Consider the following 57,671-nt stretch of genomic DNA (forward strand, 5'->3'; position numbering starts at 1 on the left):
AATTCTACCAAATCTAATTCAGTGACATTAAAATCTTCACGTTTTCTAAAAATCTGGTTTGGTGTTGGCATATATTTATCAAATTCATTCATTGCCACTTCAACCAATGCAGGATGCGCAACCCATGTACCATCATGACCATTTTTAGCTTCACGTTCTTTATCTACTCTCACTTTTTCAAGTGCTTTAGCATTAGCATCAGGATTATTTTTAATCGGAATTTGAGCTGCCATTCCGCCCATAGCATGTATGCCTCGCTTATGACAGGTTTTAATTACTAGCTTAGAATAAGCAGCCATAAATGGCGTTGTCATCGTTACTTGGTCTCTGTTAGGTACTATAAAACTCCTATGATTTCTAAACTTCTTGATGTATGAGAAAATGTAATCCCAACGACCACAGTTAAGTCCTACGATATGGTCTTTTAATTCATAAATAAATTCATTGAGTTGAAAACTTGCCGTTATAGTTTCTATTAACAAAGTGGCCTTGAATGTACCATGCGGAACACCTAAATAACTTTGAGCATATTCAAAAACAGCATTCCACCAACGTGCTTCTGTGTAATGTTCTAATTTTGGTAAATAGAAATATGGTGCTGATCCTTTGTCTTTTAAGACTTGAGTATTATGAAATACATACAAGCCAAAATCAAATAAACTGCCAGACATTTCTTCACCATCTACGAGTACATGTCTTTCATTAAGATGTAAACCTCTTGGACGTACCAATAAAACAGCAGTTTTATCATTTAATTTATAATGTTTCCCTCTATTTTCATCAATTAATTCAATAGTTCCATTATTTGCATCTAAAAGATTTTGTTGTCCTTCAATTGTATTTTTCCAACTTGGCGCATTACTATCTTCAAAATCTGCCATAAATGTTTTGGCGCCAGAATTTAATGCATTGATTACCATTTTTCTGTCTACAGGACCAGTAATTTCAACACGTCTATCTATAAGGTCTTCTGGAATATGAGATACCGACCACTCACCTTCTCTTATATGTTTTGTTTCGGCAGGGAATGACGGAAAGTTACCTGCATCAAAATAAGCCTGTTCGGCTTCTCTTTTAGAAAGTAATTGCAAACGCTGCTTATTAAACTTTACATGTAGTTGTTTTAAAAACTCTAAAGCATCTTCACTTAATATCTCTGGATAATAGTTATTTACTTCTCTCGAAAACTTTACTTGGTCTGGTGTTGCGATAAGGTATTCCATAATTGTTTGATTTTGATGAAACAATGTTACAACAACTTTTTCAGAAAAACAAGCGAACGTTCGCTATTTTTTGTTTTTCGCTTTTTATAATAGTTCGCAAATAATGCTATATTTGTATATATGGAACAAGATTATATCAAATTAATTTTCGGATTAAAACTAAAGCAAATCCGCACAGAACGTGGACTTTCGTTATTTGGGCTGTCAAAATTATCTGGACTTTCAAAATCCTATTTAAACGAAATAGAAAAAGGAAAAAAATATCCTAAACCAGATAAAATTGCTTCACTTTCTGAACATCTAGAAGTTAGTTATGACGATTTAGTATCATTAAAACTTGACAAAAATCTTGCTCCAATAGGTGAAATTCTTCAATCTAAATTGTTAAAAGAGATACCGCTAGAACTTTTCGGAATTCAAGAAAGTACATTAATAGATATTATTTCTAACGCACCTGTAAAAGTTACAGCCTTTATAAGTACTATTATTGAAATTGCAAAGAATTACAACTTTAGTAGAGAGAATTTCTTCTTGGCATCTGTGCGTTCATTTCAAGAGGCTAACAATAATTATTTTGATGATTTAGAACAGTCTGTTTTAAAGTTTGCTAAAACCTATCATATAGACCTTTCTAAAGAAATTACCGCGCAAGAATTAGAAGAAATACTTGTTGAAGAATATGGCTACAACATTAATAATGAAGAACTTGAAGCGCACAGCGAACTCGATAATTTAAGGTCTATTTTTGTCCCAAAAACAAAGACCTTATTAATTACCAAAAGTATTGATGATGCGCAGCGCGCTTTTATTTATGCTAAAGAATTAGCTTATAATTATCTTAATATTACAGAAAGATTATATACGTTTTCATGGATAAAGTTTGACAGCTTTGACGAAGTTCTCAATAATTTTTATGCATCATACTTTGCGGGATCGCTCATTATTCCAAGAAATAGTATAGTAGCTGATTTAAAACAAATATTTAATCAGAAAAAATTTAATGAAAAGGAATTCAGAGCTTTATTATTAAAGTATAATGCTTCTCCAGAAAGCGTATATCAGCGCCTTACCAACATTCTCCCAAAAGATTTCAAGTTAAAGGATTTATTCTTCTTACGTTTTTCGCATAAGGTGAATACTGATGATTTCACTTTAAACAAAGAATTGCACCTTTCTAAACAACAATCACCACGCGCTAGTGAAACTAACGAACATTATTGTAGAAGATGGGCCTCTTTAAAAGTATTAGATGCTATAAACCAAAATAATTCTGAGCATGAGTTTAGCGTTCAAATTTCAAACTATAAAGATCAGGATCAACAATATTTAGTGCTTGCCTCAGCAACTAAAGATCCTTTTAAAAAATACCGTAATAGAAGTATTTCAGTAGGTATTAAATTGAACGGACAATCTGAGCGTAAACTCAATTTCATTAATCACAAGTCCATTGAAAAAGTAGATGTTAGTGTCACATGCGAACGTTGTAATATCCTTGATTGTGAAGTTAGAAAAACACCTCCTACAGTTCTAGAATCTCAACAAAAAGAACAAAAAACTGCCAAAGTTGTTAGAGATATTCAAAATAAATATAGTAGCTAATTAAAATAAATGAGTTGCCTTTTGATATGAGATTTCTTTAAAATCTGAAATAATGATGTCAGCCTTAGAATAATCTTGATGTGATGAATGCGGACTCATAAAACCTGCACAATAAATTCCGGCGGACTTAGCAGCCTGAATCCCATTTGTAGAATCTTCGATGACCATACATTCATTTTTAGAAAAACCAGTATGCTCTGCAGCTTTTATAAAAATTTCTGGATGTGGTTTTGACTGTTTTAAGTCGGCACCACTAAACTTGCCCATAAAATATTGATTCAAATCAAAACGCTCAAAAATTCGATTAATATTAGGCATAGAAGCCGATGATGCTACCACTAGCTTAACATTATTAGCATAATAATCTTTCATTAAGTCTAAAACACCATCAATCAAGGACAGCTCTGTATCGTGCTCAAAAAGATATTTAAAGTGTTGACGCTTTAATTTTACGAGATATTCTGGCGAATGCGATAAGTTAAAGTGATTGACTAAACGTTTACATATGTTTATTGTTGATTGACCTGTAAATGAAGCGTACAATTCTTCATCAACATTTATCATTACATCAGCAAACATTTTGAAATAGGCTTTTCTATGCAATGGCTCTGTATCTACAATAACACCATCCATATCAAATAAAACTGCTTTAAGCATGATTCCTCATTTTTTTGGCAAAAGTAACAAACTAAACAAGGCTTATAAAAGAAAAAACCAAATTCTAAACATGCGATTAGAACTTGGCTTTAAAGAATTAACACAATTACAACTTTGACTTATAGCACACAAGTTTATCAAAGTTTAAAAATGGTCAATCTAAAGAATCAATTATAAAACATTATCCATAATTTCTTGAACAACCTCAGGATTTAACAATGTACTTGTATCACCAAGATTACTTGTATCGTTAGATGCAATTTTTCTAAGTATACGACGCATTATTTTTCCTGAACGTGTTTTTGGTAATCCACTAGTAAACTGAATTTTATCGAGCTTAGCAATTGGCCCAATTCTATCCGTAATCAATTGGTTAATTTCTTTACGAACATTATCATGCATTCTACCTTCACCAGCATCTTTTAAGGTAATGTAGCCATAAAGCGCGTTACCTTTAACATCATGCGGGAATCCTACAATGGCAGATTCTGCAACTGCTTGGTGTTCATTAATAGCATCCTCAATTGGTGCTGTTCCTAAATTATGTCCAGAAACAATAATAACATCATCTACTCTACCTGTAATTCTGTAATATCCTACTTCATCACGTAAAGCACCATCACCAGTAAAATATTTGTTTTCATAAGCTGAAAAATAAGTATCCTTATAACGCTGATGATTTCCCCATATAGTCCTAGCCATTGAAGGCCATGGGAACTTGATACACAAACGACCTTCAACTTGATTTCCTTTTATTTCATGACCATTTTCATCCATTAATGCGGGTTGAATTCCTATAAAAGGTAATGTTGCATAAGTTGGTTTTGTTGGTGTAGAAAATGGAATTGGTGTAATCATAATTCCACCTGTTTCAGTTTGCCACCAAGTATCAACAATTGGTGCTTTTTTCTTTCCGATATTATCATTATACCAATGCCAAGCCTCTTCGTTGATTGGCTCACCTACAGAACCAAGAACCTTTAAGGATGATAAATCATACTTTTCTACAAGTTCAGTTCCTTGTTTTGCTAATGCTCGAATTGCCGTTGGCGCAGTGTAGAATTGATTTATTTTATGTTTTTGAACGATTTCCCAAAAACGCCCAAAATCTGGATAACTAGGCACACCTTCAAACATTACTGTTGTTGCGCCATTAGCTAATGGTCCGTAAACAATGTAACTATGACCAGTAATCCAACCAATATCCGCAGTACACCAATACACATCATCTTCTCTATATTGAAATACATTTTTAAAGGTATATGCAGAATAGACCATATAACCAGCTGTTGTGTGCAGCATACCTTTAGGCATTCCTGTAGAACCAGAAGTATAAAGTATGAATAATGGATCTTCAGCATCCATCACTTCTATAGCACAATCCTGATAAGCCTCATCTAATAATGGTTGTAACCACTCATCTCGACCTTCTTTCATATTAATATCAGAATTGATACGTTTAGCTACTAATACAGATGTAACACCAGGACAATCTTCTAAAGCTTCATCAACAATACCTTTTAAATCAATTGTCTTTGCACCACGATAGGAACCATCTGATGTTAGTACCATTTTAGCATCACAATCATTGATTCTAGTAGATAAAGCCGTAGCTGAGAACCCAGCAAACACAACCGAATGCACAGCACCAATTCTAGCACATGCCAATACTGAAACTGCTAATTCTGGTATCATTGGCAAATAAATACAAACACGATCACCTTTTTTGATGCCTTTATCTTTTAAGACGTTTGCGAAACGACAAACGCGCTCATGTAACTCACGATACGTAATATGTTCAGCAGGTTCGTTAGGGTCATTAGGCTCAAATAGAATAGCTGTTTTATTCCCGCGAGACCATAAATGACGGTCAATACAGTTTTCTGTAATATTTAACTTTGCACCTTCAAACCATTTTACTTCTGGCTTGGTAAAGTCCCAACTCAAAACGTTATCCCAACGCTTCTGCCATGTAAAATGTTCTTCTGCGATTTCTTCCCAGAAGGATTCAGGATTTCGGACTGATTTTCGATATACTTGATAGTATTCTTCAAAATGTTTTATATGATAATTACTCATTGTTGATTTATTTTTTAATTAGTTATTTAGTTTTATAAATGTGATAACTTCTCGATATAATTTTGTTCGTACTTCACAAAAATCACTCGAAGTGACAAAATGATCTATTTACGTCAGTTTGAATGTTATGAAAGAATTCCAGGTTATATCAAGACCTTATTTATTGTTATTAAATTGAAATTTCACTTTTATGTATTCCTATCTGATGTTTTTTGTAAACTGTTTCAATTTCTGAAATAATATTAACATCATCAATGGTTGATGGAATATTATACTTTAAATCGTCTGAAATATTTCGAAGCAACTTCCTTAAAATTTTACCTGAACGCGTTTTGGGTAAACGATTTACCACAAGCACATCTTTTAATGAAGCAACAGCACCAATTTCTCGTCGTACATCTTTAATGATTCCTTTTGTAATGGTCTCTTCGCTTATTTTTGTGCCAGATTTTAATACGACTAAGCCTAATGGTTTTTGACCTTTAAGATCACAATGCACGCCAAAAACGGCGCATTCAGCAACTGAAGGATGACTTGCTACAACTTCTTCCATTTCGGCAGTAGATAAGCGATGTCCAGCAACATTGATAATATCATCTACACGACCAGTTATAAAAACATAACCGTCTTCATCTTTATAACCGCCATCACCTGAAAAATAGTATCCAGGAAACTTATTTAAATAACCTGATTTAAAACGTTCTGGATTTCCCCAAAGATTTAATAAACATCCTGGTGGCATTGGTAGTTTTACCGCAACGTAACCTTCTACATCAGACGCTACCTCTTTACCTTCTTCGCTTAATACTTGTATATCATATCCACAAACTGGAAACGACGCTGAACCAGGTTTTACATCCATTAGCTCTACACCAGCCATATTGGCTAACATTGGCCAACCACTTTCTGTTTGCCACCAATGGTCAATAACAGGTACATTAAGGTGTTGCTCTGTCCAACTCAATGTGGCAACATCACATCGCTCACCAGCTAAGAATTGATATTTTAAACAACTTAAATCATATCGTTTTATATGATGTCCTTCTGGATCTTCTTTCTTAATAGCTCTAATTGCAGTAGGTGCTGTGAACATCACTTTAACTTGATGCTCACTAATAACTCGCCAAAACGTTGAAGCATCTGGTGTTTTAATTGGTTTACCTTCAAATAATACCGTAGTATTTCTATTTAATAATGGTCCGTAAACAATATAACTATGACCTACAACCCAACCGACATCACTCGCAGCCCAATACACATCGCCTTCTTCAACACCATAAACATGTTTCATTGAGAATTTTAAGGCAGTGGCATAACCACCTGAATCTCTAATAATACCTTTAGGTTTTCCAGTGGTACCAGAAGTATATAAAATATATAATGGATGATTAGATTCCACCGCTACAGGCGCAATTGGCTCAGATTTAGAAACTAATTCTGTATAATTAACATCGTAGGGTTTATTTGGAATATCTACACCCAAACTTCTATCGTATACCACCACATGTTCTGGCTTATGCATAGCTTCAACAATCGCTTCATCCACAAAAGGTTTGTACGGAATAATCCGTTCAATTTCAATGCCATTTGAAGCTGTAATAATTGCCTTTGGTTTACAATCATCAATTCTTATGGCTAATTCATGAGGTGCAAATCCACCAAATACTACAGAATGAATTACACCAAGTCTAGCACAAGCAAGCATTGCATATAATGCTTGCGGGATCATTGGCATGTAAATGACACAAGTGTCACCTTTTTCCAAACCAAGATTATGTAAACCACCAGCTAACCTAGCAACTTCTTGATGCAATTGATTAAAGGTTATAAATTGTTTAGTATTGGTCACTGGCGAATCATAGATGATGGCATTTTGTTCACCAAATCCATCTTCAATATGTTTATCTATGCATAGATAACTTACATTGAGTTTACCATCTTTAAACCATTGCGGATACTCATATTCATCCTTACCTAATATGGTTGAAGGTTTCTCATACCAAGCTAAATTATCAGCTTGGTTTCTCCAAAATTCTCCTGGTTCATTAATACTTTTTGAATATAAATCTTGATACTTCATGTCTTGGCTTTTTTAGAGTTAAATAAACCAAACCAGTTAGGGTTCAACACTTTGAGCTTAATTAATGCCCAAATAATTACAACAAAACAAATACCCATAGCCAAAGACTCAAACGGACCTGTTGCTGTTTCGCTTTCTAGTTTAAAACGAAAATAGAGAGTTACTATAACGTAAATACTGATTAAAATATCAGACGTTAAAGCATTAATACGAAGACGTTTCATTTTTGTATACTTTAATTAAACATGGTTTTATTTGCACACAAAACCAACATTCATTAAAGTTGAAACTAAGACGCTAAAAGCGCATTAATTTCTGAAACTATTTTTTTCACTGAAAACGGCTTGGTTAAATATTTATCAGCCCCAAGTTTTAAGCCTTTTTCAATATCTGAAGCTTTATTTTTTGCAGTTAAAAACACTACTTTTGTGTGCTTCAACTTTTCATTTTCTTTAATCAACTTAAGTGTTTGATAACCATCTACTTTAGGCATCATCACATCTAACATAATTACATCTGGAACAACACTTTCTAAAATCTCTAACGCTTCGCTACCATCTCTTGCTATATAAACTTCAAAATTATTTTTTTTGAAGGTATATTCTAAGGTCATCACTATGTTAGGTTCGTCATCGACGATTACAATTTTGTTCATCTTTATAAGAACATTACAATTTACTTAAAAGGTAGCTTAAAACCAAAGGTTACGCCACTTTTTTCATTATTTCTCACCCAAATTTTTCCGTTGTGGTTTTCGACAATTTGTTTACTAATTGCTAAACCCAAACCACTACCTTCAGGTTTCTGAATATTTTGGTTATCAGATTGATAAAATTTATCAAAGATATACGGTAGATCTTGCTTTGGTATGCCTTTACCATTATCCTTAATCGTGACTTCCAAATATCCTTTTACATATTTATAGTCAGCAATTATCTTGCCCTTTTTTACTTCAACAAATTTTAATGCATTAGAAAGCAAATTTGTCAGTACCTGTAATATTCTATCTTCATCATATTCTGCATTTATATCACTGTTGCTAGCCATTACCATTTCTACTTGTTTTTTTGTCGCAATATGGTTGACTGAATCAAAGGTTCTTTTTATAGTTTCTCTAATATTATGCTTTTGAATATTTAATTGTGCTCTACCTTTCGATAATTTTTCAAAATCTAAAATGTTATGTATTAAACGTGATAACCTATCACTATCCTGAAGCATATTTTTAAGAAACTGTGTTTTAATTTCTTCTGGCATGTCGTCATCATCATCCATCAAAAGCTCAGTTGTGGCACGGATTCCGGTAATTGGGGTTTTTAACTCGTGTGCTACAGTATCTAAAAACTCATCTTTTTGTTTGTCTTTTTCTCTAAGTTCTTGATTGGCATGTTTTAATTGATTCGTTAATGTTGTTAATTCTTCAGACTTTTCACGTAACAACTTATTTCTTGCAATGGTCTCTTTAGATTCTTCAAGCATTTTCAAAACTTCAACTAAACTCACTTCTTCTTCTTTTACCACACTAGAAATTAAAATCTTTGCTGAAGCACTACCAATACTTCCAGTTAATAGCTTTTCAGAAAAATTAATTAATCTGGCATCTGCCATCTGTGTATCCGCAGGCAGATCGTACTTTCTAAAAAATAAATTCAACGCGCGTTCAGTACGTTTTTCACCTAAAAACTTGACCAATACATTTCTAATTTCAGCTACGTAGGCTTCACCTTTCCAAACTAATGCGCCATCCTGAAGATCTTTATAGTTTTGACTATCGATAAACATTTCGGCATAATTACGTTCTCGATAATTTCCTTTTATCAATACTGAAAAAGTGATAAAGCAGAATATATTTACAATCATACTCCAGAAAAATGCATGTGCAGGTGGACTCAAGAAATCTATACCAAATAACGCATGTGGTTTTAACATTTCTATATTCAAAAATCCATTTTGAATGAAGTCATCCGTGCCGGTTAATGCGTAAGATGAAAATGGTAAAATGAGTGTATAAAAAACGACTATAAAACCAGCTAAAATTCCAGCAATTACAGCTTTTGACGAACCGCGATTCCAAAACAAACCAATAAAAAATGATGGTGCTAGCTGTGTTATTATTACAAAAGCTATGAGTCCGATAGAATATAACGACAGTTCAAATGAAAAATTTACATAGAACGCATAAGCAAGTATGATTATAGAGAAAATTGAAATACGTCTAATATTCTTAATGTATTTGGCATTGCTTTCAGAACCGCTTTTAGAAAAACGATCTAAAAATCCATAAGGAATCACTAGGTTATTACTTACCATTGTAGATAAAGCTAGTGTTGCCACAACAACCATTGAAATCACTGCTGAAAAACCACCAAGAAAAACCAACACGGATAAAAATGTATTTCCATTTTTTAACGGTAACAGTAAGGCATAATACTCAGCTCTTTGAGTATCACCAATAGTGAGATTTCCAGCCCAAGCAATGAATATTACAAACACATTAAACAACAATAAATACAAGGGAAACATCCATATGGCATTCTTTAAATGTTTTTCTCTGACATTTTCTACAACTGCTACTTGAAACTGTCTTGGTAATAAGAAAATAGCCATAAATGATAATAAAATGGTATACAACCAATTAAAGCCATCTTCGAATCCATTGATTTTAGTCAACCTATCAAAATTTTCTGTTTGAGATATTTTTGAATAAATATCTTCAGTACCATCAAATAAAAAATAAGTCACGTAAATACCTACAAACAGAAAAAACACTAATTTTAGTATAGATTCAAAAGCAACGGACATTACAATGCCTTTATGTTTTTCTGAAGCGTCTGTAGTTTGAGTGCCGAAGAATGTTGCAAATACCGCTAAAAGTAAAGCAATATAAAACGTAGAATCATCATATACCGAAGTTGACATATAACTTGTATCATCGGATAAAATCTGAAATGTTTCAGAAACTGCCTTTAATTGCAATGAGATATATGGCACAATACCAAACAAACACACTAATGTTACTAAAGCGCCAAGAAATCTATGATTACCATAACGCAATGAAATAAAATCTGCAATAGAACTGATTTTGTGTTGTTTGGAAATCCTGATGATTTTTCTGAGCACCACAATCCATAAAGGTGCTGCAATTACAGGTCCTAAATATATTGGCAAAAAGTTAATCCCTGAATTTGCCGCAATACCTATACTACCGTAATATGTCCAAGCTGTGCAATATACAGCAAGTGATAAAGTATATATTATTGAGTTATTCACCCATTTGCTTTTTGCATTCTTTTCAGATACATAAGCAATAGCAAATAATGCAATGAGATATACTATTATTATGGAAAATAAAACGTAATTACTCATAATGACGTTTTAAGACGATGTAAGACACCACAATGACCGCCAACCAGATTGAAAAAATTGAAATATAAAACGACGGGATTCCAAATAATTGACTATCACCGTTAAAAATAAACACAACAGGAACACTCAACAACACAAAAGTGGCTATAGAAAGAATAATGAGTTTTTGTTCGTGACGTTTTTTCAAAAGGAAAGCTTGATTTAATTAGTTCTTGAAATGTAATAAAAGATTCTCAAACGGTTTTACTATTAATAAAAAAAACAGTGCTGTCATTAACAGCACTGTTTCTACTAACTAATAAATAAGACATCTAGTGACTTTGAGCTTCTCCGGCACCAGACGGAATTCTTATGTTTTCAACTATTTCTTGTACATGTTGTGGTGGTGCAGGTGTCATACGAGACACAACTACTGAAACTACAACGTTAACTAGCATAGCTACTGTACCAAAACCTTCTGGTGATGTACCAAACCACCATTCACTTGCTGGTCTTGGATCCATTACTCCTATAAGTCCTGTTTTATATCTTATCATGTAGAACAACATCAGAGAAATACCTACTACCATACCAGCAATAGCACCTTGCTTGTTCATACGTTTATCGAATATTCCCAAGATAATTGCTGGGAAGAATGACGCAGCTGCCAATCCAAATGCTAGCGCAACTACGGCGGCGACAAAACCTGGTGGCTTAATACCTGCTAAACCTGCGACGATTACAGCAAATACAATTGCAATTCTTGCCCACATTAATTCTCCTTTATCAGAAATGTCTGGTTTAATTTGCTTCTTGATAAGATCATGAGAAATTGAAGTAGAAATTACCAATAGTAATCCTGCTGCTGTTGATAATGCCGCGGCTAATCCACCCGCAGCCACTAAAGCAATAACCCAATTAGGTAATTTTGCTATTTCAGGATTTGCTAATACCATGATATCTCTATCTACATATAATTCGTTTGCAGAATCATTAGCATTTGATATTAATCTTTCACCACTTGTTCCTCTTTCTTTAGTATAAACAGGTTTTTTGCCTTCAATTGCACTTCCTGCTACATATTGAATTTTACCATCTCCATTTTTATCTGACCAAGCAATTAGACCTGTATCTTCCCAGTTTTTAAACCAACCAGGAACTTCAGTATACTCAGTACCACTAACAGTTTCGATTAAGTTAGTTCTTGCAAATACAGCAATTGCAGGTGCAGTTGTATAAAGTATTGCAATGAATAATAATGCTAAACCTGCAGATTTACGTGCGTCTTTAACCTTTGGCACTGTAAAGAAACGTACAATTACGTGAGGTAAACCGGCTGTACCAACCATTAATGCTAAGGTAATAGCAAAAACATCCCAAGTAGATTTAGATCCATCCGTATATTCTTTAAAACCTAATTGTGTATGTAATGCGTCTAGTTTATCGAGTAAAAATGTGCCATCTTCAACAGTTCCTCCCATTCCTATTTGAGGAATAATGTTTCCTGTCATCTGCATTGAAATAAAGAATGCAGGTACCATAAATGCAAAGATTAATACACAGTATTGTGCTACTTGAGTATATGTAATCCCTTTCATTCCCCCAAGGAATGCAAATACCAATACGATGGCCATACCGATAACTACACCAATGTTAATATCTACCTGTAAGAATTGAGAAAATACAACACCAACACCACGCATTTGTCCTGCCACGTATGTAAACGACACTAATAATGCACAGATTACAGCTACTGTTCTTGCTGTATTAGAATAATAACGGTCACCAATAAAATCTGGCACTGTAAATTTTCCGAATTTCCTGAGATAAGGTGCGAGTAATAAGGCGAGTAATACGTAGCCACCAGTCCAACCCATAAGGTAAACTGAACCATCATAACCGGTAAATGAAATAATACCAGCCATAGAGATAAATGACGCAGCACTCATCCAGTCTGCTGCTGTTGCCATACCATTTGCTAACGGTGAAACACCACCACCAGCAACATAAAAGTCTTTTGTTGAGCCTGCTCTAGCCCAAATTGCGATTCCGAAATATAGTGCGAATGTGATTCCTACTAATATCCATGTCCAAGTTTGTACACTCATAATTTTTATAATTTTTTGGTTATTAGTTAGGACTATTCGTCGTAACCGTATTTTTTATCTAGTTTATTCATTATTCTTACGTACACGAAGATGAGAATTACGAATACGTATATTGAACCTTGTTGTGCAAACCAAAATCCTAGTTTGAAACCACCAAGTCTTATTTCGTTTAAAGCATCTTTAAATAAGATACCACAGCCATAGGATACTAAAAACCAAATGACTAAAAGTATGGAAAGGTATTTTACGTTTTCCTTCCAATATGCGACTGCATTGCTTTTATTGTCAGACATAATTGAGATTGTTTTTATAAGAAAATATGTGTTTGTAATCTGAAAATATTAGTCGATTCAGCACCCGTAGCACCTCTTGAACCTGTTGTAAATTCAGCTGTAATTTTTGCGAAATGACCGTTGATGAAATAGTTAAGTCCTAAACCAACTTCATTACTTGTTTCTGGTGTAAAATCTAAATCAACAGAATTGTAAGTAAGGTAAGGCATCAATTTAGCATCTCTGAAAAGAACACCTACTTGGCCATGTAGGACAGAACCTGAAGATGGTACTAAACCACCTGATGCGAAACCATCTGTACTACCATATTTGTAGTTGTAGAAAGCACCTAATGCATTTATTGCAAGCTTATCATTTATTGGCGCATCATAGAAAACATCTGCAGCGAAATGGGTTACAGATTCTCTATCTTCTAGGTCATTAACAGCTAATGCGTTTGGGTGATGGAAGAAACCAGCACCAACACTTAGTACCTTCTTCTTTCCTAAATAAGTACCAACAAAATATGGTAATTTATCAGATTCTTTGTCGAAGATGTCATACTTAAAGTAACCTGCGTAATTCCAAAGTCCTGTAGCATCTTCATTTGAATTATCTACTTGATATGAAGGTACAGCACCTAATGTTCCAATATTATTTCTGGCATTATTGGCAGAAACTCTATAGTGAAATTTCCCTAAAGATCCTTTAGCATATATACCTAAATGACGTGCAAACTGGTCACTTGTGGTAATATTACCCCAAGGAAATAGTCTTGCATCAGAATTACCAGCACCTGGATTATCTAAAGTCATCATATTTAATGTACTTTGATTTGATAATCTTGAAATACCATTCCAGTAATGTAAACCTGTTCCAACGTGTAGTTTTCCAGGTTCAACAGCGAATTCTGCCCAAGCATCATGTAAAAACAACAAACTACTTTGATTAGAAGATTGTGTATTAGGATTTGCTGTTAAATTACCTGCATTTAGATTATTCAAACCAAAATGTGTTAATATTAAAAAACGCGGTGAGATCTGTGCATAAGCTAAGAAACGAGATCTTCTAATAGAGTATCTTAAACTTTCTCTGTTAGAATTTGCTTCCATCCATAACTGATGCCACATGATAAATCTAACATACTTACTTCCATCTTCATTCAGTTTAAGCTGAAGCGGCTTGTAAGAGTGGTCTGGTTTTGAATCTTCTTGCTGACCTGAAGCCGTTAAAGGCATCAAAATCAAAGCAAAAAGAAACAAGATTAAATTTGTTTTCTTCATAAAATTAGAAATTTAGTTAGTTATTTATTGGTTTTGTGTGCACTACTAAACTCTAAAAAAGAAAGTCTGAAAAAAAAGTTAATATATATATATGTTAATTTAGTATATTTTAAGTAAGATTTTTAACATCAATCTGGTGTAAGAAATATATTAAACAAAAAATTATTGAAAGTAATTATTTATGACTATTCACGGAATCTTTCCCATTTAATCAACATGAATTTGTCACCCAATTCCGTTACAAGTGTTCCAGCCCCAGCAAGATTTTCTCTATCGGAAAAAAAGTTTGATAACTCTTCAGCATTTAATATTTTATACGTTGGATGGTACTTTGAATTATACGGTCTTTTAATATTATATTTCTTTACCCAATTCATAATACTTACGTGAGAAATCCCAAGAATACGTTCAATCTCGCGATATGTTAATCCCTCTAAATATAACTGCAAGGCTTTATTAACATAGTAATCATCAATCTTTTTTCCTAATTTGTTTACTGTGAAATAATAGCCACATGACTTACATTTATACCGTTGTCTATTTTTAATAATTCCACTCTTCACATAATTATCTGAACCACAATTAGGACAAGATTCAACTTTCATAATAATAGATATATTATTTTAGCATAAATATATTAATTTAGCAGTAAAATTCCAAAATCAATATATTTGTTGATTTACAGAAAAAAAACAATAAACAAAAAAATAATAAATATTAAATTATCATATAAGGAAATACATAAGTCTTATTCAACCTTTTAATATCTTTGAGTATCATTAAGAAATAATATGCCTAAAACACTTTATCGTATCTATGTCATTGAATTATCTAAACGCGTTTATACAGAAAGTGTTAAATTCAGAAAATCAAATCCTCAATACAATGGTGTTTTAGAATGCCTATATGTTGGCATGACGAGTAAACTACCGACAGAACGGTTTGAACAGCATAAGACAGGATATAAAAACAAGAAAGGTTATAAGCTTTCATCTAATATTGTAGAGAAATACGGTTTATATCTTAGACCTAGCCTATATAATCATATTGATCCTTTTGTAACAAGTAATGATGCTCTAATAGCAGAAAAAGAAATTACGCTGGAATTACGCAGAGAAGGATACGCCGTTTGGTCTAATTAATTACCATTTCAGAAAAACGCTCTAAGGTTTGCTCATAAATAGCTTCATACTGTGGTACTATATTATGAATATCAAACTTCCTAGATTGTGCTTTGGCATTAGATTTAAAAGTATTCAACGTATTCAAATCTTTTAAAATTTTAATGGCATTAGCAGACATATCAGTAACAGCATTAACATCACTTAAATAGCCAGAAAAACCATCTTCATTTACTTCAGGCAAACCACCTGTATTGGTCGATATAACAGGCACACCACTTGCCATAGCTTCAAGCGCAGCTAATCCAAAACTTTCGGTCTCCGATGGTAATAAAAATAAATCACTAAAACAGAGAATTCTATCTATTTCGTTACTATTTCCAAAGAATATGACCTTATCCTCAATACCTAATTCTGTAACCAACAATTCAGCACCTTCTTTTTCTGGGCCTTCACCAACCATCATTAATTTAGCAGGAAGTTCCTTTTGGATATTATAGAAGATTTTAATGACATCTGGTATTTGCTTCACTTCTCGCATATTACTTATGTGTGTAACGATACGCTCTTTGTCATTAGCCATCATTGCACGTTGACAATCAGTAAAGTTATTTGTATGTTTTTCTAGGTCAATAAAATTAGGAACAACGTGTATATCTTTTTTTATATTAAAAAGTCGTAAAGTGTCATTTTTAAGACTTTCTGAAACAGAAGTCACAGCGTCAGATTTATTGATACTAAAAGTAACAGCAGGCTTGTAAAAAGGATGATTTCCTACAAGGGTTATATCAGTACCATGTAAGGTAGTCACTATTGGCACCAATAAACCTTCATCTAATAGCATTTGTTGGGCCATAAATGCTGCATAAGCGTGCGGAATAGCATAATGTACATGAAGAAGTTCTATGCCATGTAATTTCACCATATCAACCAATTTACTTGATAAAGCAAGCTCGTAAGGTTGGTAATGAAATAAAGGATATTCAGGGACATGTACTTCATGAAAATGCACATTATTACTTAATAATTCTAACCGTACCGGTTGGCTATAAGTAATGAAATGGATTTCGTGTCCACGTTTTGAAAGTTCTAATCCTAGCTCTGTAGCCACTACACCACTTCCACCAAATGTTGGATAACAAACAATGCCTATTTTCATAAAAATTTGAAAGATTATTGGTCTTTACCTTGGTAGCAAGTTATGGTAAATCCTTACAACTTCAACATTTTTAACTTATAATTAAATGCAACTATTCTATAATTGCCTCATAAATAAGACGTTGAATTTCTGTTCTAATATTCTCTCTTAATAACAGGTTTTCACCAGCTTCTGGAAACGTTCGGTTTGCTAAAAATATATACACCAATTCTTCCTCAGGGTCAGCCCAAGCATAAGTTCCTGTGAAACCAGAGTGCCCAAAGCTTGTCATAGAAATACAACCACATGTCGGACCTTCATCGTGCAACTGTGGTTTATCAAAACCAATACCTCTTCTGTTATCCTTATCGCAGAAATAACACGTATTAAATGTATCTAACGTCTCACTTTTAAAATAACGCTTTCCACCATAAAACCCTTTTTGAAGGTACATTTGCATAATCTTTGCCACATCGTTAGCATTACTAAAAATACCAGCATGTCCGCCAATACCTCCTTGCATAGCTGCTCCCATGTCGTGCACATAACCATGAACTTTATTAAAACGATAATAACTATCAACCTCTGATGGTACAATATCCTTTAAGCTAAATTTATCTCGTGGATTATACGTTGTATAGTTAGCACCTAAAGATTTATAGAATCTATCTTGTGTAATTTCATGTAAAGATTTATCATAAAAGTCTTCTAGGTAATCCTTAAGAATATAATAAGGCAAATCACTATAACGGTAACGTAACTTAGATAATAAATCACTTTCCTTGATGATCTTTTGAATAGAATCCTGATAATCATCTCTCATGAAAAGTGAATTTGTTACTTCAACTGTGAATCCTTTTTCCTTTTTATTTCGATAATATTTGGGGTCAGGTTTTTTAGTTACCGAATCTAAAGTTGCATAGTAGAACGGAATCCATGGTTTTAACTGTGCATAATGCGATAACATCTTTTTTAAGGTAACATCCTTTTTATTGGAATCCTTGTATTCTGGAATAAGAGTTCCGAGTTTAGAATCTAAAGAAATTGACCCTTGTTGCTGTAGTTCCATCACAATTGGTAATGTCGCTAATATTTTAGTTAAAGAAGCAACATCATAAACATCATCAAAATCTACTTTGTTTTTCTTGGCATAGGTATGATAACCAAAATTCTTGTTGTAAATAACCTTTCCTTTTCGTGCTACTAACAACTGAATGCCTGGCGTCATTTTATTATTAACCGCATGATTAGCCACTGAATCTACTTTCTTTAATAACTCAGAATCCATACCAACACGTTCTGGTATTGAATAACCTAAATTTAATAACGCGTTGAAAGTTTCACCTTTACCAACCGGAAAATGAGGACCAGCGCTCACAGGTAATTTTCCTTGCGCTTCAGTAGCTCCGAAAATTAATTGCGCTGACTTTTCTTGAGCAATTCTACTATTTTGATAACTCATTACAATGGCATCGAAGTTCTCAATGGTCTCAAAGTCATTTAAAGCATATGGCCTAGCAAAAACATCTAAAATAAGTGTATTTGTTCTGGCGATTTCATACAACCAAGCCAGTTCCTTTTCAGTAAATTTATATCCTTTCCATGGGTTAGCATTAGATTTATGAAAACCAACAACTACCGTATTATAACTTTGAAGTTTGGTTATTAACTCATCAAGTTTCTCAGCTTTTATAAAATGAACTTTAGTATACTTTTTTAATTCATCTAAAAACACAGAACCACTATCATCTCCAAGTTCTACATAAGCTACATTCTTTGTTTCAAGATCTCTAAGCGGTAATAATGCATTTTCGTTTTTAACTACAGTAACAGCGGATTCCATTAAGGATTCATAAAGTGCATCATCTTTAATACGGTTTAAATCATTTGAAAGATTGTACATGCCAATTGGCGAATACTCATGTAAACCTACTTTATATTTTGCCATTAAAATCTTCTTTACTGAATGTGCTAAGCGTTCTTCTGAAATAATCCCTTCATTAAAAGCTTCTTCAAACTTCGCAATACCCTTAATTGGGTCTTCAGACATCAACATCACATCATTACCTGCCAAAAATGCCATTAGATCAATTTCACCACCTTTCATTAAGGTTTTAGAGTTAACGCCATCTACCCCTTTTTCAACATAATCAGCAGCACCTTTCATCGTTAAAGCATCTGTAAAAATAAGACCTTGAAAACCTAATTCACCTTTGAGTATATCCGTCACAATATGTTTTGATAAAGATGATGGAAAACCTCTTCTCTTTTCTAAACTTGGCACATTGAGATGTGCTACCATAACACTAGACAATCCTTCTTTTATCAGTTTTCTATAGGGATAAAGCTCAACAGAATCTATGCGCTGTTCGCTAAAATTTACAGTTGGTAATGTTTTATGGGAATCAGCATCAGTATCGCCATGGCCAGGAAAATGTTTTGCATTGGCTAAAACTCCAGCATCTTGCATACCTTTCATAAATGCCAAAGCTTTCTCAGTGACATTATCTCTATCCTCACCAAAAGAACGATTTCCAATTATAGGGTTTTTTGGATTAGTATTTATATCTACAACAGGAGCAAAATTAAAATGCACTCCAAGACGTTTACAATGTTCACCAATTTGTCGACCTGTTTGTTCTACCAAGTTGTTATCTGATATGGCGCCAAGAGTCATATTCCAAGGAAATGCATAAGTAGAATCCAATCGCATACTTAAACCCCATTCAGCATCCATTCCGACTAAAAGCGGAATCTTAGAAATAGCTTGTAAATCATTATTAAGCCTAGCTTGTCTATATGGTCCACCTAAGGAATAAATGACACCACCTATTTTCTGCTCTTTTATGAGATCAAAAATTTTAGAATTCTCCTCGTCAGAATGCTTAGACATCACCTGTACCATAAACAATTGCCCTATTTTTTCTTTAACTGACAGTGCATTATAAACGCTATCAACCCATTGTTTTTGTTTGATAAAATCCTTAGTATGAAGTGGATTTACACTTGAATCTTGTGATAAACTAAATTTAAAACATAGGCATAAGAAAATGAGGGCAAAAAATCGCATAGGCAAATAACTATTTATATAAGTAGTAACGAATATTATGCCAAAATAGCATAATATAAAAATAACTAAAAAGACTTTAAGAATCTTTTATTAACCTTAAAATGTCAATACAAATTATTTAAGAAGATCAATGTATTTGTCATGGTAACCTAATAAATACAGCACACCATCTAAGCCGATGCTCGAGATGGCACTTTGCGCATTATCCTTCACGGTTGGTTTTGCATGAAACGCAATACCTAAACCAGCAAGATTTAGCATCTGCAAGTCATTTGCACCATCACCAACTGCAATTGTTTGACCAATATCTATGCCCATTTCATCCGCCAATTGTTGTAGGTATTCTGCTTTTTTATTACCATCTACAATTTCACCAATATAACCACCAGTTAAAGCACCATCTTTAATTTCTAACTGATTAGCAAATACATAATCGATATCTAGTTTTTCTTGGAGATAATGTCCGAAATATGTGAATCCACCAGAAAGTATAGCTGTTTTGAATCCATAATAATGTAAAGTATCGATAAGTCGCCTTGCTCCTTTTGTTATTGGTAAATTTTCAGCTATATCCTGTAAAACATCCTCACTTAATCCTTTAAGCAGTGCCATGCGTTGCTTAAAACTTTCATTGAAGTCTATTTCACCTTGCATTGCAGATTCTGTTATGGCTTTAACTTGGCTTCCAACACCTGCGCGTTCTGCGAGTTCATCAATAACCTCAGTTTGAATAAGTGTCGAGTCCATATCAAAACAGACTAAACGTCTATTTCTCCTGAATATATTATCCTCCTGAAAAGCGATATCCACATCTAGTTCTCTTGAAATATCCATGAACTTAGAGGTCACTTCAGTCTTATCTAATAACTCACCTCGTATTGATAATTGGATTGATGCTCGTGGATACTCTTCTTCGTTAACAAGAGAAGTTCTTCCGGTTAAACGTTTAATAGAGTCAATATTCATATTCTTATCTGAAATGACTTTTGTAACTTCAGAAATCTGTTCTGCCGCAAGCTTTTCCCCAAGAATAGTCACAATATATCGGTCTTTGCCTTGCATGCCTACCCAATGCTCGTAATCATCAAGCGAAATAGGTGTGAACTTAGCGGTAATGCCTAGCTCATATGCTTTAAATAATAAGTCTTTAAGAACTGCTGCTGATTTTTTTCCAGATTTTATTTCGAACATCATACCCAACGATAAGGTATCGTGAATATTAGCTTGCCCGATATCTAATATTTTTGCATCGTATTCTGCTAAAACACTCGTTAAAGATGACGTAAGACCTGGTTTATCTTGTCCTGAAATGTTTAATAAAAAGATATCTGTAGCCATATAAATTTGAACTTTTAGAATTACGATTTAAGATTATAATGTTGAAATGAAATTATAAAGTGTAAAAATGACTATTCTTATTGAAATTTAAAAGTTTTGTGAGTTGCGAATATTGTAATAATTCTGAAACTTCATTGAATATATTTCAAAGTTATTATTTCAAAAAGCGACTATGCCAACTATCTTTTGCAGGTACTTCCCAGTTTTCGTTAAACTCTGCAATATTTGTAACAAGGTTATTGAATACAATGGTATTTTTTGAAACAGAATTATTTTTTGCCATCTTTTTGAAATCCACTAAAGACTTGTATGCCACGAATTCTCCTTGTTTAAAAGAAACATTCATTTTATCCATTAAATCGACATTATATGCCTTTTCTAATTCTTGAATAAAATGTACCGAAGCGTCAATAGAACAACCAGTCGCAGCATTTAAAATCTGATTTAATGCTAACACTATAAATCGTTTATAAACAATCTTAAAACCTGATTGTAAATCCTTTCCGTGAGCGGTCCAAGATGTAATAAAAGTTTCAAGTTTTGATTTTATTTCTTTTAATTCATCCTCTGAAAATGAACGATTGGCCTGGTATATCCAAACACGAGATTCGTCTGGTAATTGGTTAAAATCTACTAGCATCTTTTTAGTCTATGAGATCAATTTTGGTAATCACTTTCTTTGTAATATATTGCTTTTCACTTAAGTCAAAAACTTGCTTTTCCTCATACTCTATTGAAAAGGATTTGCCATAGTTAGATTTATTAAGTAATTCATAGCCATCAAAATCATCAAGTATTATAAACGTGTGCGTTTTATCAAAATCATCTTTAGTCTCTATGTAGGAAATGGCGTCATTTTTTAATGAGGTTAATTCTACTTCAATATTTAAATTATCTCTTGGCGAATCACTAAACTCAATGTCTTCATCATCTTCCAACATATCTACCATTTCTTCACCACTAAAAAGTGACATGAAATCATCAAGACATACTGTAGTCATTTTCATACCTACCATTTCACCAATTTCCTCTATGTCTTCTAATCCTTTTTTTGAAAAGAACTTTGATTTAGATTTATGTTCGTTAAAACTTGCAATTAAGCACAAACCTAATGCCATTTGCTTATTGTCTAGGCTTTCAGAAGGATTAATCTTTTTATTTTTAAGACACTCACAAGTATCACTTGCCATAAGATCTAATGCTTCTTCTTTAGAAAGTTTTTGTGCACTTAGACTTAATGTAACAGATAATATTAGTACTGTGAAAAAGTATTTTTTCATTAAATAATAATTATATTTTTGATTTATTTTAAAGGCTATTGATCATTAGCAATCAGTTCTGCTATATCCAACACTTGAATTTCACCTTCTTTTTCATTGAATTTTACACCATCGCTCATCATGGTATTACAATAAGGACATCCTGTTGCGATAATGTCTGGTTTTGTTTCTAAAGCGTCTTTTGTGCGCAATACATTGATGTCCATATCACCTTTTTCTGGTTCTTTAAACATTTGTGCTCCGCCAGCACCACAACATAATGCTGTAGATTTATGACGTTTCATTTCGGTTAAAGTCGCATTGGTAGTTTTTAAAACGTCTCTCGGTGCATCGTATTCATTATTTGCACGACCTAAATAACATGGGTCATGAAACGTAATACGTTTCCCTTTATAGGTTTGCCCTTCAGTAGATAAACGACCTGAAGACATTAATTCTTTGATAAACTGGGTATGATGAATAACGTCATAGTTACCACCTAAACTCGGATACTCATTTTTTAAACAATTAAATGAATGCGGATCACATGTTACAATACGTTTTACTTCATACGCGTTAAGCACCTCAATATTCATCATGGCTTGCATTTGAAATAAAAACTCATTTCCTGCTCTTTTGGCTACGTCACCTGTATTACTTTCCTCAGCACCTAATACTGCAAAATCTACATTTGCCTTGTTTAATATTTTCACAAAGGCCTTAGTGATCTTTTTAGCTCTATCATCATAACTACCTGCAGAACCCACCCAAAATAAAATCTCTGGTTGCTTACCTTCTGCCATGTATTGTTCCATTGTAGGAACATTTAGTTGTTCACTCATAGTATATTATTCTTCTTTAGCCCAATTTAAACGGTCCATTTGATTATATGGCCATGGTGCGCCATTATTCTCAATGTTTGTCATCATATTATTAAGCTCCATTGGTGCAGCACTTTGCTCCATTACCAAATAGCGACGCATATCTAATATAATTGATAATGGATTAATACTTACCGGACATTCTTCAACACATGCATTACATGTTGTGCATGCCCATAATTCTTCATTTGTAATATAATCGCCTAATAATTGTTTACCATCATCTTTAAACTCGCCACCATTTGCGTCAATATTTTTACCAACTTCTTCTAAACGGTCTCTTGTATCCATCATAATCTTACGTGGAGACAATTTTTTACCTGTAAGATTTGCCGGGCATGCTGAAGTACAGCGGCCGCACTCTGTACATGTGTAAGCGCTTAACAACTGAACACGATTTAAATCCATGACATCACTTGCCCCAAACTTAGCAGGTTCTTCTTCTTCAGTTCCTTCTGGAGCCGCTGCAAATGGATCTGCATTGGGATCCATCATTAACTTCACCTCATTTGTAACAGCTTCCAGATTATTAAATTTTCCTTTTGGTTCAACACTGCCATAATAGGTGTTTGGAAATGCTAACAGAATATGTAAATGTTTTGAGAAATATAAATAATTTAAGAAGATTAAAATACCAATAATATGTAACCACCAAGCTGTACGCTCAATAATAACCAAAGTATCTGCATTATCACCAAACCAAGGCGCTATAAATTGTGAAATGATATTACCTGAATTAGCTTCTTGAAACGTTGTGTCAGTTGCATTCATCACAAGGAACAAGCACATTAAGACTACTTCAAAATACAGAATAATATTACCATCATTTTTTGGCCAGCCTGTCATTTCAGCACTTAAGAAACGTTTAAGTTTTACAACATTTCTTCTGGTCCAAAACACAATCACAGCCAATAAAACTAGAACCGCTAAAACTTCAAAAGCGCCAATTAAAAAACCGTATACCGATTCGGGTAAAACCGTTAATCCTATACGATGTGTTCCAAAAATCCCATCAATAATAATTTCAAGAACCTCTATATTGATAATCACAAAACCTATATAAACGATTATATGGAGAATGCCTGCAACTGGACGCTTTACCATTTTGCTTTGACCTAGTGCAATACGAATCATATTTCGCCAACGTTCTGATGTATTATCACTAGTATCTACCTCTCTACCTAACTTTATGTTTCTTATTAGTCTTTTTACATTTCGTGCAAAATAGCCAATACCTAATACTAGGATTATGGCAAAAAGTATATTTGGTATATATTCCATATGAGAAATAATCTAATTTTTTTGATCTTCAGTTGGTGGTGTATATGGTATTTCTTTTTTAGAAAGAATACGTCTGTACCTTGCAGGATGCAACTTTATATCCAACAACAACTCTTCCATTTCTTTTGATGCCGCTTCTAGATTATTATACAGAGCATCATCGTTAAGAAGCTTACCTAGTGTACCCTTGTTTTCATCGATACTTGTAAGAATACCTTGAAATTTGTTTAAAGTACCTTCTAAACTTTTAACAGTTCCGGCTAAATTTGCATCCTTCAATTGTCCCGAAATTTCTTTGAAATCAGAAGTTAATTTATCAAAACCATCCAAAACAGAAGCGATTTTATCATCATTATCCTTTACGACTGTTTCAATAGATTGCGCCACGCTATTATATGATTTTAGCGTCTTATTTAATTCTGAAATCGCATGTTGTAATCCATCATCCGATTCATCTGTAAGCAATTTATTTAAATTTGCTACCATTACATCCGTGTTACTTAAAGTACCACCAAGACCTTCTGTAACTTTTGGCAATTCACTTTCTAAACTAGAAATTAGACTTTTCTTTACACCTGAAGTTAAAACATCGCCTGGATTTGCATATTTACCATCATTGGCATCAATAATCTCTAAGGCATTACCACCCATTATGCCTGTTGCATAAAGACTAATTGTACTGTTCTTAGAAAACTTGAGTTTTTTATTTACTGAAAATGTCACTCTTGTTTTTCCAGTATCGTACATGTAATCAATAGATTCAATCTTACCTACCTTATTTCCTTTAACCGTAACTGGTGAAGACGAGCTCAGAGCATTGTAGTCAAACTCTGTGTAAAAGACATCTTTACTTGTGAATAAATCATCACCTTTTAAAAAGGAAAACAAATAAATAAACAATGCTATACCCGAAAGTACTAATATACCCGTTTTAGCTTCTCTTGTAATTTTCAATGCTTTAATAACTTTGATTTGAAACAAAATTAAGTATAATTATACGAATAATGAATTCTAATTAGAAACAGATTTTAAAGCCTCAGAAATGTCAACTTGTTTACCATCTTTATAAGCTACTAAAAAACAAGAAGAATACCCTTTTTGCTGGGCTTCTTGCTTAAAAAGCTTTGCCTTATTATAGTCGGATGTACTACCATAATAGTATTTGATTAGCTTTCCTGTTTTCTGCTTAGAAATGTCTGATAATCCATTGAAATTATATGATTTGGTTTCTAAATCTCTTGAACTAGCAGCAATCTGAACTTTAAATGTATAGTCTTCAAGAATGAGAGATTCAGGCTGAGAATAACTGTTATCAAGTTCTAAGTTGGTATTACTTCCTAATTCGCTTCCAATGTTTTGATCTATTTCATTTTTAAACTCTAAAATAGCATCTATTAAAGCTTGAGTCATTTTATTTTGTCCTGCCTTAGAGTTAAGAAAGGCGCCTTCTTTTTTGTTGCTAATAAATCCAAGCTCCACAAGCACGCTAGGCATATATGTATTTCTGATAACAAGGATACTCTCTTGTTTTAAACCTCTACTTTTTCTTTTTGCCTTGCTAACAAAATTATTTTCAATCTTTCTTGCTAAGACTATACTTTGTTCTACATAAACTTCTTGCTCTATACCAATAGCTATAGTAGATTCAGGTGAACTTGGATTGAAACCTGCATAATTCTCCTCGTAATTATCCTCTAAGAAAATTACTTCGTTTTCGCGTTTAGCCATTTCAAAATTTCTATCAGTATTCTTTTCTCCTAGAACCCATGTCTCAGTGCCAAATGGCTTAGAATTAGCAACAGAATTGCAATGTACCGATATAAATAAATCTGCATCAGCCTTATTTGCAATGTCTGCACGTCGCCATAATTCTATAAACTTATCCGTCTTTCTTGTGTATATAACTTTAATACCTTCTGTTTTCTCTAATGCTTTACCAAGCTGTAATACAACATCTAATGCAATAACTTTTTCTTTGTATCCATTACTTAAAGCACCAGGATCCTTGCCACCATGACCAGCATCTAATACTACAACAAAATCTTTATTTTGAGCAGGTAAAACTTCAATTGATGTTAAATAAGTGATAAAAGTAAAAAGCAGGAATACTAATGTATATTTATGTGTCGTTTGCATAATTGTTCTAACGGTTTGAATACTTGAATTATTACAAGCTTTTGTTTAGTAAAACAGTATTTTTAAACTTTATAAGATTAATAAATCAATCACAAAAAAATATCTGTACTTTTGGCGATTCATAAACCGAGCCATACTTTTACAAAAATACATTTAAAAGGATTGCGTACAAATAGCTTACACATACTTTTTATCTTGAGTTTTACAGTGCTTATCAACACTTTAAGCTTTGCTCAAGAACTACCTAAAAGTGGCACTCCAATACCTGCGGAAAAACCAAAAGATTCAGTTGTAATTCCGGCCAAAGATTTATTGGATTTACCTACAAATGAAAGAGAAATTGATTCTACAAAGCAAGATTCTGTAAAAAAGGAAGGTTTTTTAAAAGACATTGTGACTTACAAGGCAAAAGATTATGTTTCGGTAAGCCAGAAAAAACAGCAGATTACATTATATAACGAAGCTGAAGTGCTTTACGAAGATATGGAAATTACCGCTGGAATCATTGTTATAGATTACAGTAAGAATTTGGTGTATGCCGGTCGATTAAAAGATTCTACAGGGTATTCTCAAAAACCAGTATTTAAGCAAGGTGCAAATATTATTGAACCTGATTCAATAATTTTTAATACAGATTCCCGTAAAGCTTTAATTTTCAATTCAGTTACTGAACAAAGCGGAGGTACTGTTATTGCGCAAAGAACAAAGCGTGAAAATGATTCGGTTTATTTTATACATAAGGGAAAGTTTACAACTTCTGAAAACCTAGAAGATCCTGAGTATTACATATTAATGAACCGAGCTAAAATTGTACCAAATAAAAAAATTGTAACTGGCTTAAGTCAAATGTACATTTACGATGTACCAACACCAATTGCAATTCCTTTTGCATATTTTCCAATGTCGAAAAAACAGACATCAGGAATTATTTTTCCATCATTTGGGGAAGATACGGGAAATGACAGAGGTTACTTTTTGCAAAATGGTGGTTATTATTTTGCCATTAGTGACCACGTTGATCTTGCCGTTTTGGGAGACTATTATACCAACGGAAGTTACGGATTAAGACTAGAAAGTAATTACGCTCTAAGGTATAGATTTCGCGGAAACGTAGGATTTAGGTACGAGAATCTCTTAAATAGTGAAAGAGGTTTTCCAGATTTTAGCCAGAGTACTATTTATAACATTAGATGGTCGCATACACAAGACGCCAAAGCTAATCCTAACTCAAGGTTTTCTGCTTCGGTAAACTTAGGTAGTAGTCAATTCTTTAGACAGTCAATTAATCAAGTTAACCTAAATAGTACGCTTAACAATACATTAGCATCTTCCGTATCCTATTCTAAAACGTTTCAAGGTGAACCTCAGGTCAATTTGAACCTTACAGCAACCCATAATCAAAATACAAATACAGAAGCAATTAATTTGACACTTCCTACGATGCAAGCTTCTATGAGTCGTGTTTTTCCTTTTGCACCTAAATCAGGGACAAAAAAAGGAGCAATTCAGAATATTAACTTTCAAGTAAATACGAGAGGTGAATATCGCATACAGACCACAGATTCACTTTTTGGGAAAAGCGAGATGTTTGATGATGCCTTAGCGGGTATGAGACACAATATCCCTGTAAATACTAATTTTAAAGTTTTTAATCATTTTAGTGTTAGTGCAAATGCAAACCTTCAAGAAACTTGGACTCTCAAAACAGTTCGAAAATTCTTTGATACTACAACTGATGAAGTTGTTACTTTAGATATTAACGGTTTTGACAGATTCTTCACTTACAATGTGGGAGCTAGTATTGGTACGACCCTTTATGGCATGTTTAATTTTCAAAAAGAAGGTAAGGATCCTAAAATACAAGCAATAAGACATGTCATGAGACCTTCAATAAGTTATAGTATAACCCCAGCTTTTAATCAGTATTACGAAACGTTTGAAGTTGTTGATGCTAACGGAACTACTAGTGATCAGGTCTATACAAGATTTGAAAATTCACCATTAGGTAGACCTGGAAATACATTCTCTAGTAATATCGGATTTTCTTTAGGTAACAATTTTGAAGCTAAAGTGAGAGCCAAAGATTCCACAGATACCGAACCTAAAAAAGTAATGCTGCTTAACAACTTAAATTTTCAAACATCATATGATATTGCAGCAGATTCACTTAACTGGAGCCCAATGAGAATAAGTGGTGGAACTCAAATTCTGAATAGAAAAATGAACATCAACTTTGGGATGACGTTAAACCCTTATGCTCTAGACAATAACAACAACATCATTAATACATTTAATATTGATAATGGTGGCAGTCTTTTTAGATTAACATCAGCCAATTTAAATATCAGTTACAGCTTATCAAACGAAACATTTAATGGCAAAGAAACTGATAATTCTAGAGACTCCGAACAACAAAGACGAGCAGCAGCTACTAATAGCGATATTGATGGTTTGTTTGGGGAATCTCAGGATTTTGCTGACCAAAGATTAAATGATGACAACAAAGAAAAGAAAGAAGATACCGAGGAAGATAACAATGATTTTTACAATTATAAAATGCCGTGGAATCTTAGACTTAGGTATGCTACCAACTATAACAATACAAGACGCCAAGATCAAATTACATCACACTCATTAATGTTTTCTGGAGATGTTGAGTTATCACCAAGATGGAGCATTGGTGTTTCTTCAGGTTATGATTTTCTGAATAAGGGAATTACATTTACACAATTACGTTTTGAAAGAGACTTATTGAGTTGGCGTATGAATTTTAGTTGGGTTCCAGTAGGCATAAACACCTCTTGGAATTTCTTTATTGGTATAAAGTCTAACTTATTAAAAGACCTTAAGTATGATCAGCGTCGTCAGCCAGATCGTAACTTAGGTAATTAAAATCTTTCTCAATTCATTCTTCTATTATGAAAAAAATCATTAATACTCCCAAGGCACCGGCACCAATTGGGCCATATAATCAAGCTGTTTTATCAGGAAACACTCTTTACACATCAGGTCAAATAGCCCTACATCCTGAAACAACGGAGTTGGTTTTAGATGATATAAGGACTGAGACCAAACAAGTTATGGAGAATATGAAAGCTGTTTTAGAAGCTGCTGATATGACTTTTGAGAATGTGATTAAGACATCCATTTTTATAAGCGATATGAATAACTTCGCACAAATAAATGAGGTATATTGTCAATATTTTGATGAAGCTTCGGCACCGGCAAGAGAAACAGTGGAAGTGGCTAATTTACCAAAGTTTGTAAATGTTGAAATTAGCATGATTGCTGTAAAATAGATACTTCAACAATAAACAATTGTTGATAAATTAAACGGAACATCTCCATTTTTTGTTTAAGTCGTTTTAAAGAACTCTTAAATTTGGTTAAAACCAAACTTTTCTAAAAATGCGTATTGAAAATGACTTAAAATTTGGGTTTAAGGATGTTATGATCCGTCCTAAAAGATCAACACTTAAAAGTAGATCAGAAGTCACCTTAGAAAGAGAATTTTCATTCTTAAATTGCAAAAGTAGCTGGAAAGGTATACCAATAATGGCCGCAAATATGGATACCGTTGGTACTTTTGAAATGGCAAAATCTCTATCTAACTTCAATTTATTTACTGCCATACACAAACATTATAGTTTGTCAGAATGGAACGAATTCTTAGAAAATGCACCTCAGAATATAGAAAACTATATTGCTGTGAGCACAGGAATAAGTCAATCAGATTCTGATAAGTTAAAAACAATTTTAAACACGTATGCTTCGCTTAAGTTCATATGTATTGATGTCGCCAATGGTTATTCTGAATACTTCGCTGAATTTGTACAAAAAACACGAGAACAGTACCCTGATAAAGTTATTATTGCCGGCAATGTTGTAACTGGTGAAATGGTTGAGCAACTATTACTTTCTGGTGCTGATATTGTTAAGGTTGGCATAGGTCCTGGTAGTGTATGTACAACGCGTGTTAAAACTGGTGTAGGATATCCCCAATTATCTGCCATTATAGAGTGTGCAGATGCCGCACACGGTCTTGGAGGTCAAATTATTAGTGATGGTGGTTGTATAATACCTGGTGATGTCGCTAAAGCTTTTGGAGCTGGTGCAGACTTTGTGATGTTAGGTGGTATGTTTGCTGGCCATACAGAAAGTGGTGGCGATATAATTACCAAAAATGGAGAACAATACAAGCAATTTTACGGTATGAGTTCTACCACTGCTATGGAAAAACACGTTGGTGGAGTTGCTGAATACCGAGCTAGCGAAGGAAAAACGGTTGAAGTGCCTTATAAAGGTGATGTCAAAGATACTGTGCAAGATATTCTTGGTGGATTAAGAAGTACGTGTACTTATGTTGGTGCCCCACGACTTAAAGAATTGACCAAAAGAACTACTTTTATTAGAGTAGCTGAACAAGAAAATCAAGTCTACAAATAATTTAAAAGTATTATTATACGCTCATATTTGTAACAAACATGTAATTATGCGACTAGTAAATAAAACATCAGTTCGTATGAAAGATTACTTCAAGACTTTAAAAAAGAAACTCATTAGATTTTATCAATGTGACAAGAGGTTGTTCAATAAAATGCTTGGAATAAAATAAAAAAACCCGATACTAAACAAAAGCATCGGGTTTCATTTTTAATAAAGTATTTTCTAATCTTCAGGATGCATAAAGCGTTGTTTCCCTAGTAATTCTTCTTCAGTTTCAACGATGTTTTCATCAGGTACGCAACAATCTACAGGACAAACAGCCGCACATTGTGGCTCTTCATGAAACCCCATACACTCTGTACATTTATCAGGTGCAATGTAATATAACTCATCACTTATTGGCTCTTGGGTTTCATCTGCATCTACCTCTTTTCCGTTAGGCAACACAATTTTACCTTTTAAACTCGTTCCATCAGAATATCGCCAATCATCTGCTCCTTCATAGATCGCTGTATTTGGGCACTCCGGTTCGCAAGCACCGCAATTAATACATTCATCTGTAATAATAATTGCCATAGTAATTTTTCTTTTTTTCCGTAATTTTGCAGTTGCAAAAATAAAGCCTAAACAGCATTTTACCAAACAGTATATGGATTTACAACATAGAATTAACGCTTTCGCAAAATTAGGTCAGTTTTTTGGTCAATTTACAACGAAAGGAATTGTTAAAAAGGCTGATATCGAAGCAAATGATATATTCTTTGATGGTTTTAAACATCAAATAAAAATAGCTAAAGAAAATAACGGTTGGTTTACCCAAGAAAACATTCAATATAGTTTAGAATCATGGTCAAATGCATTGACCATAGACAATTTAAATTTATGGATAAGTAAGTATACTTTTAATACCAAACCATCAAAGAACATAGCAATCATAATGGCTGGTAATATTCCCTTAGTTGGATTTCATGATTTCCTGTCTGTTCTTATTACAGGTCATAATGTTGTTGTAAAGCAATCCTCTAATGACAAGCATCTCCTACCCTTTTTAGCTAAATATTTAGAAGTTGTAGAACCCCAATTTAAAGGTAAAATCACTTTTACTGAAGAAAAGCTTGAAAATTTTGATGGAGTTATAGCTACTGGTAGTGATAATACAGCGCGTTACTTTGAATATTACTTTAAAAATAAACCATCTATCATTAGAAAAAACAGAAACTCAGTTGCTATTTTAAGAGGTAACGAAACTGTTGAACAACTCGAATTATTATCTGACGACATTTTTAGATATTATGGTTTGGGATGTAGAAATGTATCAAAACTATTTATCCCTAATGATTACAATTTTGATGACTTTTTTAAAGCCATTTACAAGTGGCACCCAATCATTCATGAAGCCAAATATGCAAATAATTACGATTATAATAAGGCAGTTTATTTAATGAGTGAATTTGACATGCTAGAAAATGGTTTCTTAATGGTAAAAGAAGACCAAAATTACGGTTCGCCAATAGCCACAATATTTTATGACAAATATGACAGCGTTGATGCACTTAAAAATCAACTTGAAGAAGACAAAGAAAAGATTCAATGTATTGTGAGTAAAGGATTTGCTGAAAACGAAATAGAATTTGGACAAACTCAAAACCCGGAACTTTGGAACTATGCAGATGGAGTTGACACTGTTGAATTCTTGTTAAAAATTTGAATTAAAAATTATCAATTTATTAATGTGAAATAAGCAATTAATCACCACCTTTGTATCTCTTTAAATTTTAAACAAAATAGATTCCCAAATTGTTGGAAATAAAAATAAAGCTTAATGAAAAAACATAACTTTAGTGCAGGACCTTGTATTTTACCAAAATCAGTAATGTTAAAAGCTTCTGAAGCTGTTCTTAACTATGACGAAGGACTTTCGTTGATTGAGATTTCTCACCGCAGTAAGCCATTTGTAGATATTATGGAAAGAGCAAGATCTCTAGCACTAGAACTTTTAGGTTTAGAAGGCAAAGGATATAAAGCATTGTTTTTACAAGGTGGTGCTAGTACTCAATTTTTGATGGTAGCACTTAATCTTTTGGAAAAAAGAGCTGGATATTTAAACACAGGAACTTGGAGCACAAAAGCCATTAAAGAAGCTAAAATCTATGACGATATCTATGAGGTTGCTTCTTCAGAAAGTGGTGGTTTTAATTACATACCTAAAGGTTATGAAATTTCTGAAGAATATGACTATTTCCACTGTACTTCTAACAATACTATTTATGGGACTCAGATGAAAAGTTTCCCTTCTACTAATATCCCTATGGTATGTGATATGAGTAGTGATATTTTCTCTAGAACATTAGATTTTACACAATTTGATTTAATCTATGCCGGTGCTCAGAAAAATATGGGTCCTGCAGGAACAACACTTGTCGTTGTAAAAGAAGATATCTTAGGAAAAGTATCTCGTAAGATACCATCTATGATGGATTATAAAATCCATATTAATAAAAGTAGTATGTTTAATACACCACCTGTTTTTCCTGTATATGTATCAATGCTTACACTTCAATGGTTAAAAGACCTCGGCGGAATTGAGGCTATTGAAAAGGAAAATGAGAAAAAAGCAAGTTTAATCTATTCAGAAATTGATTTAAACCCACTTTTCAAAGGATATGCCGTTAAAGAGGACCGATCTAATATGAATGCTACTTTCACCTTAGAAAATGAGAACCTCAAAGAAACATTCGATGCTATGTGGAAAGAAGCTGGTATTAATGGTCTTAATGGCCACAGAAGTGTTGGTGGTTACAGAGCTTCAATGTACAATGCACTTAGCTTAGATAGCGTTAAGGCGTTGGTTGAAGTTATGAGCGAATTAGAACGTAAAGCATAATAAATAAACAAACCATTAATTTAGGTTATAGAGTTCAATGAACTTTTAACTTTAAACTTTTAACTTAACAATGAAAGTATTAGCAAATGACGGAGTTTCGCAAAGCGGCATCAATGCTTTAGAAGCAGCTGGTTATGAAGTTTTAACAACAACTGTTGCGCAAGAGCAATTACAAAATTATATCAATGAAAATGATATCTCTGTGCTTTTAGTAAGAAGCGCAACTAAAGTGAGAAAAGATATCATAGACAACTGTCCTAACCTAAAAATTATAGGTCGCGGAGGTGTTGGTATGGATAACATTGATGTTGATTATGCAAGAGAAAAAGGGTTACACGTTATTAACACGCCTGCAGCATCTTCGCATTCTGTTGCAGAATTGGTATTTGGTCACTTTTATGGATTAGCAAGATTCTTACATAACTCTAATCGCGATATGCCTTTAGAAGGAGATACCAATTTTAAGGCACTTAAGAAAGCTTATGCTAAAGGAATAGAATTAAAAGGTAAAACACTAGGTGTTATTGGTTTTGGTAGAATTGGTCAAGCTACGGCAAAAATTGGTATTGGTGCTGGTATGAAGGTTGTTGCTTTTGACCCTTTTATGGAAAAAGCTAACTTAGAATTAGACTTTTTTGATGGTCAAAGACTTAATTTTGAAATAGAAACCATCTCTAAGGAAGACGTTTTAAAGCAAGCAGATTTTATTTCACTTCATGTACCTGCTCAAAAAGAGTATGTCATAGATGAAGCTGAACTAAACATGATGAAAGATGGAGTTTTTATCGCTAATGCAGCGCGAGGTGGTGTTGTTAATGAATTTGCGCTAGTAAAGGCGATTGAAAGCAGAAAAGTTGCTGGTGCAGCATTAGATGTTTTTGAAAAAGAACCACAACCAGAAATTCAATTATTAATGAATGCCTCTTTGTCTCTTACACCACATACAGGTGCGGCCACCAATGAGGCACAAGACAGAATTGGTGTAGAGCTCGCAGATCAAATTATCAACATTTTAGGATAAATATGTGACTTAAACATAATAAATGAGTCCTACATATGTTAGGGCTTTTTTTGTACCTTTCATTCTCTCTATAATATAACTTAAAAACATAACACAATGTCAGGAATATTAGACTTATTAAACAGTGATTTAGGAAAAACAATTATAAACGGTGTTTCAGGATCAACAGGAACAAACGAAAATAAAACTTCAAGTGTACTAACAATGGCTTTACCAGTATTAATGAAAGCTATGGAACGTAATGCGGCTACACCAGAAGGTGCAGATGGATTAATGGGTGCGTTAAGTGGGAAACATGATGGAAGTATTCTTGACAATCTCGGTGATCTTTTTGGTGGCGGTGTAAATGAAAATGTAAAAGTTGATGGATCTAAAATTCTAGGTCATATCTTAGGTGGTAAACAGCAAGGAGTACAACAAGTTATTGGTCAAAAAGCTGGAATAGACTCTAATTCAGTAGGTGAAATTCTTAAAGTAGCAGCACCTATTTTAATGGGAATTTTAGGAAAACAATCTAGACAAAATAATGTGAGTTCTCAAGGAGATTTAACGGGTCTTTTAGGCGGATTACTTGGTGGCAATCAAGCACGAAATGAACAAAGCTTCTTCGAAAAAATATTAGATGCTGATGGTGATGGAAGCGTAATTGATGATGTGGCCGGAATGGTATTAGGTGGTGACAAGAAAAAAGGTGGTCTAGGCGGTTTATTAGGTGGTCTTTTTGGAAAATAATTATACATATACTATATAGAAAAAGCAGCTCATAATATGAGCTGCTTTTTTTATTTCCTCATTCATAATAGACATTTACTCAATTAGAATAGCACCACACACAATCATTATTTAAAAAGACTTAATTTTGTTATTGATTTGTAGTGTAGATAAAAGCATTTTTAAATTCAATTATTTCAAATCATGAAAAAACTACTTTTTTTATTTTTTTTAGTTCTGGCTTTAGTTTTTAGTTGTAAATCCTATAACTCTGATCAAATTATAGACAATAGTCTTACTGCTGATTTGGTTGAGAATGACACCATAAGTATTAGTAGTGATGAAACTGACTATGAAGTTATTATAATTGAACCTGGATTTAATGGATGGTTACTTGGTAGTGCTAGGCCTCGCGGTTTTCATTCTCAAAATTGGTTAGAAACTAGAAATGCACTTTTAGTTCAAGCTTGGAATCAAAGAAACCTGCAACCAACGGTTTACGATCCCAATCTATACCAATTAAGAATTGATTATGATACGCGCACAGATTACGGCTATGAAGTTAATTATTTACTCTACAACTACTTTTTATATTTTCAGTTAAAATACAAACAACAATTGACAACTTTTATTCCTAGAATTTAATGTAAATTTGTGCACTTTTTAAAGTGCTATGGAAAAATTTAAAAAGCATTGGGAAATACAACAGAATTGGCAACTCATTTTTCCACTGCTAGGTATTTTAATATTAGGTTATTCAGCTTTTAAGATTGCGAATGCATTACTTTGTGATTATGGTTTATACGCTGTGATTCCTGTAAGTATTGTCTTGTATTTTGCCCTGTTGAAATTTACGTTATTCTTATTTAAAAAACTTGAAAATAAGTGGATCCTAGATTATAGATGGGAAATGATTCGTGTGTTTATGGTTTTTGCAATTACGGGTTCTTCTTCCATGTTTGTTGGGAGACCATTAATAAAATTGATGGGCATCACTAAAGATAACCTAAACCCTTTTATTTACTGGGTCTTATTTATTTTCATTGGCCTTGTTTTCTATCAGATACTCTTAGTTTTCTTTGGTTGGCTTTTTGGACAACATAAATTTTTTTGGGAATTTGAAAAGAAAATGCTCAGACGTTTTGGATTCTTTAAAGACTAATAATAAATAAATGAAGAAGCCACTTTGACGCAACATTAATAAGTCCTATTTTTGCAACTTAGTTGCATGAAAAACACTTTTCTCAGAATATTATCTTTATTCTTTTTAACAATCTTACTCTCTAGTAACTTTGTTAACCTGCATGTTTTGTTCCACAATCACACGTCAATAGAAGTGTGTCATAACCATTCACATAATAATAGCGACGATAATACTGAAAAGGAATCGTGCCAACTTTGCGTTATTACCCAATGTTTAAATCATTTAAACTATCACTTAGATTTCAATTCATCCTTTCAGCCCGAAACAACAACTGATTGCGATGAATTACTTGCAGTATCATCTTACTCTAAGTTCTTTTATGACAAAAATATTTTCAGTCATAATAAGAATAAAGCGCCACCTTACTTAACTTAAGAACCAATCAATCAAGAATTAGATCAGTAATAAGATATTAAAAGTATAATGAAATATATCTTACTAGTCTTATCAGTATTCTGTTCATATTTAGGGTATTCTCAAAATTGTAACCATAGATTACGAGGTAGTGTAATAGATTTTCATGCTAATACGCCTTTAGAGGATGCCACAATTAAACTAAAGAACACTGATAAGATCACTATATCAGATAAAAATGGAATATTCAATTTCGAAGATTTATGTGAAGGAACATATACCATTGAAGTATCTCATATAGGTTGTAAAACGATAACAAAAACCGTTAAGGTAAAAGGAAAGACGAGTGTAACCATCACCCTAGAACATCACTTAGAAGAACTTGATGAAGTAAATGTATCAGGTAAATCTAAAACAAAGGTAACTAGTGTTGAGCAGTCTATTTCTAAAGAAGTTATTGAAGTATATACGGATAAATCTCTAGGTGACGCTTTAAATACCATCAGTGGTGTGTCTTCTTTAAATACAGGAAATTCAATTGTTAAACCTATGATACACGGATTACATAGCAGTAGATTATTGATAATAAATAATAATGTTAGGCAATTCGATCAGGAATGGGGAGATGAACATGCACCTTCAATTGATATCAATTCAGGTGGACAAATTGAAGTGATAAAAGGAGCTAATACACTAATTTATGGTAGTGATGCCATTGGTGGATTAATTTTAATTAAACCAGAAAACTATGCCTTAAGAGATAGTCTATTCGGAAGTACCTCGCTATCATTAAATTCTAATGGTTTAGGCGGTATTATTAATTCTGAACTAACAAAAACCTATAAAAGTGGCTTCTACAGTCGTTTGCAAGCAAACTACAAACGTTTTGGAGACTTTAATGCTGCTGATTATGATCTCACGAATTCTGATATCGAAAGTATTAATGCTTCTGCTAGGTTTGGATACAAATCTTTTGAAAAAGGATTTGATGCATATTACAGTTATGTAAATAATACTATTGGTATTTTAAGTACAGCACACTTAGGTAACGTAAATAATTTAGTGAGAGCTATTAATACCAGTCAACCTATTTTTGTTGGTGATTTTTCTTATGATATTAATAATCCTAAACAATTAATTACGCATCATCTAGGAAAAGTTGAAGCCTACAAGCGCTTTCAAGGCATTGGTAAGCTATCTCTTCAATACGATTTTCAAATTAATCGAAGAAGAGAGTTTGATAGACGCAGACAAAACTTTAGAGATGATCCTGCAGCTGATTTTAGATTATTTACAACCTCTTTACAACCAAACTTAAGGATTGATGCATTTGACGATTTAGTTGTAAATACAGGCTTGTTGGTAAGATATCAACAGAATGATGCAGCTGGTTTTGAAGTTACCAATATTAGCATACCTCTAATACCTGACTATGATAAGTATGATGCAGGTATATATTTCACAGGTAATTACAGTCTTAATCTAAACACAGAGATAAGTGCAGGCTTTAGATATGACTTTTCTAGAATAGAAGCTGAAAAAGAATACAAATTAGCGGATTGGGAAGAAAACAATTATGATGAGTTGTTTCCTCAATTTAGCTCTGGTATGGTTGAAGATTTTGAAATACTCACTTTTCCTGAGTTCGATTTTCATAATATTTCTTCCAGTCTTGGAATAACACGATATTTTGAAAATGATATTCAATTCATTTTTAACTATGGTTTAGCTTCAAGAATGCCTAATGTTGCTGAACTTTTTAGTGATGGTTTACATCACAGCGCAGCCAGAATTGAGACTGGTAATCTCACTTTAAATAAAGAGGTGGCCAATAAATTCATTCTTTCACTAGAACGAAACAATCAAAACTTCGGTTTTACAGTAAGTCCATATTACAAATACATTAATGATTTTATTCAATTAATTCCGTCTGGTGAAGTATCAGAATCTATTAGAGGATCATTTGTAAAATGGAACTATGACCAAGTTAATGCTCATATATTTGGTATAGATATAGATGTTAATAAAAAGTTGAGTCAACATTTTGACTATAGCGGTAGTCTAAGTGTATTGAGAGGTGATAACCTTACTGAGGATTTGCCATTAATTCATATGCCATCTGCTAATTTCTCTAATTCAATATCATATAAAAATGAAAATCTAAATCAGTTATCATTAAGTCTAACACAATATACTGAACTAAGACAAAATAGATTTCCTGATTATAACTTTACAACATTTGATCCCATACTACTAGAAGATGTCTATGTAGATATAAGTACACCAACAGATGCATTTACACTTTTCCATTTTAATAGTTCAGTAAGATTCAAGATTTCGGATCGAAGTCATCTTAATGTAAGCTTTAATGTGGAAAATGTTTTTAATACATCCTATAGAAATTACCTAAATAGATTTCGCTATTTCGCGGACGATCTAGGAAGAAACGTTAACCTTAAACTTAAATTCAATTATTAAATAAATTATGTCAAATTTTAAAAACCAAACAATGAAATCAACACTAAAATTATTAGCAATACTATTTATATCTAGTTTAGCTTTTGTAGGCTGTTCTAGTGACGACGACGATGACCATGATGGAGATCACGACCATGACCATGAAGAGATAAACATCTTAAGGTATACGCTTACTAACGGAAACGATGTTGTAACGCTTACATTTACAGATTTAGATGGTGAAGGTGGTGCTGATGGAACTTTTGAAGTTTCTGGCGCTTTATCTGCCAATACTACTTACACAGGTGCATTAGAATTATTACATGAAGAAGAAGATGGAGAAATAGATAATATCGGAGCAGAAATTGCTGCCGAACAAGCAGATGAACATGAGGTATTCTACATCACCAATATAACTGGTTTAAATGTAACAACTACAGATGTAGATGAAGACTCTAATCCTTTAGGTTTCAATACTACTGTAACTACAGGAGCTGCTGGTACGGGATTATTAACTGTAACCGTAGTCCATGAAGGTAAAAAACCTAATGATGGTACAGTAGATGATGCTTTAATTGGTACAGACGAAGGTCCTGGATCTATCGATATTACTGTAACATTTAGTGTACAAGTACAATAGATAAAGTCGTATTACAATAAAAAAGCTGAAGATAAACTTCAGCTTTTTTTATGCTTTAATCATAGAACTTTTATTCTCAGTACTTGGTAAATAACTATTTAACCACATTAATGTAAATGTCGGTACCACATCTAAAAATGGCAACGCTTCTTCCACAAAAGAAATTACCGCTGCAATTTTACCTTTTTTGCCTTTATAGAGTTTAGTCATCAAATAAGCTGATAATGGCGCCCAAATAAAGTCAAATGGCGGAAATATTATGGAGACATAACCTAAAGCATCAAACAATAAGCCTAATAGTAATTTTTGAGATTTTTTCATTTGTTATTTTAGTATTTCAAAGAAATATCAGTATTTCATTGTATTTCTACTAGATACTTTAACAATAAGTGTTCCAAATTAGAAAATTGTCAAAAAGTCGGTAAATTAAAACTAAATACCTCTACTCTTTTTAACGTTTAATTATGACGGCAATAAGCCATCAAAATGTAGTTTTGCGATAGGTTTAAATTTTACATCTTAAACATTACAGAATAATATCATCAATCAAAATTACACATGAACTTACGTTCTGTTTTAAGTTTTCTATTGCTTTGTTTTCTGGGCTTTTCCTTTGCCCAGGATAATGATAATTCTCAAGGATTAACAAATAAGAAGGTTTTAAATATCTCAAGAGCACAAAATTCACCAAAGATTGATGGTGTCTTAGACGATGCTATTTGGGACACTGCTGAAATAGCTACTAATTTCGTGCAGTTTCAACCAGATATCGGTAACTCACTACCATTTGAGCAACGCACAGAAGTGAAAATGGCTTATGATGATAAAGCCATTTATGTAGCTGCATATTTACATGACGATCCTTCTTTAATGTTAAACCAGCTGACTAATAGAGACGATTTTGGTCAGAGCGACTTTTTTGCGTTAGTACTTAACCCAAATAACGACGCGCAAAATGACACCTTATTTTTCGTCTTTAGCTCTGGTCAACAAGCAGATGCAATTGCAAACCCTACTATTGGTGAAGATTTTAGTTGGAATGCTGTTTGGATAAGTGCTGTACAAATTGTTGATGACGGCTGGATTGTTGAAATGGAAATACCGTATAGAACCTTACGTTTTCCTGACCAAGCAGAACCAACATGGGGAGTTCAGTTTCATAGACACATGAGAAGGGATCAATCTCAATATACTTGGAATCCTTTAGATCCAACACAAGGAAATATAGGATTGTATCACGGTGAGTTAAAAGGTTTAAGAGACCTTAAGCCACCTGTGAGGCTTAACCTCTACCCTTTTTCTACGGGTATTGTAAATAGTTATGATGGTAATACAGAAACGGATTTAACATTTGGGATGGATGTAAAATATGGTATTACAGATAATTTTACTTTAGATGCAACTTTGGTTCCAGATTTTAGTCAAGCTGGTTTTGATAACTTAGTGCTAAATCTTGGACCTTTTGAACAGACTTTTCCTGAACAGAGGCAATTTTTCACCGAAGGTGTAGACCTATTTTCTAAAGGTGGACTATTCTTTTCTAGACGTGTAGGTAGCGCTCCAACTGGTAGACTTGGCTTGGCCGATAACGAAAGTGCAGATATTCCAAATGAAGTTAAAGTACTAAATGCCGTTAAAGTATCTGGAAGAACTAAAAAAGGTCTTGGTGTTGGAATCTTCAATGCTATCACAGAGAAAACATCAGCTACTATTACTAACTCTGATACCGGTGAAACTAGACTTGAGGTTGTTGAACCGTTTGCTAATTATAATATTTTAGTTGTAGACCAGCAATTTAATGGTAACTCTTCTATTAGTCTTATCAATACAAATGTAACACGTGAAGGTGAATTTAGAGATGGTAATGCTACTGCACTAGTCGCTAATATTCAAAATAAACGAAATACTTATAGAGTAGATGTTGAGGCCAGGATGAGTAATAATAACTATCAGAATGCAGATAGTGAAACTGGTTTTAGTTCTTTTTTCTACATTGGTAAAACGCATGGAAATTGGCGATATAGCTTTGATCATAGATTTGCAGATACTAAATGGGATATTAATGATTTAGGGCTGAATTTCAGAAACAATCAAAACGATTTTGGTGCTGATGTATGGTATCAAATTTTTGAACCTAAAGGAAATCTCAACCGATATAGCTTTAGTGCATGGGTAAACTACAGAAGACTAGCTAACCCTAATGTTTTTGCACGTACAAATTTTGGAGCCAATTATAATGCGCAAACAAAAAAGTTAAACGACTACGGTTTTAGATTAAATTTTAGTCCCGGAAAACAGTTTGACTATTTTGAATCAAGAGATGGTAGACCGTTTATCTTCGAAAACATATTAAGTTGGGGTGGTTTTTATTCTTCAAACTACAACAAAGTATTTGCTTTAGATCTTAATTTAAACATGTTTAAAATTTTTGAAAAAGGTCGAGATCTATTTGGATATAACTTTGGAATAAGCCCTAGATTAAGACCTAATGATAAGCTCTTAATGGTTTATGATTTTAACATGAGAATGTCTAACGGGCAACGAGGTTATGCAACGTTTGAAGACGACCAACCTATACTGGGAGAACGAAACAGACAAGTAATCACGAATAGTATCACTGGTAATTACACGTTTAATCCTTTTCACACTGTTGGACTTACTTTCAGGCATTATTGGGATACGGTTGATTACGATGATGAATTATTTACATTATTAGACAACGGTAGAGTTACTACAGATTCCGGTTATACTGTTGATAATGTGAGCAATGACCCAAATATGAATTTCAGTACATGGAATATTGATTTGAGTTATTCTTGGCAGTTTGTACAAGGTAGTTTTTTAACTTTCTTATACCGTAACCAATTATTCAATTCCAATAATCAGTCACAAGAAGATTTTTCACAGAGTTTAAGCTCACTTTTTAATCAACCAATGCAAAATACGTTCTCTTTACGTGTTCAATATTTTATTGATTATAATGGCCTAAAAGGTATTTTTAAAAGAAAGCAAAAAGTACCAAATAATGTTCAGGCTAAAAATATTGATAACCGTGGTGAATTTAATCCGCAATCTGGTTTCGGATTCGGATTTCCCTAAATAGAGAACTGTAAAAATTAATCCTATTCTCGTAGGAGTGCTAAGAAAATAGTATTTTCGCCCTTACATGATTACTGCTAAAAATATTCACAAGTCTTATAATGATTTACACGTTTTAAAAGCTGTTGATATTACAATTTCAGAGAGTGAAATAATTTCCATAGTTGGCGCTTCTGGTGCTGGTAAAACCACCTTGCTTCAAATTTTAGGAACATTAGATAAACCTGATTATACTTCTGATACAGAACTTATAATCAATGAGAAATCCATCAAATCACTAAACGATAAATCTTTAGCGAAATTTAGAAACCAACATATTGGTTTTATTTTTCAGTTTCATCAGTTATTACCTGAGTTTACAGCCTTAGAGAATGTTTGTATTCCTGCGTTCATTAATAATACCAATAAAAAAAACGCTGAAAAGCGTGCAATTGAGTTATTGGACTATTTAGGATTAAAAGAGCGCATACATCATAAACCCAATAGTATGTCTGGTGGTGAGCAACAACGTGTTGCCGTTGCTAGAGCTTTGATTAACCAGCCAAAAATTATTTTTGCAGATGAACCTTCTGGGAATTTAGATAGTGAATCTGCTGAACAACTTCACCAGCTCTTTTTTAAACTTAGAGATGAGTTTAGGCAAACTTTTGTCGTAGTCACCCACAACCAAGAATTGGCCGACATGGCCGATAGAAAATTGACTATGGTTGATGGGAAAATTGTCATATAGTATTGTCTCCTATTATTTTAATGATACCCATTAAAATAACCATACATCTGATATATAAATAAACACACACCAGCCAAAACGATATACCAATTCACTGCTTTATAGAACGCCTCAAATTGCTTTTGTTTTCTAGACATTGTAATTATAAAAACAATTGGTATTAAAGCTAATATTTGCCCTACTTCTACACCTAGGTTAAAACATAAAATTTTAGCTAAAAACTGATCAGATCCAATATCAAAAGACTGTAATCTTGTTGATAAACCAAACCCATGAATTAAACCAAAAAGTCCAACCATCAGCAGTAAATTAGGTGACTTTATATTTAGCTTTTCAAAACCACCTAAATTCTCAAAACCCTTATAAAATACACTTAAGGCAATAACTGCATCCACCAAATATTCGTTAGCTGTTACACCAGTATAAGTGGCACCAATCAATGTAATACAATGCCCTATTGTAAAAACAGTGATAAATTTTAGAATATCCTTAAACCCTTTAAGATAAAATATGACACCAGCTAAGAACAATAAATGATCATAACCAGTTAACATGTGCGTGGCACCTACTCTAATGTATGCCCATAAACCACCATTTCGTAAAATCTCTTGGTCTGCACTCGTCACATCATGTGCAAAGCTTAAAAAAGGTACACATACAAACAAAAAAGTGATTACTCCTTTAGAACTCAGTGTTTTCATTAGTTCTTTCTTCTAAATACTAAGAATAAAACTCCAATAATGGCGATGCTTCCCAAAACGAAAACCCATAATGGTAATCCATCTTCATGCTCATGGTCGTGATGATGGTCATGATCATGTCCTTCGTGGTCATGGTCGTGTCCGTCATGGGCATGATGATGCTCTCCATGATTGTGATCGTGATGATTATGATCATGTCCGTGCTCGTCAATGTTATGAATGACTTCAAAGGTTAATGTTGCCCATTTAGATTCATGAGTTAATTGAGCATTATCCGTAACATTAGTCATATGAATGGTTCGTAAATAATAAATACCATCTTCTGGCAAATCTACTTTTACAACACCTTGGTCATTGGTGCGTAATTGTTGACCTTTTGAATGTGAGTGGTCATGATTATGGTCGTCACCTTCATGATGATGAGCATCGTTATCATGATTATGACCTTCATGGTCGTGTCCTTCATGGTCGTGGTCATGGTCATGGTCTGAATGGTCATGTTCATCGTGATTATGATTGTGTCCTTCGTGATTATGACCTTCATGATTAGCGTGTTCGTGCTCATCATTATCATGTGAATGATCGTGATTATGTTCATCCTCAAAGTAATTGGTCTTCAAATAATCGGCATAAACCAACTGATTTGGTAATGGTTTACCGTCTAGTAATAATTTAACTTCTAAAGACTCATGTGTATATTTTTCATACGGATTTTCAAGAGGAATAAACTCAATAGGGTATCCAAACTCTGTTTGCCAATCATTTGATTTAACATCTCCGACTTGATATATCGCCTTTACGTGTTTTTGATAACTCTCAACAGCATCCTTAGCTAGTAGATTGTTGTCTTCTCGAAATTTAAGCATGTCAACTACACCATCATGCTTTAGATAGTCATTAAACTTTTCTGCTGTTAATTCAATATTTCTTGGCTTGGTAGACACACCAGCTACGTACGTTCCTGCATCACCAGTTTTAAATTCAACGTAGGTCACTGTACTATCTTTATCTTTCCATAGATTTGTATCAATAGCAGATTTTTCATTGTTACCCACAATAGTAGCATCAATAATACGATCTCTAGTAATAATGTTTTCGCTATTTTCAAATGTGCCGTTAAAAAGACTAAAGGTCGCCTCATCATTTGGAAATAAAAAATAGGTGTCAAATTTTATATAAAGATTATGGCTACACAAAAAGCCGAAAGCTACAAGAAGAAAAAAAGCTCTTACATTCTTAATAATCAATGATTTAATATAACTCATAGTTAGTGATAGTTTATTTATTCATATGTCTTTAAACTCTAAAATAACATATAAAATATGCTTAAACGAAAATAGTGATTTTGCTTTCAGAAATCAATTAAAAGGCTCTTAGTTTTTTCTTAAATATTTTGAAATAAAAATGACAAATCTCAGTTTATAAACCTTCGAAATCTTTAATTTTGTAGCTCTTAAAAACAATTACGACATGTCATACAGAATTGAAAAAGATACTATGGGAGAAGTTCGTGTGCCTTCAGATAAACTTTGGGGTGCACAAACTGAACGTTCTAGAAATAATTTTAAAATTGGTGCACCTGCATCAATGCCATTGGAGGTAGTTTATGGTTTTGCTTATCTCAAAAAAGCTGCTGCATATACTAACTGCGAATTAGGTGTGCTAGACACAGCTAAACGCGACTTAATTGCACAAGTATGTGACGAAATTCTAGATGGTCAACATGATGATCAATTTCCACTAGTAATTTGGCAAACTGGTTCTGGTACACAGAGTAATATGAATGTTAATGAAGTTATTGCAAACAGAGCACATCAACTTGCTGGAAAAGCTATTGGTGAAGGTGAAAAGACTATTGCACCTAACGATGATGTGAATAAATCTCAATCCTCTAATGATACATTTCCAACAGGTATGCACATTGCAGCCTATAAAAAAGTTGTCGAAACTACAATTCCTGGTGTAACTCAGTTGCGCGATACTTTGCAACAAAAAGCAGAAGCTTTTAAAGATGTTGTGAAAATTGGTCGTACACACCTTATGGATGCTACTCCATTAACCTTAGGACAAGAATTTTCTGGGTATGTGTCACAGTTAAATCATGGGTTAAAGGCACTTAATAATACGCTTGAACACCTTAGTCAATTAGCACTGGGTGGAACAGCTGTTGGTACAGGACTTAATACTCCTCAAGGTTATGATGTATTAGTAGCAAAATATATCGCCGACTTTACAGGTTTACCATTTATTACTGCTGAGAATAAATTTGAAGCATTAGCGGCACATGACGCTATTGTAGAAACCCACGGCGCATTAAAGCAAATAGCTGTTTCGCTTAATAAAATTGCCAATGATATAAGAATGATGGCTTCTGGACCACGTTCAGGTATTGGGGAAATCATTATTCCTGCTAACGAACCTGGAAGTTCTATTATGCCAGGAAAAGTTAACCCTACACAATGTGAGGCGATGACAATGGTATGTGCTCAAGTTATGGGTAATGACGTCGCCGTTACTGTTGGAGGAACTCAAGGGCATTACGAGCTTAATGTATTTAAGCCAATGATGGCAGCTAACCTATTACAATCTGCTCAACTTATAGGTGATGCATGCGTGAGTTTTGATGTGAATTGTGCTAGTGGCATTGAGCCAAATCATGCAACTATTAAAGAATTATTGAACAATTCACTAATGCTTGTTACTGCATTAAACACAAAGATTGGTTACTACAAAGCTGCTGAAATAGCTAATACAGCACATAAAAATGGTACAACTTTAAAAGAAGAAGCTATCAATTTAGGTTATGTTTCAGCCGAAGACTATGACGAATGGGTAAAACCAGAAGACATGGTTGGCAGCTTGAAATAGACTCAATACTTAATATAAACAAAGCGCTAACTTCCATAGGTTAGCGTTTTTTAGTTCAAAAAAAAATAGTAATTTTTACATCAATTCAATCATAAACTATGTCAGTACTTATTAAAAATATTAAGCAACTTTTACAAGTTCATGATCACAATGAACTTATATTAAAAGGTAACGATATGAAGCACCTTTCTGTAATTGAAAACGCCTATCTATATATTGAGCATGATACTATTATTGAGTATGGAGATATGGAATATTGTGAAGGAATTGATGCAGAAGAAACGATTGATGCTAAAGGTAGAATAGTTTTACCAGCTTGGTGCGACTCTCATACCCATACGGTTTACGCAGGTGATAGAACAGCTGAATTTGTTGACAGAATTCATGGTTTGAGTTATGAGGAAATTGCTAAAAACGGGGGAGGTATATTAAATTCAGCAAAAACATTGCAGAATACTTCTGAAGATGCCTTATTTACACAATCAATGGAACGATTGGATGAACTCGTAAGAATGGGTACAGGTGCCATAGAGATAAAAACCGGATATGGTTTAACAGTCGAGGCTGAATTGAAAATGCTAAAAGTAATTAAGCGGATTAAAAACGAAAGCTTAATTAAGATTACACCGACTTTACTTGCTGCTCACGCTATTCCACAAGAATACAAAAAAGATAAAAAAGCATACGTAGACAAAATTATCAATGAGCTTATTCCACAAGCTTCAGAACTTAATATTGCCAAGTATATAGATGTATTTTGTGAAGAAGGTTACTTTGATTTAGAAGATACTGAACGTATTTTGAAGGCTGCTCAAACCTATGATTTAAGACCAAAAATACACGTTAATCAATTTAATATTCTTGGTGGTGTAGCACTTGGTGTAAGGTACAATGCACTCTCTGTAGATCACTTAGAAGAATTAAACGATGCTGATATTGAAGCTCTAAAAGGGAGTGACACAATTCCTGTTGCTCTACCTGGCTGTTCTTACTTTTTAGGAATTCCTTATACTCCTGCACGTAAAATTATTGATGCAGGTTTGCCTTTAGCTTTAGCTTCAGATTATAATCCTGGTTCGGCACCAAGTGGTAATATGAACTTTATTGTAAGTTCTGCTTGCGTAAAACTTAAAATGACACCTGAAGAAGCTATTAATGCAGCTACTATAAATGGTGCCTACGCAATGGGAATTAGCAACATGTATGGTAGTATAACAAGAGGTAAAAAGGCAAATGTTTTGGTCACAAAACCTTTGAATCATTATAGAGAGATTCCATATAATTTCTCTCATAATCCCATTGAGCATGTCATCATTAATGGGCAATTAAAACCAATGAAAAATCCGGAAGAAAACTTCCGGATTTAAAACTATCAATCAATCAAAAATTCTATATCTACTTTAGAGTAAACTCTGAACTAGAAATTAATTCTTTATCATTAAAAATATTTACTGTGTAACGTCCAGCTGAAAACTTAGAATCGTCTGGTTTGTTTACATATTCGCAAATATTAAGATTTCTGTTTTCGTAGTTGAAACGGCTAATTAAACTAAAATTTAAAACTTGATCGTCAAATTGTACCTGATCATTAGCACCTAAAACATTGTTTTTTGGATCAATTACTTGAACGTAAAGTTCTTTATCACCTGCTTCTGCAAGTGCATTTTTTGCAACAGTAAAGCACACTTTTATTTTGTCACATCTTTTAGCTCTTTCCATAGGAACTTGTCTTCCACTGCTTCTTTCAAGTACTCCTATACCAATTAAACCAACAGTCTGTAATGCTGATGCATCTTCTACCACATTAGCCAATTCTGTATTTTGTACTAATAATGAATCCGTAAACATAGTACGTTCTGCCAATTGAATTTGCGTACTATCTAAAGTAGTCGCCAATAATTCATTTTCAACTTTTAACCTATCATTCTCCTCAAGCAATACATCCATTTCTTTTTGTAATGCAAAAAACTTCTTTCTGTACTTCCATAAGCTGTTTACACTGTTTTGAGATACTTTTAAAGAGTCAATTAATCCTTGGATACGGTCTCTCGCATCTACTAAATCTTGGTTTACAATTTCATTTTCAGCAATAGCGTCATTGTACTGTGTAGTAAGACCATTTAACTCAGTCATTAATTGTTCTTTTTTAGCTAGAATTTGTTCTTTTTCTTTTTCAACATCGCTGTAGAGTTTAGATGCAACAAAGGATGCGCCAATAAATAACGCAATGGCAATTGCTAATCCTACTTTTAATCCTGTGTTAGATTTTTGTGAACCTTCCATAAAATTCTTGTTTTAGTTTGTCGTTAATTCTTGTTTTGAATTGTGCTTTTATTTTCTGTAAAAGCTGTAATTTTAAATTTCTAAATATATGTTACCAAATGGAAAATTTTAATTTATTCACTATAAAAGATCGCAATTCACTTTTAAAAGTTCGTAAAGGAGAATCAAAATTTGGAGAACATGTACGCTTATTACCTAAGCTTACTAACATATACGATGATATTGTTAATTTAGATGTCGACTATGTCATTTTTGGTATTTCTGAAGACATTGGCGTTTATGCTAACCACGGAAAACCAGGGACTTACACGGCTTGGGAAAATTCTTTAAATTTTTTACTTAATACCCAAAATAATAGACAAAATAGCGGAAAACGTGTGTTGATTTTAGGTGACTTAAGTTATGATAATGATAGGAAGAGGTTACTTAGGTTAGATTTAGATAAAAAGAAAAACCTAGCAGAAGTTAGGACATTTGTTGAAACTATTGATAAAGATGTAACCTACTTAGTTTCCTCAATTGTTAGAGCAGGAAAAACACCAATTATAATTGGTGGTGGGCATAATAACTCTTATGGTAATATTAAAGGAACTGCACTTGCTAAAAATGGAAGAATTAACGTTGTTAACCTAGACGCACATACCGATTTTAGACCAGAGGAAGGTAGACATAGTGGTAATGGTTTTAGTTATGCTTATGCTGAAGGATTTTTGAAACGTTACTTTATTTTTGGACTTCATGAAAACTATACTTCTGATAAACTTTTTAAAACACTAAAAAAGATAAAGCACATTTCGTATAACACCTATGAAAGTTTAGAAGTTAGAAATGAAACAGATTTTAATTCTGAATTAGATTTTGCACTTAACTATATATCTGAGAAAACCTTTGGTATTGAAATAGACTGTGATGCCATTGAAAATATGACTAGCAGTGCTAAATCACCAAGTGGATTTAGTACAAAGCAAGCAAGACAAATTGTACACCACTTTGCAAAGCATAAAAATGCAAGTTACCTGCATATTTGTGAAGCAGCACCTAAGAAAAAAACAGATCCTAAAGTTGGTAAATTTATTAGCTACCTAATCACCGATTTTATCAGAGCAAATGGCAATTAACATCATTAATTACACACCCGAATTTGCTCGAGATTTTTTTGAGCTTAATATTGAGTGGTTACAAACCTTTTTCTATGTTGAACCATACGACGAAGAAGTTTTAAGCAAACCTGAAACATACATCATAAATAAAGGTGGTTATATTTTCTTTGCCAAAGAAGGTAACACTATACTTGGCACTGTCGCCTTAATGCCAACCAATGAAGAAGGTATTTTAGAACTTACTAAAATGGCTGTTTTACCAGAAAGACGTGGTGAAAAAATTGGACAACAACTTTTAGATTATTGCATAGATTTTGCGAAAGCAAAGGCATTAAAATCATTACTACTCTACTCAAATACAAAACTAAAAAACGCCATTTATTTGTATCGTAAATATGGCTTTATAGAACTACAATTAGAAGAAAACAGTCCTTACAATCGAGGTAATATTAAAATGTTGTTAGAATTGTAAAATTTCAAAATCAGAACAATACCTTTCATCCTTTTCACATAAAATACTTATTGTTTCAAATAAAAGTAGGTTTATCTCCTCAGAATGAGGTTTTATTTTTTGGGCAAGTTTAAACTCTGATAGTGCACCAACATAATTTTTCGATTTTAACCTTTGCAAACCAGACTTTTTTAAAAAATTGAAAGCTCTATTGTCTAATTCTGTCGTATGTGTCATTTCTTGACTTATTCTTTCTTTTTCGTACTCATGCCAATTTGGTAATAAAGTATACAGAATAAATACTATCAATATAAAAAGGACAATACCAATATGAAAGCTTTCCTTTTTCTCTGAGTATTGAATTTTAAATTCTCTTTTATGTTTTGATAAGGCTGTAAATGATTTCTTTCTATTCATCTCAAATGGTTTTCTGGCACGCATAGCGTAAATCCATTTTTGCATACCAAAACCCATATAACCCATAACTAAAGTCTTTAATTATAAGTCTTTATGAATTCATAAAAGTTACATGTCTACAACTTAAAAAACGTTAGCAGGATTGAAATTTTTTGATTTAAGTATTAATTTTCAACAAGATTATTTCCTATTACAACAGATTTGTTGATTTTTGTTTTCCTCAGTTCATTAATATCTATCTTATAAAGATTTTGAGAGGACTCAACTGAAAATTCCTTGTTTACCTCACCACCAAGAATATATAGGTAGTCATTATCATAAAACATCTTGGCTGAACTAATTCTAAGATTAATGAGATACTGATTTAAAACACCTGATAGCGTATTAAAAACTACTAACTTTCCATTTTCGTATATGTAGATAAGATGATCTTTTTTAGCCAGAGCAGGTTTCTCTGATCTAAAGAATAACTCACCTTCAGTCTTCCATTTCCCTGAAGCTAAGTCAAAAGATTCAATATTATTTAATGCTTTATGATTTAGTCCTCCAATAAGATAAATCTTATTATTTACAACAATAGCGCTAGTTTGCTTAGGTCTATTCATCTCACCTATCTCAAACCATAAACCTGTTTCGAGATTATAACTGTACATCTTTTTTGCATAAACCTTAGACCCATTATCCTTAATTTTCTTAATACCACCAAACGCTAAAATATATTTATCATAAAGCATAGTACTCAAATTATTTGACTGAATAGGGTTGGAATAATCGATCTCAATATTTTTTGAATTTATATCATAAACCTCTATGACATCATCGAGATACTTCGATGATCTCGTACCTTGTCTTATACCTCCTATAACATATATCTTATCATTATAAATATTAAGACTATGCCCAGTGCGCTCTCTAAATTTCACTTCAGATTTTTCCCAGGTATTTGTTGCTATGTCGTAGATATAGAAATCACTTGATAAATATCCTAAGCTTTTAGGAGCATATCTATATTCATTTACAATATTCTCTATGCTTGGGTCTAAATACTTTGACGCTGCTTGATTTAAAGCAAATCTACCAGAATCAAATTCATCGGTTGTTTCACCACCTATAACATATATTTTTCCTTGATACAACCCTGCGGCAAATGACGATAATGCCTTATCCATGGAGGTTATTTTAGTGTAGTCTAAAGTGGTTCTTAGCTTCACTTTTCCTTTGATATTTATTTCGGATAATGCTTCTGTATTTGGTTCTAAATAAATGCTTGTGTCACGACCTACAATATCTAATACCTTTATTTCTTTAGTTACATATCCAATATGAGTTATAAACACAATATCTGACGCTTTCACCTTTTTTAGTCTAAATTCACCATCAACATTGGTATAAGTGCCTTTAGAATTATTCACAAAAACATGCGCACCGTCAATAGGTGTTTTAGTCATATTATCTATAACAACACCTTTTAAAACTTGCCCCCAAACTATAGGTGTGCAGAGTAAAATGATAACTAAGGAAAGGTGCTTCTTCATTTTATTAGAGTTTCAATTTATTTTCAAGATGATCAAAGGCATCATTAATGTTATTAAAAATATGCGCCTCTGAAATTAAATCTGGAACTATATCTATAGAGACAAGCTTATCTTTAGGTTGTTCTTGTACAGCAGTCAATAGCACTTGTATGCCTCGTTGTTCTAAATCTAAAACTGCATTTTCCAAAGCATATAAACCAGACTGATCTATATATGGTACTCTATCCATACGAATGATAAGAGACTTCACCTGATCTGGAATATTTTTTATTTCATTTTGAAAATGAGAGGTAAAACCGAAAAACAAAGGACCATATAAGTGTTTGATATATACCTTGTCTTTATGCGCCTCGTAAAATTCAACTTCATCTTGCCAAGGTTTTTCACCATCAAAACCAGCCAGAGTACCAACTTCCATACCTTCTTCACCAATATCACTAGATCGCTTCATAAATAATAAGCATGCCAGTAATAAGCCCATTCCTACCGCTTGAATTAAACTTCCAAAAGTTGTTACCATTAATACCAATACGAGTACAAATGCATCAGCTCTTGGCACTACTAATAAATGTTTTAAGCCTTTAGTGTCTATAATTTTAAAACCAATAGGAATTAATAATCCGGCCAAAACAGAAAGCGGAATAAAACCGGCTAACTTTTCTAATCCAAGAAGTACAGCTAACAATACGAGACCATGAATGGTACCTGAAACTCTTGTACGTCCACCAGAATTGATATTTACTACAGTTCCTTTAGTCGCACCTGCGCCTGGAATACCACCAAAAATTGCAGCAATAGCATTCCCAATTCCCTGCCCAATTAATTCTCTATTACTGTTATGTTTTGTTTTGGTCATGTTATCAGCAATAACAGAGGTCAACAAAGAATCGATAGACCCTAATATTGCCAAAACAGTTGCATATTCACCAATTAGCATATAATGTTTTGCATCTACAGAAAACAGTCCATCAATTTGAAGAGAAGGTAATCCTGATGGAATTTCACCTATAATAGGAACAATATTATCCAAATGCCATCCTAAAAAATACCCTACCAACGACGCTACAATCAAAGCAACTAATGCACTAGGAATAGCTTTTGTGACAAATGGAAAGACATAATAAATGACGACTGTTAATCCACCAAGTGCTAATGCTCTCCAATTAAAATCACTAAATAAACTTGGGAAATTATAAATAACATCCATAGTAGACTTAGATGGATCTAATCCTGCAAACGGAAATATTTGTAGAATAATGATTATAAGTCCTACGCCACTCATAAATCCAGAAACTACAGGATATGGAAAGTACTTTACATAGCTTGCTATATTTAAAAATCCAAATACAATTTGAAAAATACCGCCAAGTAAAAACGTTAAAATGATGATTGGCATAGCAGCTTCCATACTGCCAGTAATTTCGTAAGCAGAAGCAACTAAAGCAGCAGAAACGACAGTCATAGGTCCTGTTGGTCCACTTGCCTGTGTTGCCGTACCACCAAAAATAGCCGCAAAAACTCCAACAGCAATAGCACCGTAAAGACCTGCGATAGCACCTAAACCAGATTGTACACCAAAAGCAAGAGCCAAAGGTAACGCGACAACACCAGCAACTAAACCACCAGTTAAATCACCTTTGAAATATTTAAAGTCGTAATATTTTGAAAGCATAATATGAATTGATTAGTTAGATGAGTAAAGAAAAAACCTTTCAGATAGAAATGCAACATTTATATTACTTAGCAGATTTGTTCAACGTTGTATTCACCTGAAAGGTTGATTATTTTAAGCTGAAAGCTTTATTAATTATTAGGATTATAAGGTAAGGAGGATTTGTGTACTACTATTCTTAGATTTCCTTCACCATCTTTTACATAACCAAGAGTGTACTCTACTTTTACTTCGTCACCATCTAAGTTTGTAAAGAAATAATTACCCATAGCAATTGCCATATTTGTGCCACCATTTATAATTCCGATATTCTTCCAACGCACTTTTGTCCATGGTTTAATCGCAAATCCGCTATCTTCAGGATATGTCTCGTTACCACCAACAAAATAAGATAACGCTGCGTCAAACGTACCTCTAAATTGATCCTCAGACGCCAACGTTGGCTTAAAAAGTACCATACCTAAATCATAGGCATATAAACGTTCAATATGATCTGATGCGGCCTTTTCATAATCACCGCCATTTGTAAATACTTGCCCTATTTTTACAATACCTTCACCCCATTCTTTCTGAGCAGCGATTACTTCTGCTTCTGTTATACTGTCAGTAGAATAACTTGTAATTGTATTCATTTCATTTTCCTTTTTTAATTAGAGTTTTTCTTGTTTTTCGTGTTTAACGATTAAAGAATTATCGTTAAACACTAATTTAAGTCTCAATGAAAATTTAAAAAAACGAGTGTAGGAAAAATTAACTAATATTTATGATTTTGAAGTATATTTTGCTTAATACTAAGCTGTTATTAATCTATAAACGTTTTACCATTATTATTTTTTCTCATCCAAAGCTCATTATGTGTAGACTGCTCTAGTACATTACAATAGACTCTATAGCCAACATTTGTTTTATAAAGTTGATTATCTAAATTCACAAGTGCTTCATGTTGCATATTTATTCTTGGAATATAGATTTCTTCAATTTTAACTCTGAATTTATCTAGGATACCTGAAAATTCTTTAGTTTTTTCTATTGTAATCCACTTATGAATCTTAGCATATTGCTTCAAAAGATTAATTATGAAAGCTCTCGATGGATTATTATAAGCTGCATAGGAAGTTAAAATCGTATCCATGATTTCGTGAATGTACATGGATAAATTGAATTGTTCAGATTTATTTACTTCATTAATTGCTTTATAAAGATTGACCGATAGCCAATCCTTATCAAGTTGAAGATCGACCACTTTAAATCTAAAATCTACCTCTTTTTTGACGTTATTAGTAAAAAATGAAGAACGATAAGTTTCTATTTTCTCTATTTCTACAACTCCATTATTTAAAAGATTTAATAGAGCTAGTCTTAAAGTAGTATATGTGTATAATTTCCAATTAAAAGGTGCTGAAGACGTCAATACACCATATTCAAATCTTGGATATTTGCCAATAACGTACATGCCAATATCTTCGCATACAACAGATTCAAATTTGATATCTACACTATTAATTATTGCCATTAAACACTATTACAAAATTGACATTAATTATTCTCAATAGCTTTTAATGAATCTATCTGTCTCTGTAGTGCTTCTATCTTTTCTGTATTGTCATCTACCTTTGGAATCGCTCTAAGTGAATCTACAGCTTGTTCTATAATATCTTCATCTTTTGGTTTCTCTTGGTAATAATACCCAATACCTTCACTTGCTCTCCAAGCTTCATTTAATTGATTATAGACGGTTTCATCCCATGTACTTGGATGTTTTACATCTATCCAAATAACATCTCTATACTCACTATCTATTAGTACTATATCTGGTGTAGCAGATCCATCAAATTGTTTTGCATTCTTCTCGCTTATTGAAGAAATAGTACCTAAAAAGAACATGCGTTTTCTACCAGCTATGTCTTTAATGTAGGGTCTAAATTCTACAGGTGTGCTTGCTTTCCAGTCGTATTCTTTACGAGATTCTTTAACTTTTAAAGGCATTGCAGACACACCAGCATAACCTTGCTTCTTACTCGCATGATCATAATAATATAATTTATTAGTTCCGTCCGCAGGAATAAAGACACTGTAACTTAAACTTGTACGTTCATCGCCTACTGGCTCTAAACCAAACCAATGGTATAAACCACTGTAAGCATCAGAATTGTTACCGGCAAAATCAAAATCAGTAACATAAGGTTGTTGGTTTTGATCTTTAGGCATCAATGGAATCTTAACCGCAG

The 57,671-nt window shown here is 33.2% G+C and carries 51 protein-coding genes (2 of these 51 running past the window's edge); 19 read left to right on the forward strand and 32 right to left on the reverse strand.

What is annotated here, in order from left to right; translation table 11 throughout:
- On the reverse strand, positions 1-1,223 hold the 5' portion of the coding sequence (gene aceB / locus HRU50_RS03330; protein WP_296348158.1) for a malate synthase A. 376 nt of this gene lie to the left of the window's left edge; 1,223 of the gene's 1,599 nt are visible here — the first part of the coding sequence; the start codon lies at positions 1,221-1,223; its stop codon lies off the left edge, out of view.
- 120 nt (positions 1,224-1,343) lie between these two features.
- Between aceB and HRU50_RS03335 the strand changes: the two genes are divergently transcribed.
- Positions 1,344-2,822, forward strand: a complete 1,479-nt coding sequence (locus tag HRU50_RS03335; RefSeq protein WP_296348161.1) for a helix-turn-helix domain-containing protein — start codon at positions 1,344-1,346, stop codon at positions 2,820-2,822.
- On the opposite strand, the gene HRU50_RS03340 is transcribed toward HRU50_RS03335, so the two are convergent.
- The 11 genes from HRU50_RS03340 to HRU50_RS03390 form a co-directional block, all read right to left on the reverse strand.
- On the reverse strand, positions 2,823-3,479 hold the full coding sequence (locus HRU50_RS03340) for an HAD family phosphatase (protein WP_296348163.1): 657 nt from the start codon (positions 3,477-3,479) through the stop codon (positions 2,823-2,825).
- Positions 3,480-3,650: 171 nt separating this feature from the next.
- Entirely contained in the window at positions 3,651-5,558 is a 1,908-nt protein-coding gene (gene acs, locus HRU50_RS03345; protein ID WP_296348165.1) for an acetate--CoA ligase, read from the reverse strand.
- Between the two features lie 169 nt (positions 5,559-5,727).
- Positions 5,728-7,638 carry an acetate--CoA ligase gene (locus HRU50_RS03350; RefSeq protein ID WP_296348167.1) on the reverse strand — a complete coding sequence of 637 codons (1,911 nt, stop codon included), beginning with the start codon at positions 7,636-7,638 and terminating at the stop codon, positions 5,728-5,730.
- Complete coding sequence (locus HRU50_RS03355) at positions 7,635-7,862, reverse strand: hypothetical protein (RefSeq protein ID WP_296348169.1); 228 nt, start codon at positions 7,860-7,862, stop codon at positions 7,635-7,637. The genes HRU50_RS03350 and HRU50_RS03355 overlap by 4 nt, the downstream gene beginning before the upstream one ends.
- Before the next feature lie 65 nt (positions 7,863-7,927).
- Positions 7,928-8,293, reverse strand: coding sequence for a response regulator (locus HRU50_RS03360; RefSeq protein WP_296348171.1), 366 nt, complete (start codon positions 8,291-8,293; stop codon positions 7,928-7,930).
- A 20-nt stretch (positions 8,294-8,313) separates the two neighbouring features.
- Complete coding sequence (locus HRU50_RS03365) at positions 8,314-11,004, reverse strand: sensor histidine kinase (protein ID WP_296348172.1); 2,691 nt, start codon at positions 11,002-11,004, stop codon at positions 8,314-8,316.
- Positions 10,997-11,191, reverse strand: a complete 195-nt coding sequence (locus tag HRU50_RS03370; protein ID WP_296348173.1) for a hypothetical protein — start codon at positions 11,189-11,191, stop codon at positions 10,997-10,999. Before HRU50_RS03370 ends, HRU50_RS03365 begins: the two co-directional genes overlap by 8 nt.
- A gap of 124 nt (positions 11,192-11,315) precedes the next feature.
- On the reverse strand, positions 11,316-13,091 hold the full coding sequence (locus HRU50_RS03375; protein ID WP_296348176.1) for a sodium:solute symporter family protein: 1,776 nt from the start codon (positions 13,089-13,091) through the stop codon (positions 11,316-11,318).
- A 32-nt stretch (positions 13,092-13,123) separates the two neighbouring features.
- Entirely contained in the window at positions 13,124-13,384 is a 261-nt protein-coding gene (locus HRU50_RS03380) for a DUF4212 domain-containing protein (RefSeq protein ID WP_296348178.1), read from the reverse strand.
- Between the two features lie 14 nt (positions 13,385-13,398).
- Positions 13,399-14,646 (reverse strand): hypothetical protein, encoded by a 1,248-nt coding sequence (locus tag HRU50_RS03385; RefSeq protein WP_296348181.1) that lies wholly within the window; start codon positions 14,644-14,646, stop codon positions 13,399-13,401.
- A gap of 185 nt (positions 14,647-14,831) precedes the next feature.
- Positions 14,832-15,209, reverse strand: a complete 378-nt coding sequence (locus HRU50_RS03390) for a helix-turn-helix domain-containing protein (RefSeq protein WP_296348183.1) — start codon at positions 15,207-15,209, stop codon at positions 14,832-14,834.
- 228 nt (positions 15,210-15,437) lie between these two features.
- Here HRU50_RS03390 and HRU50_RS03395 point away from each other — a divergent pair, with 228 nt between their 5' ends.
- A complete protein-coding gene (locus HRU50_RS03395) occupies positions 15,438-15,788 on the forward strand; it encodes a ribose-5-phosphate isomerase (protein ID WP_296348185.1) in 351 nt (116 codons plus the stop codon).
- Here the strand turns inward: HRU50_RS03395 and bshA are convergent.
- From bshA to HRU50_RS03440, 9 genes are all read right to left on the reverse strand, one after another.
- Positions 15,781-16,926 carry an N-acetyl-alpha-D-glucosaminyl L-malate synthase BshA gene (bshA, locus tag HRU50_RS03400; RefSeq protein ID WP_296348187.1) on the reverse strand — a complete coding sequence of 382 codons (1,146 nt, stop codon included), beginning with the start codon at positions 16,924-16,926 and terminating at the stop codon, positions 15,781-15,783. The two genes, HRU50_RS03395 and bshA, sit on opposite strands and share 8 nt — an antisense overlap.
- A gap of 91 nt (positions 16,927-17,017) precedes the next feature.
- Positions 17,018-19,975, reverse strand: a complete 2,958-nt coding sequence (locus HRU50_RS03405) for a glycoside hydrolase family 3 N-terminal domain-containing protein (protein WP_296348189.1) — start codon at positions 19,973-19,975, stop codon at positions 17,018-17,020.
- A 114-nt stretch (positions 19,976-20,089) separates the two neighbouring features.
- Positions 20,090-21,313, reverse strand: coding sequence for a phosphoserine phosphatase SerB (gene serB, locus HRU50_RS03410; RefSeq protein WP_296348191.1), 1,224 nt, complete (start codon positions 21,311-21,313; stop codon positions 20,090-20,092).
- A gap of 154 nt (positions 21,314-21,467) precedes the next feature.
- Entirely contained in the window at positions 21,468-21,953 is a 486-nt protein-coding gene (locus HRU50_RS03415; RefSeq protein WP_296348193.1) for an ABC transporter ATPase, read from the reverse strand.
- Between the two features lie 4 nt (positions 21,954-21,957).
- On the reverse strand, positions 21,958-22,593 hold the full coding sequence (locus tag HRU50_RS03420) for a hypothetical protein (protein WP_296348194.1): 636 nt from the start codon (positions 22,591-22,593) through the stop codon (positions 21,958-21,960).
- 35 nt (positions 22,594-22,628) lie between these two features.
- Positions 22,629-23,414, reverse strand: coding sequence for a (Fe-S)-binding protein (locus HRU50_RS03425; protein ID WP_296348197.1), 786 nt, complete (start codon positions 23,412-23,414; stop codon positions 22,629-22,631).
- 6 nt (positions 23,415-23,420) lie between these two features.
- Positions 23,421-24,734 (reverse strand): (Fe-S)-binding protein, encoded by a 1,314-nt coding sequence (locus HRU50_RS03430; RefSeq protein WP_296348199.1) that lies wholly within the window; start codon positions 24,732-24,734, stop codon positions 23,421-23,423.
- 12 nt (positions 24,735-24,746) lie between these two features.
- Positions 24,747-25,688 carry an MlaD family protein gene (locus tag HRU50_RS03435; RefSeq protein ID WP_296348200.1) on the reverse strand — a complete coding sequence of 314 codons (942 nt, stop codon included), beginning with the start codon at positions 25,686-25,688 and terminating at the stop codon, positions 24,747-24,749.
- A 57-nt stretch (positions 25,689-25,745) separates the two neighbouring features.
- Positions 25,746-26,870 (reverse strand): N-acetylmuramoyl-L-alanine amidase, encoded by a 1,125-nt coding sequence (locus HRU50_RS03440; protein WP_296348202.1) that lies wholly within the window; start codon positions 26,868-26,870, stop codon positions 25,746-25,748.
- A 111-nt stretch (positions 26,871-26,981) separates the two neighbouring features.
- On the opposite strand from HRU50_RS03440, the gene HRU50_RS03445 reads away from it, so the two are divergent.
- The 3 genes from HRU50_RS03445 (at position 26,982) to HRU50_RS03455 (ending at position 31,316) form a co-directional block, all read left to right on the forward strand.
- Entirely contained in the window at positions 26,982-29,762 is a 2,781-nt protein-coding gene (locus tag HRU50_RS03445) for a putative LPS assembly protein LptD (RefSeq protein ID WP_296348204.1), read from the forward strand.
- Between the two features lie 26 nt (positions 29,763-29,788).
- Positions 29,789-30,169 (forward strand): RidA family protein, encoded by a 381-nt coding sequence (locus tag HRU50_RS03450; RefSeq protein ID WP_296348206.1) that lies wholly within the window; start codon positions 29,789-29,791, stop codon positions 30,167-30,169.
- 109 nt (positions 30,170-30,278) lie between these two features.
- Positions 30,279-31,316 carry a GMP reductase gene (locus HRU50_RS03455; protein ID WP_296348207.1) on the forward strand — a complete coding sequence of 346 codons (1,038 nt, stop codon included), beginning with the start codon at positions 30,279-30,281 and terminating at the stop codon, positions 31,314-31,316.
- A 222-nt stretch (positions 31,317-31,538) separates the two neighbouring features.
- Here HRU50_RS03455 and HRU50_RS03460 read toward each other — a convergent pair whose 3' ends face one another.
- Complete coding sequence (locus tag HRU50_RS03460) at positions 31,539-31,892, reverse strand: 4Fe-4S dicluster domain-containing protein (RefSeq protein WP_296348209.1); 354 nt, start codon at positions 31,890-31,892, stop codon at positions 31,539-31,541.
- A 73-nt stretch (positions 31,893-31,965) separates the two neighbouring features.
- Here HRU50_RS03460 and HRU50_RS03465 point away from each other — a divergent pair, with 73 nt between their 5' ends.
- The 8 genes from HRU50_RS03465 to HRU50_RS03500 all read left to right on the forward strand — a co-directional run bounded on the left by HRU50_RS03465 (position 31,966) and on the right by HRU50_RS03500 (position 40,587).
- Positions 31,966-33,024 (forward strand): acyl-CoA reductase, encoded by a 1,059-nt coding sequence (locus HRU50_RS03465; RefSeq protein WP_296348211.1) that lies wholly within the window; start codon positions 31,966-31,968, stop codon positions 33,022-33,024.
- Positions 33,025-33,138: 114 nt separating this feature from the next.
- Positions 33,139-34,200, forward strand: coding sequence for a 3-phosphoserine/phosphohydroxythreonine transaminase (gene serC / locus HRU50_RS03470; RefSeq protein ID WP_296348213.1), 1,062 nt, complete (start codon positions 33,139-33,141; stop codon positions 34,198-34,200).
- A gap of 70 nt (positions 34,201-34,270) precedes the next feature.
- Positions 34,271-35,221: a D-2-hydroxyacid dehydrogenase gene (locus tag HRU50_RS03475; RefSeq protein ID WP_296348215.1), complete on the forward strand. Its 951-nt coding sequence runs from the start codon at positions 34,271-34,273 to the stop codon at positions 35,219-35,221.
- Between the two features lie 96 nt (positions 35,222-35,317).
- Positions 35,318-35,953 (forward strand): DUF937 domain-containing protein, encoded by a 636-nt coding sequence (locus tag HRU50_RS03480; RefSeq protein ID WP_296348217.1) that lies wholly within the window; start codon positions 35,318-35,320, stop codon positions 35,951-35,953.
- A gap of 183 nt (positions 35,954-36,136) precedes the next feature.
- Complete coding sequence (locus tag HRU50_RS03485) at positions 36,137-36,577, forward strand: DUF6146 family protein (RefSeq protein WP_296348219.1); 441 nt, start codon at positions 36,137-36,139, stop codon at positions 36,575-36,577.
- Positions 36,578-36,605: 28 nt separating this feature from the next.
- Positions 36,606-37,094, forward strand: a complete 489-nt coding sequence (locus HRU50_RS03490) for a DUF6787 family protein (protein WP_296348221.1) — start codon at positions 36,606-36,608, stop codon at positions 37,092-37,094.
- Positions 37,095-37,559: 465 nt separating this feature from the next.
- Positions 37,560-39,968 (forward strand): TonB-dependent receptor, encoded by a 2,409-nt coding sequence (locus HRU50_RS03495; protein WP_296348223.1) that lies wholly within the window; start codon positions 37,560-37,562, stop codon positions 39,966-39,968.
- A gap of 31 nt (positions 39,969-39,999) precedes the next feature.
- Positions 40,000-40,587, forward strand: a complete 588-nt coding sequence (locus HRU50_RS03500) for a type 1 periplasmic binding fold superfamily protein (RefSeq protein WP_296348225.1) — start codon at positions 40,000-40,002, stop codon at positions 40,585-40,587.
- Positions 40,588-40,635: 48 nt separating this feature from the next.
- Here the strand turns inward: HRU50_RS03500 and HRU50_RS03505 are convergent, their stop codons facing one another.
- Positions 40,636-40,908: a hypothetical protein gene (locus HRU50_RS03505; RefSeq protein ID WP_296348227.1), complete on the reverse strand. Its 273-nt coding sequence runs from the start codon at positions 40,906-40,908 to the stop codon at positions 40,636-40,638.
- Positions 40,909-41,145: 237 nt separating this feature from the next.
- Between HRU50_RS03505 and HRU50_RS03510 the strand changes: the two genes are divergently transcribed.
- A complete protein-coding gene (locus tag HRU50_RS03510; protein WP_296348229.1) occupies positions 41,146-43,686 on the forward strand; it encodes a DUF5916 domain-containing protein in 2,541 nt (846 codons plus the stop codon).
- Positions 43,687-43,753: 67 nt separating this feature from the next.
- On the forward strand, positions 43,754-44,416 hold the full coding sequence (locus HRU50_RS03515; RefSeq protein ID WP_296348231.1) for an ABC transporter ATP-binding protein: 663 nt from the start codon (positions 43,754-43,756) through the stop codon (positions 44,414-44,416).
- Positions 44,417-44,433: 17 nt separating this feature from the next.
- On the opposite strand, the gene HRU50_RS03520 is transcribed toward HRU50_RS03515, so the two are convergent.
- On the reverse strand, positions 44,434-45,117 hold the full coding sequence (locus HRU50_RS03520; protein WP_296348233.1) for a HupE/UreJ family protein: 684 nt from the start codon (positions 45,115-45,117) through the stop codon (positions 44,434-44,436).
- Positions 45,117-46,382, reverse strand: a complete 1,266-nt coding sequence (locus HRU50_RS03525) for a DUF4198 domain-containing protein (protein WP_296348235.1) — start codon at positions 46,380-46,382, stop codon at positions 45,117-45,119. Before HRU50_RS03525 ends, HRU50_RS03520 begins: the two co-directional genes overlap by 1 nt.
- A gap of 205 nt (positions 46,383-46,587) precedes the next feature.
- On the opposite strand from HRU50_RS03525, the gene fumC reads away from it, so the two are divergent.
- Entirely contained in the window at positions 46,588-47,985 is a 1,398-nt protein-coding gene (gene fumC, locus HRU50_RS03530; RefSeq protein ID WP_296348236.1) for a class II fumarate hydratase, read from the forward strand.
- Between the two features lie 98 nt (positions 47,986-48,083).
- Entirely contained in the window at positions 48,084-49,352 is a 1,269-nt protein-coding gene (hutI, locus tag HRU50_RS03535) for an imidazolonepropionase (RefSeq protein WP_296348238.1), read from the forward strand.
- A gap of 28 nt (positions 49,353-49,380) precedes the next feature.
- Here the strand turns inward: hutI and HRU50_RS03540 are convergent, their stop codons facing one another.
- Positions 49,381-50,268 (reverse strand): chromosome partitioning protein ParA, encoded by an 888-nt coding sequence (locus tag HRU50_RS03540; protein WP_296348240.1) that lies wholly within the window; start codon positions 50,266-50,268, stop codon positions 49,381-49,383.
- Between the two features lie 98 nt (positions 50,269-50,366).
- Between HRU50_RS03540 and HRU50_RS03545 the strand changes: the two genes are divergently transcribed.
- Together HRU50_RS03545 and HRU50_RS03550 are read left to right on the forward strand one after the other, a co-directional pair.
- Positions 50,367-51,386 carry a formimidoylglutamase gene (locus tag HRU50_RS03545; RefSeq protein ID WP_296348242.1) on the forward strand — a complete coding sequence of 340 codons (1,020 nt, stop codon included), beginning with the start codon at positions 50,367-50,369 and terminating at the stop codon, positions 51,384-51,386.
- A complete protein-coding gene (locus tag HRU50_RS03550; protein WP_296348243.1) occupies positions 51,376-51,840 on the forward strand; it encodes a GNAT family N-acetyltransferase in 465 nt (154 codons plus the stop codon). The genes HRU50_RS03545 and HRU50_RS03550 overlap by 11 nt, the downstream gene beginning before the upstream one ends.
- Here HRU50_RS03550 and HRU50_RS03555 read toward each other — a convergent pair.
- The 6 genes from HRU50_RS03555 to HRU50_RS03580 all read right to left on the reverse strand — a co-directional run.
- On the reverse strand, positions 51,829-52,302 hold the full coding sequence (locus tag HRU50_RS03555) for a hypothetical protein (RefSeq protein WP_296348246.1): 474 nt from the start codon (positions 52,300-52,302) through the stop codon (positions 51,829-51,831). The genes HRU50_RS03550 and HRU50_RS03555 overlap by 12 nt on opposite strands.
- 98 nt (positions 52,303-52,400) lie before the next feature.
- Positions 52,401-53,771 (reverse strand): kelch repeat-containing protein, encoded by a 1,371-nt coding sequence (locus tag HRU50_RS03560; RefSeq protein ID WP_296348247.1) that lies wholly within the window; start codon positions 53,769-53,771, stop codon positions 52,401-52,403.
- A 4-nt stretch (positions 53,772-53,775) separates the two neighbouring features.
- Positions 53,776-55,443: a SulP family inorganic anion transporter gene (locus HRU50_RS03565; protein WP_296348249.1), complete on the reverse strand. Its 1,668-nt coding sequence runs from the start codon at positions 55,441-55,443 to the stop codon at positions 53,776-53,778.
- 131 nt (positions 55,444-55,574) lie between these two features.
- Positions 55,575-56,075: a phosphoribosyl-AMP cyclohydrolase gene (locus HRU50_RS03570; protein WP_296348251.1), complete on the reverse strand. Its 501-nt coding sequence runs from the start codon at positions 56,073-56,075 to the stop codon at positions 55,575-55,577.
- Between the two features lie 170 nt (positions 56,076-56,245).
- Positions 56,246-56,956 carry a hypothetical protein gene (locus HRU50_RS03575; protein WP_296348253.1) on the reverse strand — a complete coding sequence of 237 codons (711 nt, stop codon included), beginning with the start codon at positions 56,954-56,956 and terminating at the stop codon, positions 56,246-56,248.
- 23 nt (positions 56,957-56,979) lie between these two features.
- On the reverse strand, positions 56,980-57,671 hold the 3' portion of the coding sequence (locus tag HRU50_RS03580) for a hypothetical protein (RefSeq protein ID WP_296348255.1). Its footprint extends 1,006 nt past the window's final position; 692 of the gene's 1,698 nt are visible here — the last part of the coding sequence; its start codon lies off the right edge, out of view; its stop codon occupies positions 56,980-56,982.

The sequence above is a fragment of the Winogradskyella sp. genome, from assembly GCF_013213835.1.
In the GTDB taxonomy this organism is placed as follows: domain Bacteria; phylum Bacteroidota; class Bacteroidia; order Flavobacteriales; family Flavobacteriaceae; genus Winogradskyella.

Excerpts from the sequence above, each read along its gene's own strand:
- HRU50_RS03480 (WP_296348217.1), top strand. The coding sequence starts at position 35,318 with ATGTCAGGAATATTAGACTTATTAAACAGTGATTTAGGAAAAACAATT.
- HRU50_RS03510 (WP_296348229.1), top strand. The coding sequence starts at position 41,146 with ATGAACTTACGTTCTGTTTTAAGTTTTCTATTGCTTTGTTTTCTGGGC.
- HRU50_RS03385 (WP_296348181.1), bottom strand. The coding sequence starts at position 14,646 with ATGAAGAAAACAAATTTAATCTTGTTTCTTTTTGCTTTGATTTTGATG.
- HRU50_RS03565 (WP_296348249.1), bottom strand. The coding sequence starts at position 55,443 with ATGCTTTCAAAATATTACGACTTTAAATATTTCAAAGGTGATTTAACT.
- serC (WP_296348213.1), top strand. The coding sequence starts at position 33,139 with ATGAAAAAACATAACTTTAGTGCAGGACCTTGTATTTTACCAAAATCA.
- HRU50_RS03555 (WP_296348246.1), bottom strand. The coding sequence starts at position 52,302 with ATGGGTTATATGGGTTTTGGTATGCAAAAATGGATTTACGCTATGCGT.
- HRU50_RS03505 (WP_296348227.1), bottom strand. The coding sequence starts at position 40,908 with ATGAAAAAATCTCAAAAATTACTATTAGGCTTATTGTTTGATGCTTTA.
- HRU50_RS03455 (WP_296348207.1), top strand. The coding sequence starts at position 30,279 with ATGCGTATTGAAAATGACTTAAAATTTGGGTTTAAGGATGTTATGATC.
- hutI (WP_296348238.1), top strand. The coding sequence starts at position 48,084 with ATGTCAGTACTTATTAAAAATATTAAGCAACTTTTACAAGTTCATGAT.
- HRU50_RS03495 (WP_296348223.1), top strand. The coding sequence starts at position 37,560 with ATGAAATATATCTTACTAGTCTTATCAGTATTCTGTTCATATTTAGGG.
- HRU50_RS03380 (WP_296348178.1), bottom strand. The coding sequence starts at position 13,384 with ATGTCTGACAATAAAAGCAATGCAGTCGCATATTGGAAGGAAAACGTA.
- HRU50_RS03355 (WP_296348169.1), bottom strand. The coding sequence starts at position 7,862 with ATGAAACGTCTTCGTATTAATGCTTTAACGTCTGATATTTTAATCAGT.
- HRU50_RS03415 (WP_296348193.1), bottom strand. The coding sequence starts at position 21,953 with ATGCTAGTAGATTTTAACCAATTACCAGACGAATCTCGTGTTTGGATA.
- HRU50_RS03335 (WP_296348161.1), top strand. The coding sequence starts at position 1,344 with ATGGAACAAGATTATATCAAATTAATTTTCGGATTAAAACTAAAGCAA.
- HRU50_RS03540 (WP_296348240.1), bottom strand. The coding sequence starts at position 50,268 with ATGGAAGGTTCACAAAAATCTAACACAGGATTAAAAGTAGGATTAGCA.
- HRU50_RS03460 (WP_296348209.1), bottom strand. The coding sequence starts at position 31,892 with ATGGCAATTATTATTACAGATGAATGTATTAATTGCGGTGCTTGCGAA.
- HRU50_RS03350 (WP_296348167.1), bottom strand. The coding sequence starts at position 7,638 with ATGAAGTATCAAGATTTATATTCAAAAAGTATTAATGAACCAGGAGAA.
- HRU50_RS03475 (WP_296348215.1), top strand. The coding sequence starts at position 34,271 with ATGAAAGTATTAGCAAATGACGGAGTTTCGCAAAGCGGCATCAATGCT.
- HRU50_RS03545 (WP_296348242.1), top strand. The coding sequence starts at position 50,367 with ATGGAAAATTTTAATTTATTCACTATAAAAGATCGCAATTCACTTTTA.
- HRU50_RS03485 (WP_296348219.1), top strand. The coding sequence starts at position 36,137 with ATGAAAAAACTACTTTTTTTATTTTTTTTAGTTCTGGCTTTAGTTTTT.
- HRU50_RS03430 (WP_296348199.1), bottom strand. The coding sequence starts at position 24,734 with ATGGAATATATACCAAATATACTTTTTGCCATAATCCTAGTATTAGGT.
- HRU50_RS03420 (WP_296348194.1), bottom strand. The coding sequence starts at position 22,593 with ATGAAAAAATACTTTTTCACAGTACTAATATTATCTGTTACATTAAGT.
- HRU50_RS03465 (WP_296348211.1), top strand. The coding sequence starts at position 31,966 with ATGGATTTACAACATAGAATTAACGCTTTCGCAAAATTAGGTCAGTTT.
- HRU50_RS03340 (WP_296348163.1), bottom strand. The coding sequence starts at position 3,479 with ATGCTTAAAGCAGTTTTATTTGATATGGATGGTGTTATTGTAGATACA.
- HRU50_RS03405 (WP_296348189.1), bottom strand. The coding sequence starts at position 19,975 with ATGCGATTTTTTGCCCTCATTTTCTTATGCCTATGTTTTAAATTTAGT.
- HRU50_RS03570 (WP_296348251.1), bottom strand. The coding sequence starts at position 56,075 with ATGAATACAATTACAAGTTATTCTACTGACAGTATAACAGAAGCAGAA.
- HRU50_RS03520 (WP_296348233.1), bottom strand. The coding sequence starts at position 45,117 with ATGAAAACACTGAGTTCTAAAGGAGTAATCACTTTTTTGTTTGTATGT.
- HRU50_RS03550 (WP_296348243.1), top strand. The coding sequence starts at position 51,376 with ATGGCAATTAACATCATTAATTACACACCCGAATTTGCTCGAGATTTT.
- HRU50_RS03425 (WP_296348197.1), bottom strand. The coding sequence starts at position 23,414 with ATGAGTGAACAACTAAATGTTCCTACAATGGAACAATACATGGCAGAA.
- fumC (WP_296348236.1), top strand. The coding sequence starts at position 46,588 with ATGTCATACAGAATTGAAAAAGATACTATGGGAGAAGTTCGTGTGCCT.
- bshA (WP_296348187.1), bottom strand. The coding sequence starts at position 16,926 with ATGAAAATAGGCATTGTTTGTTATCCAACATTTGGTGGAAGTGGTGTA.
- acs (WP_296348165.1), bottom strand. The coding sequence starts at position 5,558 with ATGAGTAATTATCATATAAAACATTTTGAAGAATACTATCAAGTATAT.
- HRU50_RS03500 (WP_296348225.1), top strand. The coding sequence starts at position 40,000 with ATGAAATCAACACTAAAATTATTAGCAATACTATTTATATCTAGTTTA.
- HRU50_RS03395 (WP_296348185.1), top strand. The coding sequence starts at position 15,438 with ATGCCTAAAACACTTTATCGTATCTATGTCATTGAATTATCTAAACGC.
- HRU50_RS03450 (WP_296348206.1), top strand. The coding sequence starts at position 29,789 with ATGAAAAAAATCATTAATACTCCCAAGGCACCGGCACCAATTGGGCCA.
- HRU50_RS03365 (WP_296348172.1), bottom strand. The coding sequence starts at position 11,004 with ATGAGTAATTACGTTTTATTTTCCATAATAATAGTATATCTCATTGCA.
- HRU50_RS03360 (WP_296348171.1), bottom strand. The coding sequence starts at position 8,293 with ATGAACAAAATTGTAATCGTCGATGACGAACCTAACATAGTGATGACC.
- HRU50_RS03525 (WP_296348235.1), bottom strand. The coding sequence starts at position 46,382 with ATGAGTTATATTAAATCATTGATTATTAAGAATGTAAGAGCTTTTTTT.
- HRU50_RS03560 (WP_296348247.1), bottom strand. The coding sequence starts at position 53,771 with ATGAAGAAGCACCTTTCCTTAGTTATCATTTTACTCTGCACACCTATA.
- HRU50_RS03440 (WP_296348202.1), bottom strand. The coding sequence starts at position 26,870 with ATGCAAACGACACATAAATATACATTAGTATTCCTGCTTTTTACTTTT.
- HRU50_RS03375 (WP_296348176.1), bottom strand. The coding sequence starts at position 13,091 with ATGAGTGTACAAACTTGGACATGGATATTAGTAGGAATCACATTCGCA.
- HRU50_RS03490 (WP_296348221.1), top strand. The coding sequence starts at position 36,606 with ATGGAAAAATTTAAAAAGCATTGGGAAATACAACAGAATTGGCAACTC.
- HRU50_RS03515 (WP_296348231.1), top strand. The coding sequence starts at position 43,754 with ATGATTACTGCTAAAAATATTCACAAGTCTTATAATGATTTACACGTT.
- HRU50_RS03575 (WP_296348253.1), bottom strand. The coding sequence starts at position 56,956 with ATGGCAATAATTAATAGTGTAGATATCAAATTTGAATCTGTTGTATGC.
- serB (WP_296348191.1), bottom strand. The coding sequence starts at position 21,313 with ATGGCTACAGATATCTTTTTATTAAACATTTCAGGACAAGATAAACCA.